The 57,671-nt window shown below is 59.1% G+C and carries 49 protein-coding genes and 3 pseudogenes (1 of these 52 running past the window's edge); 21 read left to right on the forward strand and 31 right to left on the reverse strand.

Going from position 1 to position 57,671, the window contains the following annotated elements:
* Window positions 1-80 precede the first annotated feature (80 nt).
* Window positions 81-310 (forward strand): annotated as a pseudogene (locus Q3C01_RS32445) (UGSC family (seleno)protein).
* A 1,145-nt stretch (window positions 311-1,455) separates the two neighbouring features.
* On the opposite strand, the gene Q3C01_RS32450 reads toward Q3C01_RS32445, so the two are convergent.
* From Q3C01_RS32450 to Q3C01_RS32490, 9 genes are read right to left on the reverse strand one after another with little or no spacing between them, the layout of a single operon-like run.
* The gene (locus tag Q3C01_RS32450) at window positions 1,456-2,211 is read right to left on the reverse strand and encodes an SDR family NAD(P)-dependent oxidoreductase (RefSeq protein WP_458149344.1); all 756 of its coding nucleotides are present in this window, start codon (window positions 2,209-2,211) and stop codon (window positions 1,456-1,458) included.
* 60 nt (window positions 2,212-2,271) lie between these two features.
* Window positions 2,272-3,786 (reverse strand): amidase, encoded by a 1,515-nt coding sequence (locus tag Q3C01_RS32455; RefSeq protein WP_458149345.1) that lies wholly within the window; start codon window positions 3,784-3,786, stop codon window positions 2,272-2,274.
* Window positions 3,787-3,826: 40 nt separating this feature from the next.
* Complete coding sequence (locus Q3C01_RS32460) at window positions 3,827-4,534, reverse strand: ABC transporter ATP-binding protein (protein WP_458149346.1); 708 nt, start codon at window positions 4,532-4,534, stop codon at window positions 3,827-3,829.
* A complete protein-coding gene (locus Q3C01_RS32465; RefSeq protein ID WP_458149347.1) occupies window positions 4,531-5,253 on the reverse strand; it encodes an ATP-binding cassette domain-containing protein in 723 nt (240 codons plus the stop codon). Before Q3C01_RS32465 ends, Q3C01_RS32460 begins: the two co-directional genes overlap by 4 nt.
* Entirely contained in the window at window positions 5,253-6,326 is a 1,074-nt protein-coding gene (locus Q3C01_RS32470) for an ABC transporter permease subunit (protein ID WP_458149348.1), read from the reverse strand. Before Q3C01_RS32470 ends, Q3C01_RS32465 begins: the two co-directional genes overlap by 1 nt.
* A complete protein-coding gene (locus Q3C01_RS32475) occupies window positions 6,323-7,189 on the reverse strand; it encodes a branched-chain amino acid ABC transporter permease (RefSeq protein WP_458149349.1) in 867 nt (288 codons plus the stop codon). Before Q3C01_RS32475 ends, Q3C01_RS32470 begins: the two co-directional genes overlap by 4 nt.
* Before the next feature lie 40 nt (window positions 7,190-7,229).
* Complete coding sequence (locus Q3C01_RS32480) at window positions 7,230-8,453, reverse strand: transporter substrate-binding protein (RefSeq protein WP_458149350.1); 1,224 nt, start codon at window positions 8,451-8,453, stop codon at window positions 7,230-7,232.
* 31 nt (window positions 8,454-8,484) lie between these two features.
* Window positions 8,485-9,483 carry an acetamidase/formamidase family protein gene (locus Q3C01_RS32485; RefSeq protein WP_458149351.1) on the reverse strand — a complete coding sequence of 333 codons (999 nt, stop codon included), beginning with the start codon at window positions 9,481-9,483 and terminating at the stop codon, window positions 8,485-8,487.
* Between the two features lie 57 nt (window positions 9,484-9,540).
* Window positions 9,541-11,058, reverse strand: a complete 1,518-nt coding sequence (locus Q3C01_RS32490) for an amidase (protein ID WP_458149352.1) — start codon at window positions 11,056-11,058, stop codon at window positions 9,541-9,543.
* 346 nt (window positions 11,059-11,404) lie between these two features.
* On the opposite strand from Q3C01_RS32490, the gene Q3C01_RS32495 reads away from it, so the two are divergent.
* The 7 genes from Q3C01_RS32495 to Q3C01_RS32525 all read left to right on the forward strand — a co-directional run bounded on the left by Q3C01_RS32495 (window position 11,405) and on the right by Q3C01_RS32525 (window position 17,452).
* Window positions 11,405-12,586: a transporter substrate-binding domain-containing protein gene (locus Q3C01_RS32495; protein ID WP_458149353.1), complete on the forward strand. Its 1,182-nt coding sequence runs from the start codon at window positions 11,405-11,407 to the stop codon at window positions 12,584-12,586.
* A gap of 47 nt (window positions 12,587-12,633) precedes the next feature.
* Window positions 12,634-13,182, forward strand: a complete 549-nt coding sequence (locus tag Q3C01_RS32500) for an ANTAR domain-containing response regulator (protein WP_458149392.1) — start codon at window positions 12,634-12,636, stop codon at window positions 13,180-13,182.
* Window positions 13,183-14,502: 1,320 nt separating this feature from the next.
* Window positions 14,503-14,736 carry a hypothetical protein gene (locus Q3C01_RS32505; protein ID WP_458149354.1) on the forward strand — a complete coding sequence of 78 codons (234 nt, stop codon included), beginning with the start codon at window positions 14,503-14,505 and terminating at the stop codon, window positions 14,734-14,736.
* Between the two features lie 418 nt (window positions 14,737-15,154).
* Entirely contained in the window at window positions 15,155-15,637 is a 483-nt protein-coding gene (locus Q3C01_RS32510; protein ID WP_458149355.1) for a hypothetical protein, read from the forward strand.
* Between the two features lie 66 nt (window positions 15,638-15,703).
* Window positions 15,704-16,018 (forward strand): tyrosine-type recombinase/integrase, encoded by a 315-nt coding sequence (locus Q3C01_RS32515; protein WP_458149393.1) that lies wholly within the window; start codon window positions 15,704-15,706, stop codon window positions 16,016-16,018.
* A gap of 157 nt (window positions 16,019-16,175) precedes the next feature.
* Window positions 16,176-16,373, forward strand: coding sequence for a hypothetical protein (locus Q3C01_RS32520; protein WP_458149356.1), 198 nt, complete (start codon window positions 16,176-16,178; stop codon window positions 16,371-16,373).
* Window positions 16,374-16,378: 5 nt separating this feature from the next.
* Window positions 16,379-17,452, forward strand: a complete 1,074-nt coding sequence (locus Q3C01_RS32525) for a tyrosine-type recombinase/integrase (RefSeq protein WP_458149357.1) — start codon at window positions 16,379-16,381, stop codon at window positions 17,450-17,452.
* A gap of 652 nt (window positions 17,453-18,104) precedes the next feature.
* Here Q3C01_RS32525 and Q3C01_RS32530 read toward each other — a convergent pair.
* The 3 genes from Q3C01_RS32530 to Q3C01_RS32540 form a co-directional block, all read right to left on the reverse strand.
* On the reverse strand, window positions 18,105-18,527 hold the full coding sequence (locus tag Q3C01_RS32530; RefSeq protein ID WP_458149358.1) for an OsmC family protein: 423 nt from the start codon (window positions 18,525-18,527) through the stop codon (window positions 18,105-18,107).
* 83 nt (window positions 18,528-18,610) lie between these two features.
* Window positions 18,611-19,396: an ATP-binding cassette domain-containing protein gene (locus tag Q3C01_RS32535; RefSeq protein ID WP_458149359.1), complete on the reverse strand. Its 786-nt coding sequence runs from the start codon at window positions 19,394-19,396 to the stop codon at window positions 18,611-18,613.
* Window positions 19,397-21,223: 1,827 nt separating this feature from the next.
* Entirely contained in the window at window positions 21,224-22,204 is a 981-nt protein-coding gene (locus Q3C01_RS32540; RefSeq protein ID WP_458149360.1) for a site-specific integrase, read from the reverse strand.
* Window positions 22,205-22,796: 592 nt separating this feature from the next.
* Between Q3C01_RS32540 and Q3C01_RS32545 the strand changes: the two genes are divergently transcribed.
* Window positions 22,797-23,345 (forward strand): helix-turn-helix transcriptional regulator, encoded by a 549-nt coding sequence (locus Q3C01_RS32545; RefSeq protein WP_458149361.1) that lies wholly within the window; start codon window positions 22,797-22,799, stop codon window positions 23,343-23,345.
* Window positions 23,346-24,158: 813 nt separating this feature from the next.
* Here Q3C01_RS32545 and Q3C01_RS32550 read toward each other — a convergent pair.
* Entirely contained in the window at window positions 24,159-24,932 is a 774-nt protein-coding gene (locus Q3C01_RS32550; RefSeq protein WP_458149362.1) for an SDR family NAD(P)-dependent oxidoreductase, read from the reverse strand.
* Between the two features lie 260 nt (window positions 24,933-25,192).
* Between Q3C01_RS32550 and Q3C01_RS32555 the strand changes: the two genes are divergently transcribed.
* The 5 genes and pseudogenes from Q3C01_RS32555 to Q3C01_RS32575 all read left to right on the forward strand — a co-directional run bounded on the left by Q3C01_RS32555 (window position 25,193) and on the right by Q3C01_RS32575 (window position 29,718).
* Complete coding sequence (locus tag Q3C01_RS32555; RefSeq protein ID WP_458149363.1) at window positions 25,193-25,696, forward strand: hypothetical protein; 504 nt, start codon at window positions 25,193-25,195, stop codon at window positions 25,694-25,696.
* On the forward strand, window positions 25,693-26,952 hold the full coding sequence (locus tag Q3C01_RS32560) for an adenylate/guanylate cyclase domain-containing protein (RefSeq protein WP_458149364.1): 1,260 nt from the start codon (window positions 25,693-25,695) through the stop codon (window positions 26,950-26,952). The genes Q3C01_RS32555 and Q3C01_RS32560 overlap by 4 nt, the downstream gene beginning before the upstream one ends.
* A 26-nt stretch (window positions 26,953-26,978) precedes the next feature.
* Window positions 26,979-27,551, forward strand: coding sequence for a hypothetical protein (locus tag Q3C01_RS32565; protein WP_458149365.1), 573 nt, complete (start codon window positions 26,979-26,981; stop codon window positions 27,549-27,551).
* Window positions 27,551-27,760: pseudogene (locus Q3C01_RS32570) on the forward strand (hypothetical protein); the annotation flags it as partial. The gene Q3C01_RS32565 and the pseudogene Q3C01_RS32570, both read left to right, overlap by 1 nt.
* 227 nt (window positions 27,761-27,987) lie before the next feature.
* Window positions 27,988-29,718: an NF038122 family metalloprotease gene (locus Q3C01_RS32575; RefSeq protein WP_458149366.1), complete on the forward strand. Its 1,731-nt coding sequence runs from the start codon at window positions 27,988-27,990 to the stop codon at window positions 29,716-29,718.
* A 65-nt stretch (window positions 29,719-29,783) separates the two neighbouring features.
* Here Q3C01_RS32575 and Q3C01_RS32580 read toward each other — a convergent pair.
* From Q3C01_RS32580 to Q3C01_RS32595, 4 genes and pseudogenes are all read right to left on the reverse strand, one after another.
* Window positions 29,784-30,038 (reverse strand): annotated as a pseudogene (locus Q3C01_RS32580) (dihydrodipicolinate synthase family protein); the annotation flags it as partial.
* Window positions 30,039-30,130: 92 nt separating this feature from the next.
* Window positions 30,131-30,661, reverse strand: a complete 531-nt coding sequence (locus Q3C01_RS32585) for a hypothetical protein (RefSeq protein WP_458149367.1) — start codon at window positions 30,659-30,661, stop codon at window positions 30,131-30,133.
* 59 nt (window positions 30,662-30,720) lie between these two features.
* Window positions 30,721-30,969: a hypothetical protein gene (locus Q3C01_RS32590; protein ID WP_458149368.1), complete on the reverse strand. Its 249-nt coding sequence runs from the start codon at window positions 30,967-30,969 to the stop codon at window positions 30,721-30,723.
* A gap of 914 nt (window positions 30,970-31,883) precedes the next feature.
* A complete protein-coding gene (locus Q3C01_RS32595; RefSeq protein ID WP_458149369.1) occupies window positions 31,884-32,312 on the reverse strand; it encodes a hypothetical protein in 429 nt (142 codons plus the stop codon).
* Between the two features lie 936 nt (window positions 32,313-33,248).
* Between Q3C01_RS32595 and Q3C01_RS32600 the strand changes: the two genes are divergently transcribed.
* The gene (locus Q3C01_RS32600) at window positions 33,249-33,434 is read left to right on the forward strand and encodes a hypothetical protein (protein ID WP_458149370.1); all 186 of its coding nucleotides are present in this window, start codon (window positions 33,249-33,251) and stop codon (window positions 33,432-33,434) included.
* Between the two features lie 550 nt (window positions 33,435-33,984).
* Here the strand turns inward: Q3C01_RS32600 and Q3C01_RS32605 are convergent.
* Window positions 33,985-35,718, reverse strand: a complete 1,734-nt coding sequence (locus Q3C01_RS32605; protein ID WP_458149371.1) for a PHA/PHB synthase family protein — start codon at window positions 35,716-35,718, stop codon at window positions 33,985-33,987.
* 283 nt (window positions 35,719-36,001) lie between these two features.
* Here Q3C01_RS32605 and Q3C01_RS32610 point away from each other — a divergent pair, with 283 nt between their 5' ends.
* The 3 genes from Q3C01_RS32610 (at window position 36,002) to Q3C01_RS32620 (ending at window position 40,019) form a co-directional block, all read left to right on the forward strand.
* Complete coding sequence (locus Q3C01_RS32610; RefSeq protein WP_458149372.1) at window positions 36,002-36,481, forward strand: CBS domain-containing protein; 480 nt, start codon at window positions 36,002-36,004, stop codon at window positions 36,479-36,481.
* Between the two features lie 45 nt (window positions 36,482-36,526).
* A complete protein-coding gene (locus Q3C01_RS32615; protein WP_458149373.1) occupies window positions 36,527-37,912 on the forward strand; it encodes a GntP family permease in 1,386 nt (461 codons plus the stop codon).
* A 94-nt stretch (window positions 37,913-38,006) separates the two neighbouring features.
* Window positions 38,007-40,019, forward strand: a complete 2,013-nt coding sequence (locus Q3C01_RS32620; RefSeq protein ID WP_458149374.1) for an acyl CoA:acetate/3-ketoacid CoA transferase — start codon at window positions 38,007-38,009, stop codon at window positions 40,017-40,019.
* Window positions 40,020-40,033: 14 nt separating this feature from the next.
* On the opposite strand, the gene fabI is transcribed toward Q3C01_RS32620, so the two are convergent.
* A complete protein-coding gene (gene fabI / locus Q3C01_RS32625; RefSeq protein ID WP_458149375.1) occupies window positions 40,034-40,816 on the reverse strand; it encodes an enoyl-ACP reductase FabI in 783 nt (260 codons plus the stop codon).
* Between the two features lie 52 nt (window positions 40,817-40,868).
* A complete protein-coding gene (locus Q3C01_RS32630; RefSeq protein ID WP_458149376.1) occupies window positions 40,869-41,117 on the reverse strand; it encodes a hypothetical protein in 249 nt (82 codons plus the stop codon).
* Between the two features lie 990 nt (window positions 41,118-42,107).
* Here Q3C01_RS32630 and Q3C01_RS32635 point away from each other — a divergent pair.
* On the forward strand, window positions 42,108-43,133 hold the full coding sequence (locus Q3C01_RS32635) for an ABC transporter substrate-binding protein (RefSeq protein ID WP_458149377.1): 1,026 nt from the start codon (window positions 42,108-42,110) through the stop codon (window positions 43,131-43,133).
* 241 nt (window positions 43,134-43,374) lie between these two features.
* Here Q3C01_RS32635 and Q3C01_RS32640 read toward each other — a convergent pair whose 3' ends face one another.
* The 4 genes from Q3C01_RS32640 to Q3C01_RS32655 form a co-directional block, all read right to left on the reverse strand.
* Entirely contained in the window at window positions 43,375-44,355 is a 981-nt protein-coding gene (locus tag Q3C01_RS32640; RefSeq protein WP_458149378.1) for a reverse transcriptase domain-containing protein, read from the reverse strand.
* Window positions 44,355-44,705: a hypothetical protein gene (locus tag Q3C01_RS32645; RefSeq protein WP_458149379.1), complete on the reverse strand. Its 351-nt coding sequence runs from the start codon at window positions 44,703-44,705 to the stop codon at window positions 44,355-44,357. The genes Q3C01_RS32640 and Q3C01_RS32645 overlap by 1 nt, the downstream gene beginning before the upstream one ends.
* A 723-nt stretch (window positions 44,706-45,428) precedes the next feature.
* Window positions 45,429-45,659, reverse strand: a complete 231-nt coding sequence (locus Q3C01_RS32650; protein ID WP_458149380.1) for a hypothetical protein — start codon at window positions 45,657-45,659, stop codon at window positions 45,429-45,431.
* Window positions 45,660-45,995: 336 nt separating this feature from the next.
* Complete coding sequence (locus Q3C01_RS32655; protein WP_458149381.1) at window positions 45,996-47,549, reverse strand: S8 family serine peptidase; 1,554 nt, start codon at window positions 47,547-47,549, stop codon at window positions 45,996-45,998.
* 877 nt (window positions 47,550-48,426) lie between these two features.
* Here Q3C01_RS32655 and Q3C01_RS32660 point away from each other — a divergent pair.
* On the forward strand, window positions 48,427-48,642 hold the full coding sequence (locus Q3C01_RS32660) for a hypothetical protein (protein ID WP_458149382.1): 216 nt from the start codon (window positions 48,427-48,429) through the stop codon (window positions 48,640-48,642).
* A gap of 294 nt (window positions 48,643-48,936) precedes the next feature.
* On the opposite strand, the gene Q3C01_RS32665 is transcribed toward Q3C01_RS32660, so the two are convergent.
* Complete coding sequence (locus Q3C01_RS32665) at window positions 48,937-49,149, reverse strand: hypothetical protein (RefSeq protein WP_458149383.1); 213 nt, start codon at window positions 49,147-49,149, stop codon at window positions 48,937-48,939.
* Between the two features lie 78 nt (window positions 49,150-49,227).
* A complete protein-coding gene (locus Q3C01_RS32670; RefSeq protein WP_458149384.1) occupies window positions 49,228-49,818 on the reverse strand; it encodes an ATP-dependent DNA ligase in 591 nt (196 codons plus the stop codon).
* 973 nt (window positions 49,819-50,791) lie between these two features.
* On the opposite strand from Q3C01_RS32670, the gene Q3C01_RS32675 reads away from it, so the two are divergent.
* Window positions 50,792-51,283, forward strand: a complete 492-nt coding sequence (locus tag Q3C01_RS32675; RefSeq protein WP_458149385.1) for a hypothetical protein — start codon at window positions 50,792-50,794, stop codon at window positions 51,281-51,283.
* 164 nt (window positions 51,284-51,447) lie between these two features.
* On the opposite strand, the gene Q3C01_RS32680 is transcribed toward Q3C01_RS32675, so the two are convergent.
* From Q3C01_RS32680 to Q3C01_RS32700, 5 genes are all read right to left on the reverse strand, one after another.
* Complete coding sequence (locus Q3C01_RS32680) at window positions 51,448-52,260, reverse strand: molybdate ABC transporter substrate-binding protein (RefSeq protein WP_458149386.1); 813 nt, start codon at window positions 52,258-52,260, stop codon at window positions 51,448-51,450.
* Window positions 52,261-52,351: 91 nt separating this feature from the next.
* Window positions 52,352-52,801, reverse strand: coding sequence for a hypothetical protein (locus Q3C01_RS32685; RefSeq protein WP_458149387.1), 450 nt, complete (start codon window positions 52,799-52,801; stop codon window positions 52,352-52,354).
* Window positions 52,802-53,629: 828 nt separating this feature from the next.
* Window positions 53,630-53,962, reverse strand: coding sequence for a hypothetical protein (locus Q3C01_RS32690; protein ID WP_458149388.1), 333 nt, complete (start codon window positions 53,960-53,962; stop codon window positions 53,630-53,632).
* Between the two features lie 237 nt (window positions 53,963-54,199).
* Complete coding sequence (locus Q3C01_RS32695; RefSeq protein WP_458149389.1) at window positions 54,200-54,892, reverse strand: hypothetical protein; 693 nt, start codon at window positions 54,890-54,892, stop codon at window positions 54,200-54,202.
* A gap of 1,269 nt (window positions 54,893-56,161) precedes the next feature.
* On the reverse strand, window positions 56,162-57,671 hold the end of the coding sequence (locus Q3C01_RS32700) for an adenylate/guanylate cyclase domain-containing protein (RefSeq protein WP_458149390.1). The gene runs 1,760 nt beyond the window's last position; only the last 1,510 of its 3,270 coding nucleotides appear in the window; its start codon lies beyond the right edge, outside the window — the gene reads right to left on this strand; it ends in the stop codon at window positions 56,162-56,164.

Raw genomic sequence — 57,671 nt, forward strand, 5'->3', positions numbered from 1 at the left:
CTTTCCTGCAAAATCGAATACTAATCAGGACCAATTCTGCTTATTTCTCAGACCGATCCGTATTCTTCACGGATGACTACGTGAACGGATCCTTCTCGAAAGACGCCGAGCCGGAACTGATCGCCGAGATCGCAGCGAACAACGACCTCGTTCTGACTGCCATCGGCGATTGCGGATCCTGCTGTTCCTGCTGCATCGGTAACGCTTCGAGAAGCTCGGCCTGCCATCGGCCGCCATCATCACCACGGAGTTCGAGAAAGAGACCGTGCTGATCCGGACCGCGATCGGCATGGAAGGCTTGATCCCGTAGTCATCGATCACCCAGGCCGAGATCGAAGCTGGCGCGGCTACGGTCGCCGAGAAGGCACCAAAGGTCTGGCTCGGCAAATAGTCGCCCCCTTCCTCCCGGACTTGGGCCCGGACCTCGAAAGAGCCGGGGCCCTTTTTGCCCTCACTTCAACGACGGTCACCCGCACCGCTGGCCGAGCCCGCCGCCCCGGTAGCGCAACCCCAACTGAGACCGACCTCAAACAGAGTGCTCGGACGGCTCCAACGCTTCTACACGATGTGGTTCGATGGTGTACTCCGTCGGCCAAAACGCGATGGATTGACAAGCTCGTTCGAGCTAAGTCGAGACCACATCTCTCTTCGCCACTGAGCGACGCGCGCAAAGCTCAGACCTACGCTAAACTTCGCTATAGCACCCGGCAGCACTACCCACTCAATCATTTCGGACGACGTTTCATCGTTGATTTGCAAGCACAAATCTTCATGCCTGACGGACAAATCCCGACGGTATACCCGCCCCAATTTTTTGGTCTTGAATTCACAGAAAAATTCGTGCCCCTTGAAATATTGGCAATTCCGCTACCTATCGGAGTCAATCGACTGAATAGCGCTGCGTGCGTAGCCGGGATGGCTACTCCTCGCACTGGCACAGCGTGGCTTGAAATACCGTCAAAGATCAGGAAAGCGCTAGTTCGGTCGTTCAGTGGTCCCTCGCAGGCTCATCGCTCCGCTGCGCGCCAGCAAGGCCGCTGCGCTTGTGGGTGAGGCGAGCGACGGCGGCTCCGAGGGGATGGCTCAACCACATCCATGATCATTTTGCTGAACTTGACGCACAGAACTTTTTATCTGTTTTCGCGATCGGCCGGGACTTCAGGTGCCCCAGCCAGACTCGGCAAACCAATCAACCGCTGGATCCCGAACGGGCATTTCGCCGTGGAAACTGAACGGGGATTGTGCGGCGCCAGAGGTTGCCAAAAATTGCAGCTGCTAAAATAAGAACAGGATTGAGCGAAGCCTCAAAATTTCAACTGAGGCACGGGCCGCGAGTAGGAGCAAGGGGTCCAGCTCTGCGCCTTCAAAGTCCTCGCCATCGAAGGTCCGACCCGCCGCCGCATCTGCGCATGGCGGAACCTTCCCTAACTGCAACGGGAGCCGGTCGGCAGCTCGCTAGACAGCCTTTGTGAGTGCACCATCGATGATGAGGTTGGTGCCGGAGATGCGAGATGCTACCGTGCTCGCAAGAAACACCACGCCGGAAGCGACTTCTTGCGGCGTGCCCATACGCCCGGTTGGATTGAGCGACATTGCAGTCTTGTAGAGATCAGGCATGCCGCGCTCGATATTCTGCCAAATGCCCCCTTCGAAGTAGGTGTTGCCTGGCGACACTGCGTTAACGCGGATTCCCTTGGCGATCAGCTGATTGCTGAGGCCCTTGGCATAGTGGATCAGGGCCGCCTTGAAGGCGCCGTACGACCCGGCGGCGAAATCGACCTCGAAGCCCGACACGCTCGAGACGATGATGATCGACGCGGATTTCGACTTTTCCAGATAGGACAGCGCGGCCGCGACCGAATTGACGGTGTGCATCATGTCGGTGCGGAACGATTTCTCCCAGGTCTCCGGCGTGTCGCCGACCGCCAGCGCGCTCACATTGCAGACGATAGTATCGATGCCGCCGAGTTCGGCGGCGGCCCCATCGATCCAGCCCTTCAACGCGACCGGATCGGCGACATCGACCGCCGTGCCCCACGATTTGACGCCCTTCGCCGAGAGGCTCTTCACGACGTTGCCAACCTCGTCGGCATTGCGGGCGCAGATCGCGACGTTGGCGCCCTCGGCCGCAAATAGCTCGGCGATCGCAAGCCCAATGCCCTTGCTGCCGCCGGTTACGAGTGCGCTCTTTCCCTTCAATCCGAGATCCATGGTCGCCTCCGTTGCTGGTGCGGCGGCCTGCTCGCATGCCGGCAGGCCGCCCCGGTGCGGTTACATCTTCTTCCAGTCTCCGGCGCTTTCGAACGCGGCGGCGGCGCGATAGATCGTCGGCTCGTCAAAATATTTGCCGATCAACATCAGACCGATCGGCAGACCGTTGCTCATGCCGCAGGGAATGCTCATCGCCGGATGTCCGCTGGCGTTGAACGGCGCAGTATTGGGAACCATTTCGAACGCGCGCTGGATGTAGAGCTCGCGGGGCGCGTCTGCGGGCGGTAGCGGCGTCGCCTTCATCGGCAGGGTCGGCATCAGCAGCAGATCGTATTTGGCCAGCGCCTCGTCATAGGCTGCGCGCAGCTTGCGGTTCAAATTCTGCGCCTTAGCGTAGAAATGGCCGCGATAGTGCTTGGTGAAATATTGCCCGAGCAGCATCGTGATCTTGAGGCTGTCGGACAATTCGTCGGCGCGATGCTTCCAGGCGGAGTGGGCGTCCAGCAACGTAGTGTTGTAGAGACCACGCCAGTTCGTCCCCATGCCGTTGCCCTTCATCATGAACTCGGTGGCGCCTTCGGCGGCGATCGGCAGCCAGATCGCCGGCGCAGCGAGGTGCATCGGGATCGAGATTTCCTCGACGGTGGCGCCGAGCTTTCGGAACAAGTCGGCGCCCGCCTTGACCTTGGCGTCGACGTCTGGCTCCGAACTTGGATGCCCAAATCCTTCCCTCACGATGCCGATACGCAGTCCCCTGACGCCGCCTTCAATCTCGTCGTTGTACTTTCCGACCTTGAGAGCGCCCTGCCTCGGATCAAGTCCATCGGGCCCTGCCAGCACCTCCAGCAGCACCGCGTTGTCGCGTACGTTGGCCGTCATCGGGCCGGTGTGGTCGATCGTGAGCTCGATCGGCATCACGCCCGTATAGGGCACGAGGCCATAGGTCGCCTTCATGCCGTAAATGCCGCTGAAGGCGGCCGGAATGCGGATCGAGCCGCCCTGATCGCCGCCGATCGCCATATCGGCCTCACCGGTCGCCACCACCACCGCGCTGCCTGAGGACGAACCGCCGGCGGAGTATCCCATCTTGTGCGGATTGTGCACAGGACCAGCTGCACAGGTGTGGCTGCCGCCGGAGAAGCAGAAATATTCGCAGTGCACCTTGCCAACGATGGTGCCGCCGGCGTCGAGCATGCGGGTGACGATGGTGGCATCCGTATCGGGGATATAGCCCTCCAGCGTCGATGCGCCGTTCATCATCGGGACGCCGGCGAGCGAGATGTTGTCCTTGAGCGCGATCTTCTTGCCGGCGAGCTTACCATTCGGGGCGCCTTTGATTTCGGTCTTGACGTACCAGGCGTTGAACTTGTTCTCCTCGCCCTCGGGGCGATAGCCGGGCGTGCGCGGATATTTCACCGCCGGAACATAGTCCGGCATGGCATCGACCGCATCGTAGGCGGCGTAGTTCGCCTGCATCAGCGCGTCGTAGGATTTGAGCTCTGCATCACCCATGTGCATGCCGAGGTCCTCGGCGACGCTGCGCAGCTGATCGAGTGTGGGTCTCCTGACTACCATGGCTTGGGTCTCCCTCTGGTCATGCCCGCGTGCGGCGGGCCTACGTTGCGATACCGACAAATTCTCCGACGAGGCTTGCGTCGCCGAGCTCGCCTGGTGACACTTCCCGGGTAATCGCGCCTTTCTGGATAATCAGGATGCGCTGCGACAGCGAAGCAATGAAGTCCAGATTCTGCTCGACCAGGATCATGGTGAGCCCGCTCCTGGCTCGCAGCCGTTGCAGGGTATGGACGATCTCGTCGATGATCGAGGGCTGAATGCCTTCCGTAGGCTCGTCGAGCAGGATCAGCCGCGGGTCGCCGCAAAGGCAGCGCGCGATCGTCAGCAATTGCTGCTCGCCGCCCGACAGCGCTCCGCCGGGGCGATCGAGCAACGCCTTCAGGCGGGGAAACTCCTCCAGCACGGTCGCGATGATGTCTTCTTCCACGCCGTCCTGCGTGCTGCAGCCCATGCGCAGATTCTCGTAGACTGTAAGCCCGGGGAAGATCTCGCGGCCCTGCGGCACGTAGCCGAGGCCGAGCCGCGCACGCCGGTAGGGTTCGATCGACGTGACGTCGTCACGGCCGAACATCACACGACCGCTGGTCGCCGGCAAAAATCCCATCAGCGCCTTCAAGAGCGTGGTCTTGCCCATGCCATTGTGGCCCAGAATGCCGATGAATTCGCCCTCATTGACGGAGAAGCTCACCCCGTTGAGGATCGGAATCCGGCCGTACCCCGTTCGCAGTCCCTGTACATCGAGCATCATGCGGCTGCCTGTTTGCCTAGATAGATGTCGCGCACCTGCGGATTGCGCATGATGTTTTCAACGGTGTCCTCGACCAAGACGCTGCCCTGGTTAAAGACCGTGACCTGCTTGGCGATCATGCGGATGAACTGCATGTCGTGCTCGACGACGATCAACGCCTTGGTACGGTTGATCTCGCGCACCAATTCGGCCGTCTTGTTGACCTCCTCGTGGGTCATTCCGGCGGCGGGCTCGTCGAGCAGGATCAAATCGGGATCGGTTGCCAGCACGAGCCCGAGTTCGACCCATTGCCGCTGTCCATGGGCCAGCTGCCCCACCAGACGTTCGGCGGCTTCCGTCAAGCCGACCCGCGCCAGCATCTCGTCGACGACGCGCCTCGCCTTATCGCCGGAATGAAGGCGGTTTGTCGCCAGCCAGATATTTTCCCGTACTGAAAGGCCGTCGAAGACACTCGGCACCTGGGTCTTGATGCCGATGCCGAGCCGGGCGATGTCGTGGGCGTGCGCGTGCGAAATATCCTTGCCGCGGAACAACACCTGGCCATGGGTCGGCTCCAGTTGTCCGGTCAGCATCTTGAAAAACGTGCTCTTGCCTGCGCCGTTGGGACCGATCAGGCAGCGCAGCTCGCCTTCGGCCAACGAGAAATTGACCTGGCGCACGGCGCGAACGCCGCCGAAATGCATGCTGAGATCCTGGGTCTGAAGCAGAGGTGCGGCCATCAGCCCTCCTCCGCCCGCTTAGGCTGTAGCCGCTTCGCCTCTTTGCCACGCGAAGCGAGTAGCGATTGGCCGATATCGCCGAGCGTCGGCACCAGTCCTTTGGGCACCAGCAGCACGAACGCAATCAGGATAATGCCGAAGATCAAAGGCGCGTTGGCAAAGATCTTGGCCCACCAGTCCGAACCGCCGCTGGGCTGGTTGGAGCCGAGCGCGGTCGTGAGCCATTGAATGCCGATGCACCCGACGATCGGCCCGATCAGCGTGCCGCGCCCGCCGACGATAACCCAGATGATGATCTGCGCTGATTGGGCGAGACCGAAGATAGTGGGACTGACGAAGTTGCCCCAATTGGCGAACAGACACCCGGCAAATCCGGCCAGCGCACCACCAACGGTGAATGTCGCCAGCTTGTAGGCGCGCGGATCATAGCCAAGCAGTTCAGCACGCCGTTCGTTTTCCCGGATGCCGACGATGATGCGGCCGAACCGGCTCGCCAACAGCAGGCGCAATCCGAAATAGGTCGCGAGCAATGCGGCGGTCGCCAGATAGAACATGCCTTCGAGATCGATCGGCGCACGCTTGTTGCCGGGCATGTTCAACGGCGGAATGCCGGGAATGCCGTTGAAGCCGCCGAGTCGTGCCGAGCCGATATGGAATTCCGGTCCCGCCGTCGAGTTGATGGAATTGAACAGGATCAGCGTCACGGTCAGCGTGATGACGCCGAGATAGACGTCGCTGATGCGGCCGTAAAACATGAAATAGCCTAGCAGCGCCGCAAACGCCGCCGGCACGATGACGGCAAGCAGCAGCGGGACCGTGCTCTCGCCAATGTTGAACATCGCGATCGCGTAGGTATACGCGCCGAGCCCGAAGAACGCGGATTGGCCGAAACAAAGTATGCCGCCATAACCCCAGATCAGAGCGAGGCTCAGCGCCAGAATCGCCATAATCATGTAGACCGTGAACTCGAGCACGACGTCGAGTTCGAAGAAACGCGGTACCAGCACCAGGAACCCAACGCCAATCACGCCGACGAGGCCAAGGCCGATCAGATTGAGCGCGCGGGCGTTCACAGGCCTCTCCGGAAGAAGCGGCCGGTGATGCCTTGCGGCAGCAGGCGGATCAGGATGATGGCGGCCGCGAGCAACGCGACCTCACCGAACACCGGCGTTGTGACGAAGGTCGCGATCTGGTTGATGCTGCCGAACAGCGCCGACGCCGACACCGTGCCGCTGAGGATCGCGGCGCCGCCGCCGATCACCGTGATGAAGGATTTGGCGACATAGGCAACGCCGATGGTCGGGAACACACCGGAGACCGGCGCCAGCACGGCGCCGGCAAGTCCCGACAGCGCCGCGCCGAGACCGAAGGTGATGGCGTAAACGCGGGGCGGATTGACACCAAGCGCTGACGCCATGTTGGCGTTCTGCATCGTGCCGCGGGCGATCAGGCCAAGCCGCGTCCAGCGCATCACGACGAAGATCACAGCCAGCACCACGGCCGCGACGGCGATCACGAACAGCGTATAGGCGCTCGTGCGGTAGGCGCCGATCTGGAAGCTGCCGAGCGGCGCTGAGATGCCGACAGTGGTATTGCCGAAGATCGCCGTGGTCAGCCCGACCAGGAACAGGCTGAGGCCCCAGGTTGCCAGCATCGTGTCGATCATGCGACCATAGAGAAAACGGATAATGGTCCGCTCGACGACGAGGCCGATGAGGCCGACCACGATCGGTGCCACCACCAGCATCGCGATCCAAATGCTGATGCCGTGGCTGGTGGCGACGATTGCCGCATACCCGCCGAGCATCAGGAATTCGCCATGCGCGAGATTGATGACGCGCATCATGCCGAAGATGATCGCCAGCCCGACGCTAATCAACGCCAGGCTGGCTATCGCATACAGGACCTGGATTGCCAGAAGAACAGCGAGATCCACGTTCACTTTTCCGAAACACGAATTGAGGGCCGGTCCGGTCTCAAATCTTTATCACGTATTGCTGGTTGTCGGTCGGGTTCTTGATGAGGTCGCAGACAGCTGCGGTATCGGCGGGCTTCTGCTGGGCAAAATCTTCCAGCACCTTGAGCTTCTTGTCGGCGACTTCGGCGATGTGCACATCGAGCACGCAATGGTGCGTCGGCGGATCGATCGTGACCTTGCCGGAAGGCGCATCGATGCTGATCCCGGTCTCCAGGGTTTCGATGACCTTCATCCGATCGACGCTGCCGGCCTTCTTGACCGCTTCCGCCCACAGCCGGAACCCCTGGTAGGTACCCATCGCGAGTTCGGTGATGTTCGGATAGTCGGCGCCGAAGCGCTTGTGGAAGCTCGCCACGAACTTCTCGTTGACGGGGTTCTTCAGGTCCTGGAAATAGTTGTAGCAGATCAGCATGCCGTTGCATTCATCGGGCGACAGCACGATGTGCTCGTTGCCGACCGCGAACGTAGTCGATGCCATCGGAATGCTCTTGCGCATGCCCGCGGCCGCCCATTGGCGGTAGAACGAGATGTGCGCGCCGCCGACCAGTGCCGACCAGACGAAATCCGGCTTGGCCGCCTGGATTTTGGAGATGGTCGGACCAAAATTGGTGACGTCGAGCGGGAAAAAGTCGATCGAGGACACCTCGCCGCCATTTTCGGTGACGTATTTTTTCACCCATTGCGAGGTGATCTGCCCGTAATTGTAGTCGGCCGCGACGACGTAGACCTTCTTGCCCCATTTCTTCATGGCATGAGGTACCAGCTTTTCCACCGTCTGCGCCGGGGTCACGCCGGTGTCGAACTGGTTGCGGTCGCAGACACCGCCTTCATACTGCGTATTGTAGAAATACAGCGTCTTGAACTTGTCGAGCACCGGCCGGATCACTTCGCGCGACGCCGAGGTGATGCCGCCATGGACGACCGCGACCTTGTCCTTCAGGGCCGCCTGCTGCGCGAACTGGGTGTAGAGCTGCATGTTCGACTGGGTGTCATAGTTGATCAGCTTGACCTGCCGGCCCAACAGGCCGCCGGCAGCGTTGGCTTCCTCGATCGCAAGCGTCAACGCGTCGACCATCGGCTTGCCGTAGATGTCGAGGCCGCCGGAGAGATCGTGGATGCTGGCGACGTTGATCGGATCTTCCGCCCATGCGCTGGAGGAAAACATCCCGGCGGCAGCGGTCGCAGCGGTACTCTGCAAGAACGTTCTGCGATTGAGCCTCATAGCCCTAGTCCTCCTCGCGGTTGCCGATGATTCATGAAGTCAGATATTTCTTCAGAATTGACGCGCCCATCGTGTATTTCGGGTCGACCATGTTTCCGAGCCGGATCCGTCCGGCCTGGCTGAGCAGCATGTAGGCGTCGATCTCGTCGAAGCCGTAATCGGCGCTCATCCAGCGAACCAGCTCGCGATAGGCGATGCGCGCCGCATCCTCGAGTGGTCGGGCGCTGCCGATGGTCATGAGGGACTCCCGGGTCTCGAGCCGCGGCCACGCAAAGCTCCAGTCCTTGATGACGTCGATCTGCATCGTGACGGTGGCGCGCTGCTCGATCGCGACGCCCGACAATTCGCCGTCCCCCTGGGCGGCGTGGCAATCGCCGACATAGAGAAGACCGCCTTTGACATGCACCGGGAAGTACAGGATAGCGCCCGGCGCGACATCGGGCAGGTCCATATTGCCGCCGTGATAGTCCGGCTGCAGCGACGAGATTGCCTCGATCTCGGGCGATATCCCGATGGTGCCGATGAACGGTTGGTACGGCAGCGTGATCTTGTCGCTCCAGCGCACGCCGTCCTTGTCGACGTGCATGACCCTCACCCGCTCCGGCAATGGCGGATTGAGCATTGCGGTTGAGGCAGTTCCGACAAGGCCGCCAAATTCCGGAATAATGCAGGTCTTGCCCGCCGGCTGCGCGCCGCGGGTCTCCACCGCATGAATATGCACGGCCAGGCAATCGCCCTTCCCGATGCCGTTGACGGCAATCGGGCCGCATTGAGGATTGAGGAAAGGAAACTGCAGCTTTGCGGTCGGACTGTCCTTTTCGCTGGTGATGACGCCGCCAAAGGCATCTTCGGTCTCGACGGCGACGACATCGCCGGGATCGATCGTCAGAGACGGCGTTGCGTAAGGACCGTAGACGTAATGGAAAGGCCCCTGCTTTTCGATCGTAAGCTCGTGGCGTCGTCCCGCCCGGCCCTTGGCGAGGCCGCGCTTTGCCATGATGGAGGTCTTCAGCCAGGTGTCGTCGGTCATTGCGAAATCCTCGGAGGCAATCGGCATGCAAGCAAGCCAACGCCGGATTTGCCCGGTTCAGTTTGATTTCCAGTCTCCGGCGGCTTCGATCGCCCGCGCCAGGCGTATCAGCGTCGCTTCCTCGAAGTGACGCCCGACCAGCATCAGGCCGACCGGCAAACCATTGACGCGGCCGCATGGCACGGTGAAGGCAGGATGTCCGGAAACGTCGAACGAGCAGGTGTTGGCCTGCATGTTGAGGGCGACGTCGATCACGGTGTTGAGGGGCGCATCGGGCGGCGGGATCGGCGTCGCAGTAAATGGAATTGTCGGCATCGCCAGCGCGTCGAATTTTTGCAGCGCGTCATCGTAGGCCCGATGCAGCAAAGGCCGGAGGTTTTGCGCCTTGGAATGATAGCGCCCGTGATAGTGGCGGTGCATATATTCGCCGAGCATCAGCACCAGCTTCACCGTCGGCGACACGTCATTGATCCGTGTTCCCATGCCGCGCGCAAGCGCCTCCTGCATCGAGACCGGATAATAGCCCTGGACGTTGTTGCCGACGCCGTAACCCTTCAGCATCATCTCGGCGGCGCCTTCCAGAATGACGCCGCTCCAGACATGCGGTCCATCGAGATGCCAGGGCACGGAGACTTCTTCGCTTGCGATGCCGGCTTTGCCCAGCGCCGCAATGGTTTGTCGCACCTTCTCGTTGACCTCCGGATCGCTCTCGGAATGGCCAAACCCCTCGCGCAGGACGCCGATGCGCAGCCCCCTCGCGGGATTGCCGAGCGCCGCCATATAGTCGCCGGTGCGCGCGGCAATGGTCCGTGTGTCCCAGCCGTCATGACCGGCGATGACCGTCAGCAGGCGGGCGACGTCTTCGACCGAAGCGCACATCGGGCCGCAATGATCCACCGAGTAGCTGATCGGCATCGAGCCGGTGGTCGGCACCAGGCCCCAGGTCGGCTTCAGACCGTAAACGCCGCACCAGCTTGACGGCGTCCTGATCGAGCCGCCCTGGTCGCCGCCGAGCGCCATCGGCACCTCACCCGATGCCACCAGCGCGGCACTGCCGCCGGAGGAGCCGCCGGCGCTGTGCGCCGGATTGTGCGGGTTACGGATCACGCCGCCGGCGCAGGTATGGCTCGCGCCTGAAAAGCAGAGATCCTCGCACGCAGCCTTGCCAGCGATCGTGCCACCGGCGTCGAGAATCCGCGTCACGACCGTGGCGTCGAGTTCGGGAACATAGCCTTCGAGCAGCGCCGAGCCGTTCATCATCGGCACGCCAGCGACGCAGATATTGTCCTTGATCGCGATGTTCTTGCCGCTCAACAACCCCTCTGCGCCGGTACGGATGTTCGTCTTCCAATACCAGGCGCCGTAAGGATTTTCAGACGCCGCAGGCCGATAGCCCGGCGAGCGCGGGGCAATCGGCGCCAGCGCCGGAGGCACCAGCTCGTCCAGCCGGCCATAGGAAGCCAACGGTCCCTTGAAAGCCTGCTGAAATGCAGCGATCTCGTCAGTGGTGAGGACGAGGCCAAAGTCGGCGCCGAGATCCTCGATCTGCTCCAGCGTCGGAAGGCGAACTGCCATGCTCCACCCATCATGTCAGGGAGACAAAATGAAAAAAGCCACCCGCGGCCCGAGAAGGGCCCCGAATGGCAACAATGCCGATGCTATCAATGGTCGCGTAGGTTACGGTGCAGATCGAAACTTGGAGCCGTCACTCAGACGTCATCGGCTGCGCGAGAACTCTTTCGCCATGCACGCGTTCACGTAGCCGTCATTGTGTCTTAGCGCCGCTGGCCTTGTCAATGCGAGGTCAGCACCTTTTTTTTGGTGGTCGCATCAATGGCGTGCAGTGCTGATTGACGATGCAAGGAAGCAAGGCCTAGTTTCTTGCGACGAGACTGTTGCCGAACAGCGCCCGGGTTTCTCCATGAGCAAGCCGTCCATCCCTCTCGGCCTCGTATTCTCCCAGTCGGGACCCTATACCATGATGGCGGGCGAAATGCGCAAGAGCGCATTGATGGCGGTCGACGAGATCAACCAGAGCGCCGCCTTCGATTTCACGTTCACGCCACACCTCCGCGATCCCGGCGGAGTCGTCGCCGAGTATCACACCGCGTGCGCCGATCTCATTCATGAGGAGCATGTCGGGCATATCGTCGGCTGTTACACGTCTGCCTCACGCAAGCAGGTAATTCCGATCGTCGAACGGACCGAGCGGCTGCTCTGGCATCCGGCGCGCTACGAAGGGTTCGAAAGCAGCGACAACGTCATCTATGTCGGCGCCGCGCCCAACCAGCATGTCGTGCCGCTGGTGCGCCACATGCTCGACCACATCTCCGCCGACGTATTCTGCATCGGGTCGAACTATATCTGGACCTGGGAAATGAACCGCGTCATCCGCGAAATCGTGACCAGCGCCGGCGGCCGCATCCTTGCCGAACGCCTGCTCGAACTCGGCGAGATCGCAGTGGACCACATCGTCACGGAGATCATCGACCGAAGACCGCCGGTCGTGTTCAATACGCTGGTCGGTGAATCCAGCTACGCGTTCATGCGCACCCTCCATGCGGCGGCGACGTGTGCCGGCCTTTCGATCCCGATGCTGAGCTGCAGCCTGTGCGAGCCCGAACTCAAGCTGATCGGATCAGCAGCCTCGGTCGGGTGCATTACCTCATCCGCATATTTCGAGAGCATCGAGGGCGCCGAAAATCGCAGCTTTGTAGCGCGATGGAAGGCTCGTCATGGCGAAAACAGCAGCCTCTCGGTCGATGGACAGTCCACTTATGTCTGCGTCATGCTGCTTGCCCGCGCCATCCGCCGCGCGGGTTCGGCGGAGGTCGGCGCCGTGCGGCGCGCCGCGGCAAATCATCGCTACGATTCCCCGCAAGGTCCGGTTTGGGTGGATCCCGACAACAATCACTGTTTCCTCACGCCAAGGCTGGCACGCTCCATGCCTGGATGTCAGTTCAGTATCTTCTGGGAAGCCGATGCCCCTGAACGTCCGGATCCGTATCTTTCGAACCTGGACCTGAGCGCGTTCGGCAGGAGGTCGGGAAAGAGCAATGATGCGGTAGCGAAGTGTTCGAACCATTTGCGTATCGTGAAATGACTAGACCATCCCCCTTTTCCGTCCGCGGCCGTCGCGCTCTCATGGTCATGAGAGATGAGCGCGAAATCCCGATCGTGCGTCGCCAGCTCAGCCGCCTCGGCATGACTATTTCCGAGCATGATCCGGCCGAGCCGCCGCCGATCCAGCCTTCCGACGTCATCCTGTTGGATGCAGACAGCATTCCCATCAAGTCTGACCACGCCACCATGTGGAAGGGTAGCGTCCCGATCATAGCGCTGATCGGAACGGAAACGCCCAGTCGATTGAAGTGGCTGCTCGATCTGCGACCAGCGTCTTTTCTCGTCAAGCCGCTCCGCTCTGCCGGGCTTTACACCGCCCTGGTGATCGCGTTCGATTCAGGGCAGCGAAGAGTGGAGCAAGCCGCGCACATCGAAAAGCTGGAGGATCGCATCAGGTCCCGGCGGGTTGTGTTCGCCGCCGTCCTGCAGGTCATGCGCGGTCACGATATGTCCGAGACCGAGGCGTTCGCGCTCATTCGGCAGACGGCAATGCGACATCGCACGACGATCGAGGTCTTGAGCGCGGAGATCCTCGCTGCTGGAGGAATGCCGAACCGGACTACGCGAACGGCATAGCAATTGCCGGCTTGAGATCGCTGCTGCTGATGCCGCAACTCTGCATAGGATCTTCGTAGGCGGCACGGATCGTAAGTACGTCATTGCAGAGAGCGCACTGAAACCTGTGCAAGTCCACGCCTGGGCGCTCCTGTCTCCGGGTCAAGCACGTGAAGATTTGCTCAGAAGGCTACCGCGAGTTTGCGCGGCACCGCGATGTGAATAGCGTCTTTGTGTTTTTCGTCACTCTGCCGATGTTCGTGATTTTCTGGGCGATCTGCGTGAAGATGGGGGCTCGATTTAGGGCAGCCACCCGCCGGATGGTCGGATGGTCGGAGACGGGGTTGAAAGGCGAAACGCGAATTCAGTGCCATTGCGGTCGAGTTAGGCCGATTGGCCAATCGCATGCAGGGCACCCCTAAGGCATGTTGTCTGCTTGGGCTCACGTCACGGTCGGTCCGGAAAATTGGCCTCAGCTCTGAGTCGCCTCGAGCTGGGGCCAAAATTTAAGATCTCCCCTAAGCCTTGTTAACTTGCATTCGTTACCCTGCCTTACCCGCAATTGTCTTTTTTTCGGGGAAGCAATGACTGACGCAATTGCGATCTTTTCACCTCGCGCGAGATGCAGCGTTGTTTTCATAGGCAGCGAGTTATTTCTCGCCGTCTTGAGGCAAGCAAGCACTCTTAAAAGCAGCGAGCGAGTTTCGCGTGCTTGCTGAATTAGGACAATTGATGGTGCGCGGTGCGGTAAGCCTTTCCGTCTGCGCTGTCGTCGCCCTTTGTGTTTTCGGATTCCTATCGATGATGGGTGATGATCCGGCCGCGAAAGTGCGACCTGCCGATCATCCCTGCAAAGCGAGCCACTGCCCGGCAGGAAGAGCGAAGAGCGGCGCGCTGCATTAGCGTCATGAGCCAAGGCCGTGCGGGATCTATGCCGCACGGCCTTGGTTGCGACTGTCCAGCCCTCTCGGATTCCGTCGCCGTCGATACGTCAGCCGATTCATGTCAGCTGCCGTCACCAAAGGGTGTCCACTTCTCCACAGCCAGGAGGACGTGGTTAGTGCGTTTAGGAACGAAGGCTTCGGAAGCAGATTGCCGGTTCGGGGCCTGATCCTGACAGTCAGGCATTATTCTCTGCGTTGACGATGGCCCCGGCATTCCCCCTAATCTGGGGCCTCTTCATTGGGCGCGAGGACCGCCCTGTCACAAACCTGTGGCATGACCATTGCACAGTCAAAATCAACTGGGATTTCAGTGCCCAGTTAGAAGATACCGCGATGCCGGGATCAGTATTTCGAGCCCGACAGCACCTTTTTCAGGAAGCGTATTTCCGGAGCACCCATGCCATCGAACACGATTGAATTGATTGTTTCCGCTTATGTACGTTTGAAGAACCGCCGAGCATTGGAGGACATGCGTGAACTTCGGCACAAGCTGCTCGGAGGCCGACAAGCCGCGTCCGGCATGGATCCGGGTCTGGCTCTGAACCAGGTTCAGGAGGACCTGCGAGTAATCGAACAAGGGCTAGAGCAGCTGCGAATGAATGACGCTGCCCCAGAACCAGAGGCGCGCTGAATGGTTGTGGCAAATCCGAGTTAGGCCGATTGCGAGGCGACCGTCAGGCATGCTGTCTACCTGAGCCGCCGCACCGGCCGGCTCGGCCACTCGGCCTCAGCTCGCCTGAGCCTCCTCGAGCCAGGGCCAAATTTTTGAAGTGCGCGCACTGCGGCGGCGGCGACGCGGAAGGCTCCGGCCTTTCGCTAGCCCGAGCGCCGAGCCGCTCCTTGGCGTCCGGCCGCAGGCTTGCGCGTCCAAAAAAAGGAGGAGCCTCATTGTGCTAAGTCGCATTCGAAACACGGTCTTCAAGATTCAGAAGCAAGCCTCCTCGCGGCGCTTCTTTCCCGCCCCATTTCTTGCGAGATGCTTCAGAGGTTCGCAGCGGTGACTTGTTGGTGTCCAGCCGCGGCGGCAGTTGCCCTTGTCGTGGGGAACTATGATCCTCTCAACACACGCCATCGTCGGTGCCGCATTGGCGAGCTTGATACCGGATCATCCGGTAGCTGCCTTCGTGATCGGTGTGGCCAGCCATTTTGCGATCGACGCGATCCCGCATGTCGACTATCCGCTTCACTCGATTAGGGGGCGACGAAGCACCAAGTCGGCGCTGACCCTCATCTGGCTGTTAGTCAAAGATCTCGGGTTGATTACGGTAGATGCTGGCATCGGCCTGGGCGTCGTGCTCTGGCTTTACGGTGCCGGGCCGGCTGTGCTCGCTGGCGCATTGGGGGCAATGTTGCCGGACCCCATGCGACTGGTGAGCAAGCTATATCCGAAGGAACCGCTTCGATCACTGCAGCGGTTTCACGCTTGGATTCACTCGAAGCGAAAGCTGAGCTGGCCACTTGGCGTCGTTTCTCAGCTCTGTGTTGTCCTGCTTTTTGTCGGACTGGCATCAGCCCTCGGCGGCGCGAACTAAGTTACCCACTGTTTATCCACAGCTGTGAAAAGGGCTGGCGGCCCGGCACACGCCCCCGCCGAAGATGTGCCGAGCCTAAGGCGGCTCCAACGCGAGCAAGAGCCGAAGTCGCCATTCGTATTTACCTCGGAGCGCGGGGCACCGTTCAGCACCGCAGGGTTTGCGCGCATGGTCGAGCGTGCCGGAGCGGAGGCAAACCTCGGCTTCAAGGCCCACCCCCACATGCTGCGGCATGCTTGTGGGTTCGCGCTCGCATCGAAGGGGCACGACACCCGGGCGCTTCAGGCGTATCTCGGGCACAAGAACATCCAGCACACGGTGCGATATACGGAGCTGTCCCCCACGCGCTTTAAGGATTTCTGGCGGAGTGATGGCCTTTAGGGTGGAGATCGTGGCAAGTACTGCTCCGCGGGGCGTACCGGTTCGTCCGCCACACACGACGAGTTGGTGTTCATCGTAACCCGATGACGGGCTTAACGAAGCCATAAGGGTTATCCACGCGGTATCGCGTACACCTACAACGTGACGCACAACCCCGATGACCAAATCGCTGCGATTCACTGAAGCGTCCCTCGCGCGCGCCATTCGTGGCGTCGAGCGCGCGGGGCGTCATGTCGTCGGGGTCCGCCGCGACGGCACGTTGATTGTCAGCGCGACGCCGGTCGATCCCTCTTACCTGGTCCCCGAAATCAAGCAGAATACCCATGCCTCCAAATGGGAGGACCAGCAGGTGTGACCGCGATGAAAACCGACCTGCCCTATCTGAGCCGGGAAGAGGACCGCCACGGCAATCCGCGCATCTACGTGCGCCGCGGCGGCAAGCGCATCCGGATACGCGAGCAGGAAGGGACGCCCGCGTTCGCGGAAGCCTATGCTGCCGCGGTGAAACAGTTGCCAGGCCGGCGCTCTGTTACCGTGACGGTAACACCGCATCCGCGCGGTTCGCTTGGCTGGCTTGCCGCGGAGCACTTCAAGTCGAAAGGCGAAGGGGAGTTCTTGCGGTTGATGCCCGACAGTCAGACGCGACGGCGCAACATCCTTGAAGAATGCTTGCGGGTCTCGCTCTCCGATGACGATCCCGAGCCCATGGGGAATTGCCCGCTTAGATATCTCACTGCACAAAAGATCAAACGCATGATCGAAGCCGCCGACGGTCCGGGGGCGCGCGCCAACCGCCGCAAGCATCTCTCTGTACTGTGCGCGTGGGGTGTGGAGTACAACCATCTCTCCAGTAACCCGGTGCGCGACGTAAAAGCGGGGCGGCGTGTTAAGGGCGCTGGCTTCTACACATGGACCATCCCCGACGTTCAGCAGTTCCTCGGCCACCACAGCGGATCGGAGAAGAAAGCGCGCAAGGCGCGTCTTGCGCTCTCACTCCTGCTATTTTCCGGCGCGCGGCGCCAGGACATGGTCACGCTCGGCAAGCAGCACACGCGTACCGGTGACTGGATCACCTACGTGCCGAAGAAAACGCTCTACCGGCGGCGCACCGTGGTGCAAAAACCCCTGCTCCCGGTCTTGAAGCAGATCATCGAGGACAGCCCCTGCGGCTCTTTCACGTTCTTGGAATCCGAGTATGGCAAGCCCTTTACGCCCGCGGGTTTTGGCAACTGGTTCCGCGACCGATGCGATGAAGCTGGCTTGCCTCAATGCACGGCTCACGGCTTGAAGAAGTGCGGTGCGACGCTTGCCGCAGAGAACGGCGCCACGACGCGGCAGTTGATGGCCATGTTCGACTGGGACACCCCCCAATGGCCGAGGTCTATACCCGGGCCGCCGAACAGAAGCGCCTTGCCGGCGAGGCCATGCTTCTGATCACGCTCGAACGAAAAGAATACGAAAATTGTCGCACCACACCCGAGGGTGTTGTCGCACCCGAGAAAATTGCCAAGTAAAATAGACGCTTGGGCAAGAGGTGGTGGGCGCACCAGGGCTCGAACCTGGGACCCGCTGATTAAGAGACACGCTGTCAGCGTTGATTTTTCAAGAGAATTTTTCCAACCGAACCAAAATCCGATCATTATTGATCAATGGCTTACAGTGAAACATCCAACCGTCTGCAGACTCTGGTCCACGAGCAAACGATCAGTGAAGTTCACGGGCAGGTTCAAATCGCAGAGGCGCAACCACCGATACCGGCATTCGGTTCAAGCTGCGATCTGACCGAGGACGACATCTGTGTCCCGAACGTGAATAGCAAACGAAAAGATCAATAAAAACAATCAAGTTTGCTCGCGATTGACCACCTTTATCGCCGTTTGTTCACGGGGTTTCGGTGGTCAACCGGTGGTCAGCTTGCCCGAGGGATGACACGCCTTCGAAATGCATCGAAAGGCGCCGTGCATCGCGCAATGGCGCGAGCAGGCGGCCGGAATGGTCGTCAAGGTGATCGCCACGAGGTGCACGCCTGTCGAACAGCCGCCAAATCAGCGCGCCTTTCCTGGTGATCCCAAGGTCTTTGGTCAGACTAGACCAACTTCGCGTCCAGCGTGATTGTGGCGTTGAGCACCTTGGACACCGGACAATTCTTCTCGGCCTCGTCAGCGAAGCGAGCGAAGCCCGCATCGTCGAGATTCGGCACCTTGGCGCGCAAGGTGAGTGCCGACGTGCTGATCTTGAATCCCTTGCCTTCGGGCTCCAGCGTGACCGCGGCCTCCGTCGAGAGCTCGGTAGGCGTAAAGCCCGCGCCTTGGAGACCGAAGGCCAGCGCCATCGTGAAGCAGCCTGCATGGGCAGCCGCGATCAACTCCTCCGGATTGGTCCCCTTCTCATTCTCGAAACGGGTCTTAAAGGAATAGGGAGTCTCGGCCAGCACGCCGGAATCGCTGGAGAGATAGCCGTTCCCGTCGCGGCCGGTACCGTGCCAGACTGCTTTTGCCTTACGGATCATGTGACGCTCCTTTCCTATTGCTGTTCACGGAGAGATTTGATGTAGGTCTTTCCTTAAGGATAAGACTGCTCCTTGCGTCCTTGCTACCATGCCGTCCGCAGTTCGGGTGTGGTGATGTCCCAGTCGGGCCGGCATTTCCTCGTGACGGCATCCGAATTTGCGTCCTCGGGGCGAGTAAGCGTTGTGTAGATAAAATCCGTCGCTGAGAAAAACAATCTCGATCGGACATTTGGCAAGACGAGAATATGATTGTCTAACGACCGGAGTGCCCCGCCAGCCACAGGCGTGCTCCCAATGTAGACGATGCAGACGCCGTGGTCCCTTAGCCGTCTCACGGTGTCGAAGAGAAGCTCGGCCTCGCTGCCCGAGATGACGGCGGTCGGTTCGTCGAGCACTAGAAGCTTTGCTTCGCCCACCAATGCCTTGGCGATCTCCACCATCTGCTGATCGGCGACCGTCAGGGATTTTACCTTGGCGCGCGGATCGAGCGAATGTCCGAGTCGCGTCAGGATCGCGCGCGCACCTTCCTCCAGAGCTCGTCTGTCGACGAAACCGAATCGGTCCAGAGGCTCCATCGAGGCCAATAGCGATCTCGGCGAATTTGAGACCTTTGACGTTTGCCTTGGCACTGTACTTGTGTGTGCAAGCCTGAGCCCTGAAATTCGATCTCTCTCAGGCTTCCAGAGTGCCCGAAGCTCGTGGTTGACACCGCGTTCTCTGGCAGTAATACAGCGGAAATGGAAGCTCTCAATCAGCTCACCTCGCCAAACACCTTGAGTTGAACCCTGCAGAACCGCATAAAGGCCCTGGTTGTCCGGGGCCCTTTTCTTTTCAGCGCTGATAAGTGTGATGGGCGGCACAGTCAACACGGCCTGGTGTTCTTAGAACTTCATGATCCAAGACACACTTTGCTGAGCCCGATGGGGACGCCGATGACCATCATCTTCCTGACAATCGCGTGTGCCGCCGTACTCAGCCCGCTGCTCTATTGGGAAGCGCACCACGCCAAGGTTCAGCCAACCGCCTTTCCCAACCTGTAAAGGAGAGCAGACCATGAACGACCGCGAGATGGCGAGGGATTGACCCATGATCCCGAGAGATTGCATTCCGATCGGCCACGTCCCGCCATTGCCGCGCATCGATCTGTACGGCCCGCGCAAGGGTCCTGCGGACGCCGCTGGTGAGCGTTTCTCGTACAGCCCCACCTATTGCGACCATGTTTGGAAACAGGTCAGGCGGACGGCCGAGGGCACATGCGCGCCGTTCGGAGATGCCGCATGAACGACCGCGACCATCGCGACCAGCTACCGTAGAAAAATTTTGCTGGCAAAAGCCCGCTAACGTCGCAGCGCCGCCGCGCTCGGAAATTCGGGAAATGCTTATTTTTTGACCCTCCCCCGTCGAAGTCCCGCGGCCCGCTCCGGCGCTTCGCACCGCGGAGTAGGTAAGGACAGGGTCCGCAATACAAGCGAAACCAAATAGACGATACTCAACATTCCTCCGAAACCAAATCGACGATACTCGACGTTCCTACGAAATCGAGCGGAGTCATGATCGGTACTGCCACCACAGAGGCGGTGAGCTTGCTCAGTATCAACGACAACGGGAGAATTCAGATGCCGACTAATTGTCTCGCCCAGTTGCTGGTAACGACGCGACGAGTTACCCCAGACGATACCCAGCGGCATCAAGAGCAAACGGCCATAGCGCCACGCAAGTCTAATATTCTCGCCCGGTTGCTGGTAACAACGCGAGACGTTACCCTTGAGGATACCCCCCGCGTCCTCCGTCACTGCGACTTCCCCGACAGCAGCGCCAAGCACGAGTTGCAAATGGCCGCTTGATATTGGGCTCGGGGTCGGTTGGCACCATCATCACGGTGGTGTCGACCTGACCACGGCCAGACGGCCTGCGCTGGGACGGCGCTGATGCGTCGGCGGCCTACTTGCTTTGGCGTGTATAACAAGCAATTGGCTTCAAATCACAAGAATTGATTGCCAAGTCTGTCGTAGTGGGTTGCGGAGTTATCCCTCGCGGCAGGCATTTTTCCAGATGTATCGCTACCTATGGCTTGGTCTTGCGGCTGTCAGCCTATCGGGTTGCGCTGGTAGCCTAGCCGGAACTGCTTTTGCCTTACGGATCATGTGACGCTCCTTTCCTATTGCTGTTCACGGAGAGATTTGATGTAGGTCTTTCCTAAGGATAAGACTGCTCCTTGCGTCCTTGCTACCATGCCGTCCGCAGTTCGGGTGCGATGATGTCCCAGTCGGGCCGGCATTTCCTCGTGACGGCATGCGAAGTTGCGTCCTCGGGGCGAGTAAGCGTTGTGTAGATAAAATCCGTCGCTGAGAAAAACAATCTCGATCGGACATTTGGCAAGACGAGAATATGATTGTCTAACGATCGGAGTGACCCGCCAGCCACAGGCGCGCTCCCGAAGACCCGAGATCCACCCAGCAGTGGAAAGATGTCCCTCGCGGGACGATGGATGAGGTGAGTTCGCATGTCCGCTTGAACCTGCCGTTCATACTGACGACAAGGCCGCGCGAAAGATTGTACTACCTCGTCCTCGAATCCCATGATGGAAGGGCCCTGGTACCGATTCCGAAGAGAAGCGCGAGCCCGTGAGCGAGATCGACACTGCAGTGGCGGACAGTCTGAAAGTGCTTGACCGACGCTCTGGGCCAAGAAGAGACTCAGAGCGTGCGGTAGGGTTTCAGTCGACCAGCAGGCGTCGGCAGAACCGCCCGGCACCGAATGCCTGCTCGACCCACCGTCGCGGTCATCTCCTTGGCACCATAGGTCCGGCCAACAGATTTGCCGCTGCTTCGTCCTGTCAGGGCGTCCCGCAATTCTTCATCAGGCGTGGTGCGCCGGAGTGCGTCCTGAAAGCCATAGCGGAAGCTGTGGTACACCTTGTTACGGTCGTTGATGCCCACGTGATTGCGCAGATAGCGGCCCCACCACTTAGACCAAGCGCTCAGGGCGCCCTTCTGATCAGGAGCAACGGTGGGAAACAGCCACGCCTTGTCGCCTACCTTGCGCCGGCACGCCACGTACTTCAGGAACCCAAGGGCGACGAGCTGAGGGTGGACAGGCACGACACGCTCGGACGTCTTGGTCTTGAGGCGCCGTCCCGCCTTGATGTCCCGAGAGAACCACATGAGCGGAATGCCCGTTTCCTCATCCTCGCGCACGTCAGACACACGAAGGCCGGCGTACTCTGCTTGGCGGGCCCCCGCGAACAACGCGAGGAGCGGCAACCACACCCCCGCATCGCCCTTGGCTCCCGTAGGCAGCTTATGCTCGGTGAAGAGCGGTGCGTCGAAGATAGTCTGGAGGTCGCGAGCGTCGAACGGCTCTCGCTCCGACTGCTCCTCCTCAAGGCGCATCTCCGCGAACGGATCCGCCCATGGTACATCGTCGGGGACAAGCCCGTGGTGGTGGCCCCAACCGGCTATCGCTTGCACGACCCCCAGCTGCTTATTGACGGTGCCTGCGGACACCTTTGGGGCGGTTGGGTGCGCGCGGCCGTAATCACTCAGCTCTGGCAGCGACGCCTTCAGGAGCGGGCCTTTGCGCACCTTAGGCACCAACTGCAACGCTTCGCGATATGTGCGAGCGTGGGACCGCCTCATCTGCAAGAGGGAAAGGTTGCCGTGCAGCTGGATGAACATCTCCACAGCCCGGCTGTACTCGTGCAGAGTACCCTCGGGGCGCTCGCGCTCTTTCTTCCAGCCTTCGAAGGCTTCGCGTAACGTGCCCCCCTGTTCTCCTATAGGAGCCTCAGGGAGCGTATAGGCGGATGTGTCCGCCGTTGTGTCCCGATCCGCCGAGCCGTTGGGAGGTCCGCTGATGCGCGCGAAGTCCGGTCACAGGGACCGGAAAAACGCTTGGGCGGGGCGCGCTGGGAGCCTAACGGGATCGGCATTGAGCCGGATCAACTGCTCTAAGATCAGTCTTTGCTACAAATACCTGCTGGGGCATTTCAGGCCAGCCAAGGCCGACGCCGCCCGACCAAGATACTCGGTTGGAGCGGCGTTGTGCATTTGCGGCGAACCTGTGCGCGCTGGCGCGGCCTGCGCCGCGCTGTACGGCCTTCCTATCGCCTTGCCCCGGACGCCTGTCCCCCTGGCAATAGCGCCGCGCTCGATGCAGGCGTGTCGGGCACACTTGACGCAGCGCAATTGGCTCACGCGGAAACTGTAATAATCGGTCCTCACAAATTGGCGTATGATCCTCACTGCTCGCCTGCAAGCGGGTGTGCCTATGAACAGACCGATCCTCGAAACGCACGCCGAACGTGAATTTCTGCTCGGACAGCTTTCGCTCGAAGATGGCCGCCGTGTTCGGGAGACCATGCAAGAGCAAGCCGTAACGGCAGAGCAGGCCATTCGGATGCTGGGCATCGGGCAGCCTGTTTTAGGCTTCGTCTTCTCGACCGCCGAAGCCCCCGAAGAGCGCGAGTTCTTGCTTAGCCAGCTATCTGCGCACGAGCGCACGTTGGCCGAGCGAGCCCTTGCTCGCAACCGTGAATTGACACACGGCCAGTGCATGGCACAAATCCGCAGGGCTGCCGAACCCAGACAGACGGCCATGACCAACCTACCGCTCAGTCCACGCGAGAAGCAACTCCTGAGGCGCTTTGCCGCCGGGAAAACGGATGCTCAGATCGCCGAGCGGCTCGGTGGCACCGCAACGCAGGTCGCAGAACAGCGTGTCCGCCTACTTCAAAGGCTGAAGATCAGCGCGCCGGACGAGATCGTCGACGCAGCCGAGCGACTGGCTAGCTGGAGAACCTACAGAGGCGTGACGTAGGTCCCCGGGTGGACGCGCTCCGGGTAGGAAGTGCGGGGTACACGGGACCTTAGCCCAGACAACCATCGCCGCTAGTGCCTCGGTCAAGGAGATGAGCGCGATTGTTATCGCGCGACACGGCGCGTTCATCAAATGGGAGGCGACGACCTCTCAGCTAACTTTCTCACTGGCTTCGAACGCGGCATCAGGACATCGAGCTGATGGGGAGTAATGGGCATGCCACCGAACGTCAGTATGGGCGGAGCTGCGCGCTCCTCAACGTGAGCCGCTCCCAACACTGCGACTTGGTGGGACGTGATCGGAAAGCCCGTTACTTCAAAAGTAGGACCGTATGTGTACTGGAATTCAAAAGTAGGACGGTATGTGTACTCGGTGGCTGTAATGCTCGTTCCGCCGCCGATGGCGGCAATGGCAGTTGCGATCAAGAACAGATTTTTCATAGCGGTAATGATCCCTTTCTTTGATCAGAGACACTCTCACTATGAATTTCGTTTTCATTGCTTTGGGACAAATTCATTTCCGAATTATCTGCTAGCGCGAGTGACTATCAACTGCATTGCCAAAAGGGAAGCGTCCGTCGCCGACGGCTTTCCAGTATCGCCTAAGAGACGCCGGGAGTGGACGCCACCGGTCCCCACTCGGTCGTCCGGGTCCTCTGGGGCGCGTGGAAAATGCGGGGTACGCGAGACCGCCCCTATCGAGAATATCTGCCGCGAGAAGATCCGTGGTTGCAGTTACAAGAACGCGGTGCGCTTCATCGCCGCGAAATGACGCGATTGGCCGATTGCCGACCATTTGAACTTCGAATGGCCTCTAGAGCGTGATGGTGTACCCACCGTCAACGACGATTTGCTGGCCCGTAACGTACGATGCTGCATTCGATGCAAGAAAGACAGCCGCACCGACGAGGTCGCGCGGTTGTCCCCAACGTCGTAAAGGCACTCTGATATTGAGCCGCGTCACGAACTCCTCACTCTTCAAGATGGTAGCGGTAAGCTCCGTTTCAAAATAGCCGGGGCAAATGCCATTGCACGTAATGCCGTGATGGCCGAGTTCGATTGCGAGAGAACGAGTAAGGCCAATAAGTCCACTCTTTGAAGCGGCATAGCCGTGAATTCCAGCTCTGGCGATTATGCCTGCTATCGACGTTGTAAAGATAATTCGCCCACGTCCTTGCTGGCGCATCGGTTTAGCGGCTTGCTGGGCAAGACTAAAGCAGGACCTGAGGTTGATAGCCAGTATCCGATCCCAGTCCGAAAGTGTCCAATCATCCAACGGCATGCGATGGACGATGCCGGCATTGGCGACCAAAATGTCGAGCCGGCCATATCGAGCAATGACGGTCTCGATGGCACCACATGCTGCCTGATGGTCGGTCACGTCGAAAGCCGACTTATCTGCTTTCAGCCCACGCTCTCGTAAGGAATTCACGACCGCGTCGAGCGTGACCGCGTCCCGGCCATTGAGCAAAACTGTGGCACCTGCTTCGGCGAGGCCGTCGGCCATAGCGAGGCCAAGTCCACGCGATGCGCCGGTCACGAGCGCGATCTGACCATCAAGCGAGAACAACGGACTTTCGTTGGCCATTTTGCATACCCCAGCCTGAGGTGATCTTCGCCCGCGCCCAAATTTCGCGCAAGAGGTCCGCTGTGGGTCTTGGCTGTGTGAAAAGGCCAAGACGCTTGTGAGCGAAGTTGTTCGTTCAGGGCGGTTTTAGCACTCAGGTCCACAAGCGGCTTCAACTTTGACGACAGACTGTCGAGCCAGCGGCAGGTCCGGGCATGGTCCGCTATGCCGCCGGAAGCGAAAGTGAGCTATCCTGCGGCAATGCAGTAGGACCGATACAAATGCCTGAGACCATTACAGTTGATGGCCCACCCGCCGCCGAGGGAGCTGCGACCGTCAGCGCGTCAGCACTGGCGCTGCACCTGGATTGCAACCGAACGTACATCGACAAGCTCGAAGCGGAAGGTGTGATCGAACGCCATGGGCACGGCTTCCCGCTCGACGAATGCCGCGTCGCCTACCTGCGATACTTGCGGCGCGAGAAGCGGCAATCGCCGCGCAGCGAAGCAGACGCCGATCACGTCAAGGCAAAGACCGAGATGCTGCAACTGAGGCTGATGGAAAAGCGGCGCGAACTGGTGCGCCGGGAGGATGTCGATGCGCTGATCGATCAACTCGCTGGTGTCACGCTGACCGCCCTGTCGAGCATGCCTGCGCGGTGCGCGCCGGGTGGCGATCTGGCGACCCGGCGCAGCATCGAGCGGGTTGTGTTTGAGGTGCGCACGGAAATCGCAAACCTCTGCCTCCAGAAGGCCGACGAGAGCGGCGAGCCGCTCGACCCGTGACCATCGACCGCGCCTTCGGGCGTTTTCTCGCTCTGGAAGTGCCCAAACCCCTGTGGTTTGATGCCCAAAGTGCATCAGCGAGGGCCTCCGTGGCGGGCGGGCGCGTCGAGCGGCGATTGGCGGCGGTGCTGGCGGCGGATGTCGCCGGTTATTCCCGGCTCATGGGGGCCGACGAAGTCGGCACGGCCCGAGCAGTCCGCGAGCACCGCGTCGTCATCGATGCGCTGGTAGCAAGGCACGGCGGTCGTCTCGTGAAGTCCACGGGGGACGGTGTGCTGCTTGAGTTTCCCTCGGTGGTCGATGCAGTCGAGTGCGCAGTTGCTGTTCAGGCAGTGATGGCCGAACGGAACGAAGTGGTGCCGGTTGATCGCCGGATGCTTTTCAGGATCGGGATCAACCTCGGGGACATCCTGATCGAGGGTGACGACATCCTCGGGGACGGTGTCAACGTCGCGGCAAGATTAGAGGGCATCGCGGAGCCCGGTGGTATCTGCATCTCGTCATCCGCCTACGAACAGGTTCGCGAGAAGGTCGCGGTCGAGTTCACTGATCTTGGCGAACAGACGCTCAAGAACATCGCGCGGCCAGTCCATGCTTATGCGGTTGGTGTTCGTGCGAACGGCGCTCAGCAAACCAGCCCCCTGACAGCTTCTGCTCCGCACCTGTCCATCGTGGTGCTACCGTTCGCGAACATCGGCGGCGATCCCGAGCAAGAATACTTCGTGGACGGGGTGACCGAGAGCCTGACCACGGATCTGTCCCGCATCTCGGGTGCGTTCGTGATCGCGCGCAACACGGCGTTTACGTTCAAGGGCAAGGCCATCGACGCAAAAAAGCTGGGGCGCGAACTGAATGTCCGCTATGTGCTTGAAGGCTCGGTGCAACGTGGCGGCGATCGCCTCCGGGTGAATGTGCAGTTGATCGATGCCGAAACGGGTAACCACCTGTGGGCCGAGCGTTTTGACAAGCCTGTTGCCGACGTTTTTGACATGCAGGATGAAATCGTATCGCGGCTCGCCAACGCTCTAAATGCCGAACTCATAACAGCTGAGGCCCGACGCTCGGAACGTTCATCAAATCCCAACTCGATGGACTTGTACTTTCAGGGCAAGGCTTGGTGGAACAAAGGGCTTACTCCAGAACATATGGCAAAGGCGCGGAGCCTTTTTGAGCGTGCGTTATCGCTCGACCCTCTAAATATCGAAGCAATGGTGGTGTGGCGAGTGTTGATTTGGCGGTTCCGGGGGCCTTCATAGCCGGTGATCGCGCTGCAAGACTTGCTATGGCAGAAACAACTTTAATGAAGGCATTGTCCCGCGTGCCGAACCATGCGTTTGCCCATATGCTCTTGGGCGCCGTTCAAATGTATACGAACCGCGCGGCTCAAGGCTTAGCGGAATGCGAACATGCGTTGGCACTGGACCGTAATTTGGCCGACGGACACAGCTTCATTGGTCTCGGTAAGTACTTCGTGGGGCGTGGTGAGGAAACCGAAGCCCACATCCGTGAAGCGATCCGCCTCTCTCCTCGCGATGTCGTCGCTTTCCGCTGGTTTCTGGTGGCCGGGTTCGCGAAACTTCAGCTATGTCACGATGCTGAGGCCGCAAGCGCGCTACTCCGGAGTATCGAGGTCAATCGAAATTATCCCATCAGTCATATTTCTCTCGCTGCCGCCTTAGCGCTGCTGGGCTCGCTGGACCAAGCGAAGGCCGCAGCAAAGGCAGGGCTTGCACTCGATCCAACCTTCACCATTCGTCGGTTTCACGATGGCGCATCGACCGACAATCCCGCTTATCTCGCTGGGCGTGAGCGCATCTGCGAGGGAATGCGGTTGGCCGGGGTGCCTGAGCGATGAGGTCGAAGCCGGTGCCGGGTCCGCATCAGGTCTACGGCTTCCTGACGACCGCGCCGAATGCGGTCGTTGCGCCGATCCACCCCAAAGCGATGCCGGTGATCCTGACGACCGATGAGGAGCGCGATGTCTGGATGCGCGTGCCCTGGCCTGCGGTCCCCGTGGCGCCGATGTCAGGCCGCTGTTTGAGCCGGCGCGCAGCACATGCCTAACAAAGGCTCAGAGCAGAGACCCGCCGGGATCGACCCGGCGGGTTTCCGGTTTTCTCGCGGTCGCGCGATGTCATTTTAGGCATGGTGTTGTGAATTGGATACAACCTTTGCGACGAACTGCGCCTAAGCTGTCTAGCCCGACTCTGGGGTTGGCGGTGTCCGTCGTGTGAGCTTGCAGGCTTTTTAGAATTTAGTTTTTCAGGTCGTCCAGGATCAGGAAACAAGACATGCGTTCCAAGTTCGCTTTCTCTCCGTCCGACGACGATACTTTCGATGTTGTCGGGCAGGCGATCCATGCAAGCTTCCTTCCCGCAGATGCGGGCTTCGGTGGAAGCCACTCTTCCGTGAACCACGGGACTGGATCTGGCAGCGGAGCGACCGGCTCCTCCTCCACGGTCGTGGTAAACTCCGGCGGCATCACCTTTGATCTGATTTTCGACGCGGCGGCGATGGCCGCGCCCCAAAGTTTCCAGACCGGAATCGAGCAGGCCGCCTCCATTTTGAGCGCGTCGATCTCCGATCAGATCACTGTCAATATCAAAATCGACTACAGCGGCACAGGTGGCGGCGCCGCCGCGGGCCCTGACACTGGCTACTATGAGAGCTATTCGTCGATCACGTCCGATCTGTTGGCCGATGCGACGCCGGGAGATACTACCTTCAACGCGCTGCCCAGTGGAACGAGCATCCAGGGACAGTCGAATATCGCGGTCTGGAACGCCCAGATGAAGGTTCTGGGCCTAATGAATCCCAACGACACCACCACCGACGACGGCAGCGCGACTTTCGCAACCGACATCAATCCGAACCTGTTGGTCGGCGTCGCGCTTCATGAATTGACCCACGCGCTGGGCCGCATCCCATACGGCACGGCGCCGGATATTTTCGACCTCTTCCGCTATACGAGTCCCGATACGCGGCTGTTCTCGGGCGGCGCTACCGCTCCTGCAGCTTATTTCTCGCTGGACGGCGGCGTGACGAAGATAGCCGATTACGGACAGACGTCGGACCCCAGCGATTTTCTCAACGGCGGCGTCCAGGGTCCCAACGACCCCTTCAACGAATATTATACTAACGGCACGTTACAGACCCTCACCTCGGTGGACCTCAAGCAGCTTGACGCCCTAGGGTTCCATGTTGGGTTGGGTACGGCGCCCAATCCGCCCCCGGTTCTCCCCGATCTTTCCATTAGCGCAGTGAGCCTGACGGGTACCACCGTCCATTTCACGCTGCAGAACAGCGGGCAAGCTTCGGCGGCGTCTTCCACCACCGGTCTCTATCTATCAACCGACAGCGCAATCACCACTTCGGATACGCTGCTTGGCACGTATTCGTCGCCGTCGCTACCAGCCGGCGGTAGCGAGTCGATGGCATGGTCTTTGCCGACGAATCTTTCAGCCGGCACCCATTACCTCGGCGCGATTGCCGACAGCACTTCCACGGTTGCCGAGAGCAACGAGAATAACAACGCCTCGGTCCCGATTCACGTCATCGTCGGCAACGCCGGCGCGAATTCGATTTCGGGTTCTAACGCCATCATGTTTGGTCTGGCCGGCAACGATACGGTCACCAGTAACGGAGGAAACAACGTGATGGTCGGCGGTACCGGCAATGACAAACTTTTTGGCGGGTCCGGTATTGACCAATTTGTGTTCAACGCTACTAACGAAGGTATCGACCAGATTTACAATTTCCACGCAGGGGACTTGGTCGACTTTGCTGCAGCGGGTTTCGGCAACCACCTGGCGGTCGCTGGCGCTAATACCGGAGTGCTCGATCCATCGCATTTTGTTGCGAATGCGACCGGCCCGACCAACACGGCGCAGGAATTCTGGTTCAACACTTCAACCCATACACTCTATTTCGATTCCAACGGCTCCGCGCCCGGCGGACAAGTCGTTATGGCGCATCTGCAGAATAGCTACGTGTTGCACAGCGCCGACATTCTGATCGTTTGATGCAGACTGTCGGGGATGGCGGTGGCGGTAGTGGTCAGCAACTAGCTCTAGTGAGCGACAGTGCGGCCGGCCTCTTGAGCCTGACGGCTGCGCGCGGCGCAGACCCGCGAGCTGAAATGCGTCGTCGTCACGATCACCGGCACCCGGCCGGCGACGTGCTTGAGCGCCGCATCCATCTCCTCTTCGCGCTCGGCATCCGTCAGCACGAACTGTTCGGAAAAATTGGCGAGAATGCAGATGCCATGCGAGCCGGCGTCGATCATAAAGTCGATGCAGCGCCGCTGGCCCTCGAGATCGAGTTCGCCGCGATCGTCGAAGATGGTCGGCGCAACCGGCGGTTCGTCGTGGCCTTCAAGAGAAACCGGCTACAGCGCTAAAGCGTGATGGCATTAGGTCCGATAGCCTGAGTTTTTTAGGTAGTTGGCGCCCTCCTTGGGCGTGAAGAGTGTGTGGCCGATTGCGGCGCAGACCGCGTCGACGGTTCGCGCGGCAGCTTTGCGGAGCAGGTGCTTGAGCTGTGATGTAGCAACCGCGCAGCATCGAGCTGATCACATTCCGCACGAAAGCGGCTCGCGGCCAGCTCGGCTTTGCGCCACTCTTGCCGCTGCCGGCGCTCAATCGCCAACACCTTGCGCGACTCGAATTCCCAGATGATCTTGTCGATCTCGGCGCCGTCCAGGGTGCGCTTGATGCGCAAGATGGTGGACAGCACCATCAGGAGATCGCCATACGGCATCAGCCGATCGCGCGCGGCGACATCGCAGTGCTTCAAGAAGCTCTCAATGGCTTCCTCGCTCTTGCAGATCAGCATCGCCAATTCGCGCGCCTGCCGCAGATCATCGGCCGGCACAGCAGGCTCACCGTCGAGCAGCATGCGTTCCGCCGCCCGGCCGGCGAGGAATTCGACACACTTGGCGTAGACGTTGGCGAAAATATCCGCCATGGGACAGCGATCTTCGCCCGCTTGGGGCATCTCCGAAGCAAGCGCCTCGCGCACGTGCCTCAGTTTTTACCCGTCAGATTCTTCAGCATGGCGTTGGAGGCTTCCTCGGCCTCGGCGAACGTTTTGAAGGGCGAACCGCCGATCTTAATCGCGCCTCTGCTCAGATGGCGCCATGACGCGACATAGCCGAGGCTTCCGTGAAAGCCGGGGCCAGTGGGGCTCTCATGGGCGATCACGAACGAAAAGCCCTCGCTGCGTGCGCTCCATATTTCTATGTGATCGACGGCACGATGGAATTGCAGGGCCATCCTCACCTGTAGCGGATCGCAAATATCAATCGGTTGAAACGCCCCAAGTTTGGACGGATGGCCTCGGCCAGTCCGTCTGAAATCCGACAGACAGACGTTTTTTCAATCGCAGTGTGTGAATTGGGACACTGGCGTCATGGACCGGTGGTGGCAGTTCGGTTGCCGCCCAGCAGCGTCGCCAAGTCCCGCGACTGGCTTTAAGGGACTTCGGACCGCATCGCGGCCGAACGTGCGGCTGAGGCGTTAGCTCTACTCCCTTCTTCGGAAAAATAATTCAGCTATGCGACTGCACCCGCAAACCTAGCCTTAGTGGCTACCGGGGCTGAAGACGTTTGAATTCGTAGCAATCTTGAGCCCCGGGTGCGGGCGGCTATCCCGCCGAAGGTTCTTTGACCTACTTTATTAGATCAGCGCTTTAGACTTTCAGAGGCCGCTTTCGGGCGGCCTTTCTGCTCTGGCATTGGACAGTGGATTGGCATTTCTGTCGGTGACGGGCCGTCGCTCTCGCCGTGCCAACTGCATCGATTTCCGGGAATTCCCCATCGCCGCCAACGACGCGCAGCGATAAATTCACCGGAACGAATACGGGCAACCACAGTTTATAGGTGTTATGGTCAAGCCCTCGCCCGGAATGCGCAGAGTGTTGAGGCAGGCGCACCTCTATGGCCGCCTAATCGCACACAATGGGAAACTGTATTCTCCTGGCGACAACCACCGTTTATGCAGCGAGGAGACCGCAATCGCGATGGTCAAGGCAGGCTGGCTCAGACATCGGGGCGAGGACTATGAGGTTACGCCTGACGGCCTAAGGGCCGATGCGCGCCGCGAATAGCTTGGTCTGACCAGCGCGTCCACCTCACGCAAGGGCCCAATTAAACCTAGGCGATGCCACCCCTTACTCAGCGACGCTGCCTTCAATTTTTCCAGATCACATAGCCCCGACGTGAGCAACAGTTGAAAGAAGGCCCGCGCGCCTTTGTAACTTGCTGCGGAACGCGAAATCTCGCGTCCGAACATAATAGTCTTCCCGGAATGGCATCGCCTTCGGATGGATCGGTTTCCCAATGCGTTGGCCCCGGTGATCCTAACGACCCGATGAACAGCGCGGTGTCTGGATGCGCCGCCAGTTTTCCGTGTGCGAAACGTAGGTCGATCTGGATATTGACCCCTTCGATGTATCCAAGTTCTCGCAGGGAGAGGAAGAAGGATTCCGAATATTCGTTCGGGAGGACGCCGGGTGCCAGATAGCCAAGGCGCGGAATCTTCTTCGGCTGTTGCGCTCTGGCGGCGAGCGGCCATGCAGCCGTACTACCGATCAGACCGATGAACTCGCGGCGCCTCATGGCCGCTCCCAGTCTCAGACACTGCAACTTAGGCTAAGCGAAGATCGCGCCAAGGGGAAACTAGCATCGGGAGCGGTGTCCACGAGGGCAGCCAATGTCTCAGTAGGGTCAAAAGCAGCGGTGCATACGACTATGGATCGGCGTCCGGTATGACGGTAACAGCAGACCTATCCACAACCACGACGCCCAATAGCCCGGCGGCGATCCAATCCCCAATCCATTTGACCACTGGCCGCGACCGGCACTTGATCAGGGCCATGCGCACGCGCCGCCTTCGCGCACACACTATCGCCGCGCGCCAAAAACCCGATGATATGCAATGATCCCCGAATACTTGATCAAGTTTAATGAGGTAATTGCGTCATGGGTGTTGAAGGGCTGAGCGACGAAAGCGTTTTGCGTCTGTACGAAAACATTAAGCAACAGGCTGACAATCTCCATGGAGGCCGTCATCGCCTGATAGGTGAAGCCGCCAAGCAGCAGGCCGAGCGGCTGCGAGAAGAGATCGACCGCCGACGTTTACGGTACAGTCCCATTGATAGGTGAGGCTGGTGCCCTCCATTCGCCCGTAAATTTCTCAAGTGGTCCGGCCGTCGTCGGTCGGGTAGCGGTCCCTTGCCATGCGAGCCCATGAGGCTATCAAGCCAGCTCCAGCGTGCGAGAAGTGCACGCGCGAAATGATGCTCCTCGGACAGTTGCCTTCGATTGGAGAGCGCAGAGCCGTGCGGGTCTACAGGTGCCTTCCCTGCCAGCGGATAACCTCCACGCCTGCTCAGGAATAGTGGGCGTCGCACTCACGTCTCATTGCGCGCCGCGAAGACCTTCGCTGTTCTCGTGCCTTGTCCGTAGTTTAACGGGCGTTGCGCATCGGCATTGTTTGGCATCTACTTCAAATTGAATTTTATGACGACCTAATTTTCAGACAAGAGCGATTCATTGAGCGTCAAAGCCCTGATGGTGACGATCCTCCAGAACCAAATGTCGTTGCGCGGCGTACATTCACTGAACACTTCTGACTACGAAGAAATCGTGGACTTGCTGATTGAGCAGCTCAGAGAGCTTGAACTTCGCTTGGCCGCGCGCGACGCAGCTGACAAGCAAGAGCCGCCGGAGCCTCGTTAGCCGTCTATAACCTCAACACAAACCGCGCCCGCTAGCGGGCGCAAGCGCTTGCGCCGCGTGGGGCGCGGAGGTTGATGCTCGCTTTCTCTGGCCGCGAGGACCCAGGCACTGTCGGCGCTGGCCCCGTCGGGCACTGGCACTATCGGCTCTGCTCCCGTGGCGCTCGTGGTGCGAGAGACCGTCTCGATCAACCCATTCTTGATGTAGACCGGCGCGGGCAGCAAACCCAATTCACGACTGGGTGACACTAACGCAATGGATATCTCGGCGATGCTGTCCAAGTTGAGCTCCGTGCCCGGCCTGAGCCAAACGACTGGTTGGCCTTCCGCAGAGGTATTCCAACGGGGGCCCCTACAACTCTGGATGCGGCTAGCCGAACACTTGCAGAGGAGGTGAGAAATGATCTTGCTCTTGAGCAAGGCTGTCAGGTTGCATTAGCACGTATAGGTAGCTGCGCACGGCGATTGGTAGAGTGACACCGGACCACCCCTAGCCGCAAATTCGCCACCAGCGCTCCCGCTGCTGTTGGGCTTCGCTGACAGGCCAATGCCTAGTTTGATTTTTGCTTCACATATCGGCCGGGCGCCGTTTCGATAACGGGATATCGAGCGTTCCCCGGCTGTGTTGAGGCGGCAACCGTACCGCTGGAGCGGCGCTTCAGCCAGCCGTCCCAGTCGGGCCACCAGCTTCCCGGCGTCTCCTCCGCCCCCTCCAGCCAATCCGTCGCATCGCCCGCAAGTTTGTCACAAGTCCAATAGCTGCGCTTCTTGCGCGCCGGCGGATTGATCACGCCGGCAACGTGACCACTTGCAGCAAGCACGAAGCGCGGCTCCTTTCCAATGAGGTCCTTCGAGCGGTATGCACTCTGCCATGGCACGATATGGTCCTCGCGCGAGGCCAACAGGTAAAGCGGTATCTTGGCTTTGGATAGGTCGACCCGCACTCCGCATTGAGTGGTGGCATTGGGTTCCTTGATCTTGTTATCGAGATAGGTGTTGCGGGTATACCAACAATACATCGGGCCCGGCAGGCTGACGCTGTCGGAATCCCAGTAGAGAAGATCGAACGCTTCGGGCGGAGCGCCCTTCATGTAGCTCTCGACGACGTAGCGCCAAATCAGGTCGTTGGCCCGCAGGGTGCCGAACGTGAAAGCCAGTTCCTTGCCTGGTAAAATCCCGCCGTTCCCGATCGTCGCCTCACGCAGTGCCACCGAAGCTTGGTCGATGAGCAGACCAATCTCGCCCGTATCGGCGAAATCGATCATCGTGGTCAGCAGCGTCATGGTCATAAGCTTTTCTTCTCCGCGTGCCGCCAGCACGCCTGCGGCACAGCTCAGAATGGTGCCGCCGACGCAGAATCCAAGCGCATGAACCTTGTCGACATCAGCAATGTCGCGCACGACATCGATCGCTTTCAAAGGCCCCAACATCAAGTAATCATCCCACGTCAGATATTGCGTCTCAGCGACTGCGCTGCGCCACGAGATGAGGAAGACTTGTTGGCCCTGAGCAACGGCATATTCAACGAACGAGTTTCCTGCACCGAGGTCGAGCAGATAGTATTTGTTAATGCAGGGCGGAACGATCAGTAGCGGCGTTTTTTCGACCTCGGCCGTCTGCGGGGTATATTGAATGAGCTGGATCAGCTCATTCTCGAAAACCACCGCTCCCGGGGTACTTGCAAGATTGCGACCGACCTCAAAAGCGCTTTCGTCAACCCTCGTGATACGCCCCTTCTGGAGATCCTCGATCAGGTTTTGCATCCCGTCTGTCAGACTCTTAGAACGCGTTTTGATAGCAGTACGAATCACCTCCGGATTGGTCGCGGGGAAGTTCGCAGGGCTCATTGCATCGATGAATTGTCGAGCGTAGAAGCGAAGTTGAAGTCGTGATTTTTCGTCGATTTGTGCCTGATCGACAAAGTCGGATAGTTGCTTCGAGCTCAGTAAATATGTCTGTTTGAGAAGATCGTAATATGGCGAGTGGCTCCAGGCCTCGTCCTTGAAGCGCCGATCGCCGCGCTGGGATCGTCCGGATGCGTCATCGTTCCGCACGGATCCGCCGTTCAAAAAGCCACGCCAAAAATCCAGCACAGGCAGCCAGTACTGTTGCTGCAGGCCCACTGCCACGGCGAAAGTGGACCTCTTCTCATCTTGCTCCGGTTTGCCATCAACACCCATGGTCGCAGCAAGCGCTTCGTCAAACTGTTTGGCAGTCTGCTGGCCGACTTTCATCAGGCTTTCGAGATAGGCGGACGGACTGCCTTGCAAGGACGGGCTGTTCATTTGCACCTCCTACGAATGGCATCGCTGGCGGCCGATCATAATTCTCGTCGTGAATATTAGCAGTGTGTTTTTCCCGCGCGGATCTCCTTGGCTTTGTTGCAGCGCAGGACAACTAAGCAGCCTCGGGTTGACATAGATCAACTGTCTCGGTTGCCGGTCGCACAACCTCGAAAGAGGAAACGCATTTTAGGGGAACGCTGGCGCGCAGGCCAGATACCGGCGGTGCAGTGCTGGAGCATCTTGCCGCACCAGGCCAACTCCTGACACCGTCAGGTGACGCATCATGGATCATCCGCTCAGACGCCCGGAAGAAATTCTCGCCTATCGGCCGCTGAAACAGATTCTCAAGGTGGGAACTGTGTTTACCGTTGGTCCGAAAGATAACGTGCTGACGGCGGTGCGGCTCATGGAAGAAAAGAACATCGGCTTTCTCGTGGTTCTGGAGAAGGACGCAATCACCGGCGTTCTCTCAGAACGCGACTGCGTTCGGCGCGTTTTGCTTGCCGGAAAGTCTCCAGAAGGCACTTTGGTAGCGGACATCATGATCCGGGATGTTGTCAAAGCCAATCTTGAGACTACGTTCGCTGATTGCCTGAGGCTTATGCACACGCATAGCATTCGTCACCTGCCGGTTCTCTATCAGGGCAAGACGATGGGCGTGATCTCGATTCGTGACCTGTTGCGCGAGGCGGTAGAACATCACGCCAAGGTCATCAGCGAGCTTGAGCGTGAACGAATGCAGATGCTCACGTCAACAGCTTGAGCAAGCCTGGATCCGCCGGCTTGAGGTTAGAAAAGGAGGGTCGCCATGAATCTCCTGATCGTGCTGGGCGCTCTTGTCTTTCTCATGTTTGTTGCCTACCGCGGCTACAGTGTGATCCTGTTTGCCCCGATCGCCGCGATGGGCGCTGTGTTGCTGACCGATCCCTCGCTGGTCCCCCCGCTCTTTTCCAGCGTCTTCATGGAGAAGATGGTCGGCTTCGTCAAAAATTACTTCCCGGTCTTCATGTTGGGCGCCGTCTTCGGCAAGGTTATCGAGCTGTCGGGTTTTTCCAAGTCGATCGTATCCGCGGTGATCGGAGTCCTTGGTCGGGAGCGGGCAATGCTATCCATTGTCGTCGTCTGCGCGATCTTGACTTACGGCGGCGTGTCGCTGTTCGTCGTGGTGTTCGCAGTGTACCCGTTCGCGGCCGAGATGTTCCGCCAGGGCGGCATTCCAAAACGGCTTATCCCCTGCACAATCGCTCTCGGGGCATTCAGCTTCACCATGGATGCATTGCCGGGAACGCCGCAAATTCAAAACATTATCCCGTCGACGTTCTTCAACACGACAACGTGGGCGGCGCCGGTTCTGGGGCTCATTGGTAGCGTTTTCGTTTTTGTCGTCGGTCTCGGCTATATCGAAAACCGCCGCCGTGCCGCGCAAAAGCAGGGGGAAGGCTACGGAACGGAGCTTGTGAACGAACCAGAGCTCTTCGAAGAAAAGGAATTGCCGAACCCGTGGATCGCGCTTTCGCCACTGGTCGTGGTGGGCGTCATGAACTTCGTTTTGACGCAGCTGGTGCCCCGCGCCTATGGCGCAAATCATGAGGTAACGCTCGGCGGGCACGCGATCGTGACGAAGGTTGGTCCGCTGGCGGCCATCTGGGCCGTCGAGGGCGCGTTGCTTCTTGGCATTTTGACCGTATTCGCCTTTGCCTGGCGCCCCGTGCTTGCAAAGTTTGCGGACGGCAGCAAGGCCGCAGTTTCTGGGGCTCTACTTGCCGCGCTCAATACCGCATCAGAGTATGGGTTCGGCGGAGTGATTGCTCTGCTTCCGGGCTTTGAGACGGTTGCCGCCGCACTCAGGGCAATCCCCAATCCGCTTGTCAATGAGGCCGTCACCGTGACGGTGCTTGCCGGTATTACCGGCTCGGCTTCCGGCGGCATGAGCATTGCCCTTGCTGCCATGTCCGATGAGTTCATTGCCGCGGCTAAGGCGGCAAATATCCCGCTGGAGGTGTTTCATCGCGTCGCGGCCATGGCAAGCGGTGGCATGGACACCCTGCCCCACAACGGTGCGGTCATCACGCTACTTGCCGTTACGGGCCTCACCCACAGGCAGGCCTACAAGGACGTGTTCGTGATCACGATGATAAAAACTGCGGCGGTGTTTGTTGTGATCGCGTTTTTCTATTTGACTGGAATCTACTGAGGACGCTGCCTAGGGATCGAAAGCCAAAAATAGCCGTGAAGACCAGTCTGCGGCAAGTGCGCGCCGAGAGACTTGAAAGCCTGAGGAGCGACCTATGTCGGTTCAGCCCAATCGAATAACGCTTGCGCCGGTGAAGGCGCTCGACAGCGGAAAAATCGTCAGCGCACAGGAAGCAGCAAGCCTCATCCGAGACGGTGACACGGTTGCCACAGGCGGCTTTGTCGGCATTGGCTTCCCTGAGGAAATCGCCGTGGAGATCGAGACCCTCTATCTTGCAAAGGGTGAGCACCCGGCTCCAACCGGCAGCAAACCTGGCAATCTAACACTGATCTACGCCGGCGGTCAGGGTGACGGTAATCAACGCGGGCTCAACCATTTCGGCCATGAGGGCCTCGTGCGGCGGGTGATTGGCGGGCATTGGGGGCTGGTGCCAAAGCTTCAGAAGCTCGCAATCGCCAACAAGATCGAGGCGTACAATCTACCGCAGGGCGTGATCTCGCACCTGTTTCGCGACATTGCAGCGAAGCGCCCAGGGCATCTCACCCGGGTGGGGCTTGGAACGTTTGTCGATCCTCGCAACGGGGGCGGCAAGATCAATGAACGAACCAAGGAAGATCTTGTCCGTCTTATCAGTATCGATGGTGAGGATTTCCTGTTTTACCGCGCGTTCCCGATCGATGTTGGGATTATCCGCGGCACCACCGCCGATCCTGACGGTAACATCACGATGGAAAAGGAGGCGTTGACACTGGAGGCGCTCGCCATCGCCATGGCTGCACGCAATTCAGACGGCCTGGTCATTGCCCAGGTGGAGCGGATAGGCGAGCGCGGCTCGCTCAACCCGCGACAAGTCAAGATTCCCGGAATTATGGTCGACTGTGTGGTCGTCGCCAAGCCGGAGCATCACTGGCAGACATTTTCCGTTCAGTACGACCCGGCGTTCAGCAGCGAAATCCGAGCCCGAGTCGATTCGATCGCGCCCATGGAGATGAGCGAACGAAAGATCATCGCGCGGCGCGCCGCGCTTGAACTCAGCGTCAACAGTGTCGTCAATCTCGGCATTGGCATGCCCGAGGGCATCGCGAACGTCACCAACGAAGAGAAAATTGCGGACCTCATGACGTTGACGGCCGAACCCGGCGTCATCGGAGGCGTCCCCGCCGGCGGTCTCAATTTCGGAGCGGCGGTCAACGCCCAGACGGTGATCGATCAGCCCTATCAATTCGATTTCTACGACGGGGGTGGCCTCGATGCAGCCTTCCTTGGGCTCGCACAGGCCGATTCCCAGGGCAACCTGAACGTCAGCAAATTTGGACCGCGGCTGGCTGGCGCGGGCGGGTTCATCAATATCAGCCAGAACGCCAAGAAGCTCGTGTTCGTCGGCACATTCACGGCAGGCAAGCTCGCAGTGGCTATCGACAACGGAGGCTTGCGAATCCTCAACGAAGGCGCCTCGGCGAAGTTCGTCAGCGAGGTCGAGCACCGGACATTCTCGGGCCCATACGCAGTCCAGCGTGGGCAGCCCGTCCTCTACGTGACCGAGCGATGCGTTTTCAAATTAACACCGGACGGCCTCGAACTCATCGAAATTGCTCCAGGAATCGACGTCGAGCGAGACATCCTGGCCCGGATGAAATTCCGGCCGATCGTGCGCAATCCGTCCACCATGGATAAGCGCATCTTCGCGCCCGGCCCCATGGGACTGCGCGATCAATTGCTCCGCATGCCAATCGCGCAGCGGTTCTCCTACCACCCCAATGACACTCTGTTCTTCGTCAACCTCGAAGGGCACAGCATCCGCAAGCACGAAGATGTCGAGCAGGTTCGCCTCGCCGTGGAAAGCAAACTGGCGCCAATTCCCCACAAGGTCTACGCGATCGTCAACTACGACAACTTCGAGATTTATCCGGACATCATCGACGAATACACCGCCATGGTCCGGGGGCTCGTCGACCGCTTCTATTCGGGCGTCACGCGCTACACGACCAGCAGTTTTCTGCGTGCCAAGCTGGGTGACGCGCTCAAACAGCGCGCCTTGTCGCCACATATATTCGAAACCGCGGCGGAGGCCTCCGCGCATCTCGCATCTGAACGGAAGTCGGCCTGACGTTCCTGGATAGTCTAGTCGACGACGTGATATCCGCCGTCGATATAGATCGTATCGCCAGTGATGAGCCGCGCCACGTCATGTGCGAGAAAGGCTGTCGCCGCGCCGACGTCCTCGATGCTCACCAGACTTCTCGCCGGAGCCTTGGCTTTGGCCTTTTCGAGCAGCTTGTCGAATTCGGGGATCCCTGATGCGGCTCGGGTCGCAAGGGGACCTGGGGAGATCGCGTGCACGCGAATACCTTTCGGTCCCAGCTCCGCGGACAGGTATCTGACCGCGCTTTCAAGGGCCGCCTTGGCAACGCCCATGATGTTGTAGTTTTTCACGACGGTCTGGCTGCCGTAATACGTCATTGTAAAGAGCGTTCCGCCCTTTTTCATGAGCGGTTCGGCCAGATGGGCCATCCGAAGAAACGTCCAGCATGACACCTGCATCGTCGTCAGGAATCCATCTAGAGATACATCGGCAACACGTCCCTGGAGTGCCTGTTGAGGCGAGAATGCGATGGAGTGCACGACGAAATCCAGCTTGCCCCATTCCTTGGCGATGCGCTCGAACACCGCCTCCATCTGCCCATCCACGCGGACGTCGAGCGGCATCACGATGGAAGATTCGAGCGCACGCGCCAACGGATCGACGTGTTTCTTGGCCTTGTCGTTCAGATAGGTGACAGCGAGCTCGGCGCCGAAGGCGCGGAATGCGGCGGCGCAGCCCCAAGCTATCGATTGCTGGTTGGCAATGCCAACGACGAGCCCCTTTTTGCCCTCCAGCAGCTTGGCCTTGACGGTAGGAATCAACCGCGCCTTGCCATTCCTCGGTATCTCGAGGGGCTCGCCACGGGCGTACCTTTCAGCAGCCTGCTTCAGTGTGGTGAAACAAGTCCGAACTGCGAACAGGTTGGCGAGTCTGCTTCAGCACGCGGGACATGCTGCCATCACCGCACGCGCACTCCCAAATTTCCCCGTCAAACTGTTCATTATCGATCAGTGCGAACGTTGCCCAAGCCGGCGTCTGGAAAAAGTCCGGTCCGTTGAGGTCAGCGAACCTCTTCGTTGTCGGCTTGAAGCCGCCGTTCAGATTGTAAGTGAGATCGGTCACGCGGGATCTCCTTGCTGGAATAGGCAGAGTATCAGACTCGTTGATCTCGCAATTCCGCAAGGAGCTTTGGTGAGTCAAATTGACTCACCCCTTCCCCCATCAAGCATTACGAGCTTCCGATGGCGACCTGCTGGGCTCTTGGTCGCAATATCCAAATGCTCATCGAAATGGGAAATTTTGCTGGGGCGTGTACTAATTAACTCGCGGATGTCCGAGGGCTAAGCGGAAATATTCCGCTCGGTCAGAGTATTACCGGTTTTGACCCCAACCCCGACATTGCATTGCACACACAGAGGCCACACCATGTGCTAAGCTAGGTGGAGCGATTGGAGGCCGGAGATGAGGTGCCTGCGCATATACGCAACGCCTGACGGGGAGTCCCATTTTGGAGAAGTCGATATCGCAATGACGACGACGCCGGCGTTTCCCAACGAAGCGCCGTTTGAACTTTCGGCTTACTACCCAGCGTCACGCATCCGTTTTGCTCACATCCCCGCCGGGGTGCGCGAAGCGGGCTTTCACACGCCCCCGGATCGACTCCTCGCAATATGGCTGGATGGCCACGTGGAATTTGAAACGAGCGATGGAGAGGTGAGACGCCTTCCGGCGGGAAAAGCTGTTCTCGTCGAGGATACGCACGGGAAAGACACATCTCGCGCCACCCCGAGGAAGGACAGAACGTTATCACAGTCATACTGCCGAACGGCCTTGATTAGTCGGCTTCTGGCCCGTCGCATAGAGTGCGGGTGGCCTGATTACGTCAGAATGTGGGGACAGAGCAGACCGGCGGAGAACAGGCCCGATCGACGCGATTGACCACTTCAGACATCGGCAACCCAGCAATATTCACTGCGGCGGCACCCGCACGTCTTTCAAGTTCGAGTTTCGACAGTTTAACTGTCGCGCTGCAATCCTTGGAGGCCCGCATGCACCGGCGTGATTTCATCGGGCTGATCGGCGCGACCGCCTTGAGTATTCCTCGACCGGGCTATGCCCAGAAGAAAACGGACATGCCGTTGGTCGGTTTTTTGCTGGTGCAAAAGCTGGAGACCTCAAACTCTAAAGATAGAATTACCATGCTCCGGAAAGGCACTTCAGGAGGAGGGTTTCATCGAAGGGACGAACTATTCCCTTGCCGTGCGGTCCGCCGAAGGAGACCCAGATCGTTTTCCTCAGCTTGCTAGGGAATTGGGCGCGCTCAATGCACGCGTCATCGTCGTGAATGGCTCTCTCTATGGCTTGGTAGACTCAGTGTTGTGCACGGAAGGGTCATACCGCGGACAAAAGACACCGTCGAATATTGTGCGTCAGTGCGAAGTATTTCACGAGTTTCGTCGATCTTTTCCAGCGCTGCCGCTTGTTTTCTGCAACGTTGCTGCCGACCTCGTCGCGCTAGGCATAGTCCCAAGCTATACGCACCCGGGCGGGTTGCTCACCGGAAACGTGATGAACGCAGCCGGTGGCGAAGAAACGGTGACCCAAAAGCGGATCGGGTTCTTCAAGGAGCTTGTCCCAAATCTGGTGCGCCTCGGCATGATAGCGCCCGCCAACGGGGTGTTGGCGATGCAGGAGAAAGATGCGCTGCAAAAAGTGTCCGCCCAGTTGGGCTTTGAGGTCGTTCACTACGATCTCAGCACCTTTGACGATCTGGACAGCGCCGTTGCAGCGGGTCTTCGGGATGACGTGAGCGCGTTCTACATCTCGGGCGAGCCTCTGATGAGCGTTGATGTTTCACGCGTTATAAATTCCGTCACAGCCTCCGGAAAGCCGAGTGTCGCTCCCTATCCGTTCTGGGGACAAGCCGGACTTCTGATGAGCTATGCGCCCGACCCGCTCGATGGTGTGCATCATGCGGGCACCTATGCCGGGAAAATATTGCATGGCGCGAAGCCCGGCGATCTCCCGATCGAGCAGGCGAGCAAGTTTACCCTCGTTATCAACCTTAAGACCGCTAAAGCGCTCGGCATTAGCGTGCCTCCCACGTTGCTGGCAGTCGCCGACGAGGTGATCGAATAGCACCCGTTGTACCGCGATGCGTGCGTCCGGAAGTGGCCCTTCTGCGACCTCGGGCGATGTCCGCTTTTCCGCCGCTATCAGGGTAGAGTCGAGATGTGGCGCGGTGGCTTTAGGCTGAGCATATCTGTTGCCGCCTCTTTCGTCTGGCGGTGCCTTAGTAGTTCGACCATGACTCCGTTTCCACATCCCGCTCATCGAACCGGACGTGCGGAGCTACCGCATCCGGCTCTCGGACAAGACTTCACGCCTTCACCCACGGCACGTCACGTCCAAGCGCAGTTAGGCGTACGAGACCGAAGTACCCGTAGAGGTGCGAGAGTGGATAAGTCCCGCCCTTGCGTCGCCTGACCTTGTGCTTGATGCGCAACCACCGGCGCAACCGCACAGCGGTGTAGTTGTCGATCGCGCGGTACGCCTTGTTGACGGTGCCTACACTGAAGTAGTTCGCCCATCCGCGCACCGTGCGGTTCAACTTGCCCACCAGCTCTGTGGTTTGTTGCCATGTCCCCATTCGGTCCGTCAGCGCATGGATTTTCTCGACCATACGCTTGATGCTCTTCTTCGATGGCCGGTATCCCAGGCGCGCCTGGCCGGTTCTCGCTGAGTACATCCACCCGAACGAGTAGCCCAAGAAGTCGAACTCCTCTTCCGGGACCTTGCAGATTCGTGTCTTCTCCTCGTTGACCGTCAGCTTCAGCTTTCCCATGATCTCGCGCAGTCGCGACAAGGCCTCTTCGGCTTTGCCCCGCCTGCATAGGATCACGAGATCGTCGGCATAGGTCACGATGCGAGTGCCGAGGCTTCGCTCGAGACCGAGCATCTTCCATCCCAACACAAACCGGCGCATGTAAAGATTCGCCAGCAGCGGTGAGAGGGGTGAGCCTTGCGGGATGCCGCGCCGGTTGTCCCGGGCTTCGGTCGTCCGTTTCTTCCTTCCTCGATCATCGGTTTCTTCCACGGGACATTCCAGCCACATCTTGATCAGATGCAGCACGCGCCGATCAACAATCCGGCGCGCTACCGACTTGAGAAGTTCGGCATGCGGAATGCTTCCGAAGTAGTCCGCGAGGTCGGCGTCAACGACTTCCGAGTGACCACGGAACAGTTGCGCTTCCACCTCGACCACCGCCTGTTGGGCATTTCGCCCGGGACGGTACGCGTACTGTTCGGGTGGAAGATCGGCTTCGAAGATCGGTTCTAGCACCAGCATCGTTGCCGTCATCAGACTCGATCACGCAAGGTCGAGATGCCTAATGGCCTGAGTTTGCCATTGGCCTTCGGTATGTACACTCTTCTGATAGGGTCCGGTCGATACGTCTCCTGCCTGAGCGCAAGCGCCAGTTCGCCAAGCCACCGCTGCGTCCCGTACGCCTCGATGTCCGCGAAGTCCTGACCATCTACACCCGGTGCGCCCTTGTTGGAGCGGCACTGGGCGTAGGCATGCGCCAGGATGTCTTCACGGCTGATCTTGTCGTACAGGGCATAGAAGCGATAACCGGCTTCTGCCTTCGCTTTCGCATGCAACGCCGTCTGCAGTTTCTGAACACTCTTCGGAGTTGATAGGTTGCCCAATCTCCCGGTCCCTCACTACGTCTTTGCGTTCGTCTTGAACTGAGGCCCCTTCCCTCCACCGGCGTTACTCGGCTTCACCGGTACTACGAACCTCTCCGCATCCCCACGGCGCCCGGCCTGTCCCTCGCGGGCGTCCGGTTGATCATCCCTGACCACGTCGTGGGGCCTCCCGTGTTGCGTACGCTTTCCTTGTGTACATGCTGTCGCCACTACCCCGGCACAGCCCCCAGTCGTGTCAGCCTTCCCTGATAACCCTGTCAGGTCGGCCCATGCATCGTCCTTTTCGAGGCTTGCTCGGCGTTCACTCGCGTTACGGCCTGCACACTCGCGCGGTCACCGTATATCGTGACACGCTATCCGAAGGCTTCAGCCACTTCGTCACCTCCATAGCTGCTCCGGTTGCTTCCGGCTGGAGCGGTTGCCGGGTGGGGACTTACACCCCACTGGAAAAGCGCCGCCTTGTCACGGCGCACGGGTTGAGCGGACATCAGTCCGGCCAAGCCGCTTACTGAGTACACGCCCTCGTACTCAAGTGCCTCGCGGAAAACGATGTAGAAGACGTGCCAGGTAACCACTACCGGTACCTTGGTCGTTTCAATCCCGGCTAACGCCCCCAGGGGTCTCCCACCCCTTCAGCGATAGCTGGCCGCCAGAGCCGTTAGGCGGAGCGTGTGCTCTATGAGATCCACCCGGCGTAATAGGCGCGCTGTCCGACCAGTCCGGTTACGACCAGTGACGCACGGCCATGAGGCCGCCGATGTCGTATTCCTCCATCAGCAGGCCGCCCAGCTCGCTGCCGTGCCGGATGCCTTCCATCTGGCGCAGGATCATCGTGTATTCGGCGCTGCCCTCGCGGGCATCCTCAAGCCGATAAGCCAGCTCGCGGATGATGTCTTCCAGCTCGACTTCTTCGGCGGTCTTCGGAATGTCAGGCGAGTAAACGGTGCTAGTCATCGGCCCCTCGCAAGAGTGCGCGGCAGACGACCGTCCCTCCATAGCAACCCATTTTCGTCGCAGGCATAGGGATCGCTGCCGCACCGAAATATTCTACCCTGGCTGAGAGGAAACAACCACGGCGCAAAGTGCGACCACCCGGTACCGGTACCTTGTCGGCTTCAATCCCGGCTAGCGCCCCCCTGGGATCACCCACCCGCTTTCAGCGTTAGCTGTCCACTGCGAGGGCCGCCAGAGGCCGTTGGGCGGAGCGTGTAGCGGTCTGGCCCTGGTGCGGCGTGATCGCATGCTGACGGAGCAGTTCATGTATATTTTGCGGGCTTCCACCCAATGGCATTAAGGGCGGACCGGGGGACGAACTTGGAGGCCAACGCGAGCACGAGCTTGCTCGTAAACCTGAACTGCGCCCGGCATCGCGATCGACACCGCCAAGCCGAATGGGACCGTTTCATCGGCTTTCGCTCCTCGATCCGGTTCTCGTTGAATGGAGATTTCTAGGGTATCATTGGGTCCGATAACTGGAGCGCGTTGCCCTTCCCAATGCCTGGAAAAAACGGTCCCGCGGCTGCTCTGATTTATATCCGGTTGAGTTTTTGATGCATCAGCCCGGAAGCCGCCCAGATCATCTGGGACCGTCAAGGTGAGCTTAACGGACCGGTACGACTGCCTCCCCGGCAATACCGGCGTAAACCACGCAAGTGTTGCGTGCAAAGAGTGCAATCGGGCTTGTCCGCCTAGGCACGCCGGAAGGGGGACTGCTACGGTGCACTTTTTCTCTTGGGCGAGCGTGCCAACAGCCCAAAACGTTGCTCGATCCTCGGCACAGTAAACCGCTGCATCCGCATCTACCAAGCCGTAACCAAGGAACCGTCGAATATTGTCCTTCTGTCTGACGCTTTGTCGATTATCGGGCGGCCCAAGAATTTGCTTTATCAAGTTTGCGCTATCGTCAGGCCAGACGGCGGTGTGAACGATGAGCGCCTTGATGAGCACCGCGCGCTCTTGATGAGGCAGATTTAAGAACGTTTGCCCGTAAACATCCTCTAGCGCATCATGAATGCGGTGAGCCAACCGAGAGGTCAATGCTGCCGCCGCGCTTGTGCCTCCCGTATAGTGCTCCCAATTCGTCCCGCCTGCACGTGGGGGCGCAGCCACTCGAAGCCCATGGGGCCTGCCGGCCCCGCTAGGCTTTACGGCCAGTACCGTTCCACTGCTGACCATCGACAAATGCTCGCGCGATCCAGGCATCAAGATGTCGGGCTTAACGCTGTTCGCAAATCCGGGACCTAGCGCGCTGGAGGGGTTTGCCATTCGAAACGGAAAAAAAGGATCAACCCTACCTCTAGCGCCGCGTCGATCAGCATCTTGAACTGCGTCTATGTTTGCTGCGCCGACTGTTACGCCGTTCACCGTCTCAGAGGGAGAAAGCAGTCGGCGTGAAGCTATTAATTGCGATAGTGCGCGAAGGGTATTTTCAGCTCGATCCGCTGGCAACGCAGTCTCAAAATCTTGCATTGAGGTGATCGACGCGATTTCGAACGGCGAAAGGTAGTTCCCGGCACTCACTAAGAATAAGATGCCGTAGCGATGCGACAATCGATCGAGGATCCAAGCCCATGGCGATAGCTTTCCGTGAAAGGGCTTTCTCGTGTTTCCCAAGGACAAGTTGACTATTATGACGTTCGGCGCAGTCGCGTCTGCTCCCTCTCGCATCGCAAGAATGGCTTGATAGATCAAATCAACGATAAGCCTGTCTTCGGGAAATTGGTCGCGCGAACCCAACACCGGGACACAGTGTATGCGTCGCCCAATCAACGGCTCCGTCAAATTGCGGTCGCCATGCATTATCAGGGAAGCCATGGCCGTACCGTGTGTTCGTTCCGCTACCAAGGCGTTGGGCTCAAGGCCAAACAGATCGTTTACGTCTAACCGCCATAAACCGTAGCAACTTGAGACAGCGTTGATCTTGGTTAACCAGCGATTTTAACGGACGATACATTTCGTTTGAAATCGTGAGTTTAGTCTAAGCCACGTTCTGTTAGATTCTCCAACAGCGGCTGAGGAGATTGATGGGGCCTTCCTAGTTCGGGGGGCAAGATGATCGCCGAGATAGTATATTTGTCTGCCTTGGCTCTAGCCGAGGCCGCTTGGCTCTATGCCCTTGCAAAAACAACAATGGCCGTTGGCAATTGGATGATGTCCTAAAACCGCTCGCGCTAACGATTAACGAAGAGGCGATCGGTTCGATCCAGGTCCGCAGCTAGCGACCGCTGGACGCTCTCGGCTTGGTCTTTCGTCAGATTGACAGCCGCAACTTGATTAGTCCCGAACAATGCAGGGCCTTTACGTTGTCGATCGTAGACCATCCAACCCTGAGATGCCTGCCGCACCATAAATCTCGGTGGAGGCGCTAGCTTATCACTCATGTTTTGCCCTTTGTTCTTACCTTGCACACAGCGAAGTTTTGGCACATTGAGGCGAACGCTTTGGTTTCAGTACTCTCAAGCAAAACCGTGCCGCGCTCCGAGTGAAGCAACGGTGGACGCTACCCTCCGTTCCCAGCGGTTGGATTCGAAGAGAGGGCAACTTGTACCGCTGGGCGCTTTCAATAACTGGCAAAGGAACGACTCTCGACACAGCTAGTCATCTCTATGCTCTCGGGAAAAGCTCCCAATGAAACCACCCCGAGAGAAAACCTTCCTACAAAGTTGGCGGCCTCGGCATCCCTCTCGCTGGGGTCGCTTGTCGGAGAGGCGGCGCGATTGGGATGTTAAACGATGCACTTCTGGATGAGCTGAGGCAGCTGGAGCGCGAGGTGGTTGATGGCGAACGGCGCCTGGCGGAACAGGAGGCGTTGGTCATTAGTTTGAAACGGCAGAATAAAGACACCAGCAACGCCCAAGCCGAACTGGAAGCATTGCGTGAGAACCAGCGCCGCCGCCAGCAAGATCGGCATCGCATCTTGTCGCTGCTGCAACCATAAGTCTCTGATCGTTGGGCCTTCCGTATGTCCAAAAGTGAACATAACTCATCCGCATTCCCGGGCATGCTTGGGGGCATGCTCACGCAAGCGCGCCCGAGCGAAGCAGTCAGACCGCGGCCTCCTTCCTGCGACGACTGCCGCATGCCAGCTGCGTTCAGGACCGAGATTTCTCAGGCGCGAGCCGGCCAGTCTGCACGCGTGTACCAGTGCGCAAACTGTGCGAAGGTTATTTGGGACGATTAGGGCCGCCCCTCACTGTCTTTAGCCGCCGTACATCTAATCGTTCGCCAGAGTTCAATCCGACGCTTCACGCCCCTTAGTAGTCAGCTCGTATCGATCGTCGTTCTTCGTCATCCAACCGCCCTCGACCAGACGCAGTGCAAACAATTTCTTGCAGACCGGATGAAAGGCGCCCGGGTGATAGACCTGATCGTTTCGCTCGATCAGGTAGCCGTAGAGCCGGGCCTGCCGCAAAGTCCTGTATACCGCTTCTGAAAGCACCATCATAACAGCGTTCAAGCATCGGCTTGACACAGCGTTCCTAAGGATGGCGAGGCACTGTGGGGATGCTATTGTCGCACGCGGTCACAGCTCCCGTTCCATAGCGGGGTGGCTGCGGTTCTTGACCTTGATCCAGAACTTTTGCCGGCCACCGCGATAGGGCCGATCGCGATGCTTCGAGACAAGAGCCTCAAGGCCCATGCGGCAGGCTGCCCGGAATAGGTCAGGTCCGATCTCGCCGCGCTCGAAGGGAGCAACTGTGATGCCGTCTGGCCGGCGCGCCAGTAACCGCTCTAGGTTGGTCTTGCGCAGGTGCAGCGGCAGGGACCTCAGGTCGTCGCCGTCCATGGCGAGGACATCGAACGCGTAAAGCTGCACTCCGTGGTCATGCTTGCGGGAGTGCAGCGCGTTGAAATCGGAAATGCCGTCAACGCCCAGGATCACGGCCTCGCCGTCGACGACGAAGTGCTTCTGCCGGTTCTTCAGCGCGGCCTCGGCGATCCACGGGTAGCGCTTGGTCCAGTCGCTGCCGTTCCGCGAGAGGAGCCGCACGCGCTTCTCCTCCCGGATGACGAGCATCCGGTAGCCATCGTGCTTCACCTCATGGAGCCATTCAGGCCCGGACGGGACCTGCTTGCCGGCGGTGGCCAGGCAGAGTTCGTAGGCCGTGCGCATGACCTCTAAAATAGGATTTCCGGAGCAACTTTGGAGTCGGGAACAAGTGGCAACTTGGTGAATTCTCAATCTGCTCCGGTCACGCCCCTGTACCGGAGTACGACTAAAAGGCCCCAGCTGGCGCCCAAACGGCTGGGGCCTATTACTGTTCAAAAGTGAACACGGCGAAGTCTATCCTAGGTAGTTGCCCCACATTTTTGAGCGATTTAGAATCGGTTCCAACCTAAGGAATGGGTGGTCCTTTGGAGCTACTCAGGCGCTCAATTGAACAGATCAGCCCTCCGATTTGCACTGAGTGCAAGGTCGAAATGGGTTGGACTCGATCCGCTCTTGTCAAAGAAGAGCGAGCCATCACACACCTGTTTGCATGTCCTCGTTGTGATCGGATTTGTCAAACGAAGACGCCCGTGAAGGCCTCCAAGGAGTAACCCGGTTGCGTCGGGTTGCTATTCGGGTTGCCGCGCGGAGGTTGGCTGACTGCGAGGCTGCTAGTCGGGTTGCCCGCTCTTCGCTATCTGCCATTGCTTCGTAAGCCTCCGCCATTCTCAGATACTGGTAGCGTGTTTCGCGCGGGAAGGCCATGTGCCCTTCTATCGAGCGCAGGCGCCTCCTAGAGCGTGATGGCCGCTGGGTGGGATGAAGCACGGAGCTTCCGGGGCGGCCCTTATCTCGTCACCAGGAGCGAAATCATTCAATTCGCTAAGCAATATGATCCGGTACCCCGCCACATCGATGAAGAGGCTGCGGCGCGCTCAATCTTGGGGGGGACTGACAGCATCCAGTGCCCATACGGTCTCCATTTTTATTTTGTCGACGACCCGGCTTCAGCCACGATTCCATGTCCTTGCGGGAATGGGCTGGGATGAGGTGAGGCTGCCGAACCCGGTACGTCCGGGCGATGAACTCGATCTCGAAACGACGGTTCTTGAGATGCGCGAGTCGAAATCCAATGCGATCTCGGGGCGGGGCGGACATGAAAGCTGTCGGACTAATTGCTGCAATAATCATATTGCTTCTGGTTGGGTTCATCCTGGGTCAAAGCTACCAGATTGGCGCATTGCAGAAAATCTTCGGAACCCCCGCCGCGGCCGCAGCCCTCATTGCTGCTGTATTTGCACTCGTTAGCGGAGTGGGAGGCCCGGTAGCGTCCTATTTGATCGGCTCAAGGCAAGCCGACATCGCGGCACGCCAAGCGAGTGCAGCAAAAGTTTCCGCTGATGCAGCGAGCGCTACCGCACTGAGCGCTGGCGATCGCGCACTTGCAAACGTAAGGCTGAGTTGGTTGCAGTCTCTTCGAGACAACCTTTCAGAGTACCACTCCATCCTGATGAGCGCGCAGGATCCTCACGATAAACTTGACAAAGGAACCCGGTTTTGCTTCGAGAATGCCGACTCAAAAAAAGCGTTCGCCCTGATCTGTGAAAACCTCGGCGTTCAATACACGGACGCCAAGGAGCCCGCCTGACTTAATCCCTGCTTTAACTGCGGTCATCTACCCTCATGGGGGACGTGACCGAACTCGCTGCTGGCTTGCCCCAGTCGCGAATGACCCTAACCGGACCTGCGTCAGTCGAGGTTGTCTCTGACCATCGGGGTTTGCCGTGAAGCGGTTCGTCGACCCAAATGGGCCTAGGCCGGATTCATGCCCTTGGACTTGAGCACGGCGGCGCCGGTCGGACCGGTCAGAAGCTCGATCAGCGATTTGGCAGCTGCCGGCTCGTTGCTCGTGGCTCCGATGCCGACCGCGAAGACTATCGCACTGTGCAAATCACCGGGCAGAGGGCCGACCACTTGAGCCCCCGGAACCGCGGCAATTTCCGAGGCCTGTGCGACGCCCATTTCGACTTCCCCCTTTGCGACGAGTTCGCCCGCTTCGGCACCCGGCACCAGGACGGTCTTGGATTTCATCTGATCGGCAATGCCGAGACGATCGATGACCTTGGCGAAATAGACGCCACTAGCACCGCCCCTCGCTGGATCGGCGTAGGAGATCGATTTCGCGGCGAGAAGCGCAGTCTTGAGCTTTTCCGCCGTGCTGATATCGGGCTTGGGCGCACCGGTGCGTACCCCGATGGCGACGTAAGAGCTCCCCACGTTGACGATAGTGCCTTGGGCAACCTTGCCTTGGCTCTGCAGACCGTCGAGCACAGGGCGCGACAGGATCATCACATCTGCCGTTTCGCCCGCGTCGATCCGCTTATTCAGATCCGCGATCGTGCTGTAGACGATCATCAGCTTGTTGCCGCTGCTACTTTCGTATTTCGCAGTGAGCTCGTCGAGCGTAGGGGTGAGCGCGACCGTACTCATGACCCTGACTTCGGCGGCATGGGCGGCGGGTGCTGCAGCTCCAAGAGCTAACAGAAACGAGTACTCGACTGCCGCCGCAAGGGTGACCCGTCGCGAGAAAAACCGTCCTATCATGGCTTTCTTGCCTCCCTCCAAGGTGTCCGGTTGATAATTTGCCAGCGAGGTCGTGCGCTTTCATCGCGGCATGGCTGCTCACCGCATTGCATATGTCAGTTCTTTTGCCGCGCTACTTCCGGTTAAATACTTCCGTACACCACGCCTGCTGATCTTCGGGTTTGCCCACAAAAGCGCACGAAAATGGACCGCCGGTTATTCCGGCAAGTTTTCCAGTTGCTTCGCGGATTATGTTCTCGCCGTTTGCTTTACCATCGGGGGTGGTCGTGATCGTATACGACCCTTTCATTTGATCATCACCACTGCCCCAAGTGAGTTCGCCCTCACCCTTGCCGGTTTCTTGTGTAAGCCGATAGGTCCCGGAAGCAGCCGCCATATGCAGGGGACCGCTTCCAGCATCGTTGAAGGTAACGCCCCATAGCGTTCCGTGGACAACGCCTTTGTCTGCGCCTTCTTGGATCAGCTTCCACCCGCCGTGGATTTTGATCGCGGCGGCGTCCTCTGCCGATGCGGGGAATACCAAACCGGAAGCCACTATCAGCGCGGAAACAGTTTTACGCATGTGGAGGTCTCCTCTTTGGTTGTGTGTCGCGACAAGAAAAAGAGGGTCACAGTCGCGTCTCTTGAAGTCGCCTCCAATTCTATCTGATTGCGGCGGGTGGCCGGGCCGACGATGAATTGCCAATGAAAGTTATTGCGTCAAAGCTTTCGACGAACTGGGTACCCGCACAATCGCAGCTATAGAAAACGGAGGCACGCTTCCTTTTTGCCAGCCGCCGATTGATGGTCGCTTTTGTTGCGACTGATGACATCGAAACTTTCGCTAGGGATGGGCACGAGCGCGCGAGACCGCTGCGAACTAGCAGCCCGCAAGTTCATAATTCTAGGCGATCAACCAAGGATCGGGTGGCAGCGTAACCTGTGTGCCATTAAGTAAGGTGATGTGGTTGTCGTGCGCGACCGTTATCCAAGTAGCGTCCATGGGCTGATCCGGCGCAAAGACAGTCCAATACCAATGTAGCTGTGTCGGAGTGCTGCCGAGAGCCGTAGCGAGCCCATCGGGGATCGACGGATCGCCTAAAGGGTTGCCCCAAAAGCCAGATGAGCCGGAGGTAGTAACATTGGGATCGGGGATTGTTGATAAACGCAATTTGGTCAACTCCCGGCTGGAAGTTGCACGTGCCGTGCAAATGAGCTCCATCGGGGGCGAGAGGATTGTCCCAAACAAAATTCACGGGCTGCTGAACATTGCTTGGCAAATGAGCTTTGGCTATATCGGACATGTGGTCCGAAGCGGCTTGCGGTAGGGTAACAGACCTCGTCGCCTGAAATGAAACCACCAGCACATCACTCGCGTCATCCCGCCGCATGGTGACAATTCGCCGCGCGCTTAGATGCCGCATTCGGTCCGGGTTACTTCGCCTTCGCCGATAATGGGCCCCACCTTTCTGACCGCGCCGAATTGTTGATCGTGGCTAGGAATTCGGTTGCTGGGTCCACTGCAAAAAGAACCCTCCTCTGCAAACAGCAATGCGTTGGTGAGGATCTTCCATCCCTTGCGCGACGATTGGTCTCCGAGAACGTCATAGAAATCGCCCTCGGGCATGTCGGCACGGGCACGCACATAAGCTAGGAAAGGATAAAGCTGCTCGTAGTCCACATCAGCTATTCGCTCCCCATTGATCCGTATCCGCCGAAATCGATCCTCCCGCTTCATGGACATCCAGAAGCCACCCGAGAGCCGCCCGCCGTGCCGCCATTTGCCGTTGTTGAACGTGCGATGTAGGGACCGACGATGTGAGGCGATAACTTGTCCGCCCTCATTGACTGCCGAACAGCAATCGTCCGCTAGGAGCTCGATATCAGCCGAGGCAAGCCAGTTGTTAGTTCGCTGAATCTCGCGTCGACGCCTTCATCCATCGCTGTCATCGCGGACACGGGCTAGCCAACGAGGCAGTTGCTAGATGATCCAGTCATGGATTTGGACGGTGTCGATCGCGAAGCCCGCATAGCCAGCGGTCGCGGTCGTATCGACCAGCGTCAGCGTATGAACGCCACCAGCAAAAAAGCTGTAATTCAAATTGATATCGAAGTGCTTGAATTCGTTGGCTGTGGCAAAGTCCGACGCATGGAAAGTCGCCACGGTAGTGTTGTCGATCCTGAACTCGAACGACGCATTCGGGTCGGTTTCGTAGTGCTGGCCGTTAAAATCCAGCGACTCCTTGCCGATGTCGAACGACAGCACCGAAGTGGTGACCGTACCGGCTGGCAGTGCCGGTGACGGCACGCCGGGAGGTCCGGTGTATCCACCGGGAGCCGCAGTGGTCGTGTCGGTGAACACATGCGAGATGTTGATTGGCCCAGCCGAGTTCTGTGTATCGAGCCAGTGGAAACCGGAGGTGGGTGTGATGCCACTACCACTGAATCCAAGCTCCATCTGAGAGCCACCGATCCAGCCACCAACCGCATCGAGGTTGATTACTTCGGCAACGGTGTGATCATTGCTTGGATCTTTGATGACGTTGCCGCCGAAATAGTCGAGGTTATCCATAAAGAGCGTGGGGCCAAGGTGTCCCGGCGAAGGGATGATACCTTTACTAATCAAAATCTGTCGTGCCGTGTCCGACATATGATCGGTGGCCGCTTTAGGCAAAGTCGTTCCCGAGTTTGGCGATTGACTTCTCCCATCAGTGCTGGATTGCACCTCGATGCCCTCTTTCAAAGGGCACTAGTTGCAATCAGTTGGTGGGGTTATTCGGTTTTGTCGCCGGTGCTGGTCTCCAGCGGCTTGCCCGATTGATGCGATCCTTCAGCCTTTCCAGCGTGCATGAAATTCTATATTGACCGTTGGCATATTAGCTCCTCAAGTCATGACCTCGAGACCAGCCCACAAACGAAAGCTGGAGTCACGTACCCCATGTCAAGTACGCAACGAGTACTCAGCTGATGAACTGGGCTGCTAACACCTTGCTACTGCAGACAACACAAGGCGCCCGTGGACTTCACCGACGGTTTCGTATGATTGTCGGCCCGCCCCGCATTGCCGGGATTCCATCTTTTTAAAAGGTCTTAGAGATGGGCAAAGTATGGAACTCGCCTAAGTTCAGAGTCAATGTTGTTTGTGCGTTAGATTGCCGCAGCCGGCGCAGCATATTCCTTGAGCCTCTGGTATCGCTTCGAGCTAGGCATTCGTCGCCGACTTAAAGCGGTCGAACAGGATACTGGCGATACCCGGAGAGCGGATGCAAACGCCGATTTCTTGGCGAGGATTATCGTCCGACGCGTCGGCCGACAGCCAGTTCTGGCTCGTAATGACGGCCGTTGGCGGACGTGATGTCAGACGAATTCTTATTAACGAGGGACAGGTGGGCGCATCCTCCGGTGGCCGAAATGGGATTACGCCTGAGCTGCAGACCGGAGCAGGCGCTGCCGCGTTCGCGTATCCAACGTTATGGAAGAACTCGGCCTTTGGATGAGCAGGCGTACTCCAAGCTCCGCCCACGCACGCAAGTAACGCGACGTCCGCGCTTACTTTTTCAGAGCCCGACATTGAAGCCGTAAGTCGGAGTACTGGCTTGCGGCCAGCATGGGGACGGACAATGCCCGCAGTCTTAGACCCCGGAAGAGATTGTTGTCTTGGCCAAAGTGATGAGACTGCACTCCGCGGTCGCGAGAGCGATGGCGTTGCTGCCCGAAGATCGCGATGTGGCGATAACAGTACGAAAAGGCCAACTGTCGCAGTTGATCCTCGATACAGGTACCCGTCAATTTCACTCCCGGCTGAGCGCTCCAGGTCCCCCTTCAGCGACAGCTGGCCACCGCCTTTGGCTGGAGGCACGAAGCATCGATTTCCCAAACTCAGCAATCTCTGACACGGCAAAAATGAATCGCTGCGATTCCGAAAGCGCGGATCGTACAGATTCTAGACGCTGGATAACGCCTGCTCAATCTTTATCGCGCTGAGCTTGAGGCCAGCTTGGCCCGCTTCGTCTTGTAGACGCCGCAGCTCGTACAACGTTCTGTCATTGCACCGCCCGCAACCGAAATCCGACAACGCTCGCCCCAGAGCGATGAAGAAAGTGCCCCAGGGAAGTGGCTCAGGTTCCGTAAAAACTGCGAGGCCAGCGACATATCGATCGACCGAGTGCCAGTCCCGGACGCTGAGCGCGGCCTCCATAGCATCTCGATAGAACCAAAGATGATTATGTCCAACACAACCGCCGGCCAGGATCTGCTCGCCTTCGCCTAATGCTTTCTGTTGCTGCGCGGTGTCTTCCGCAGAAAGGGCCAGCTCGGCCAGGACACGCGGCCCGAAAAACGTGATTCCAGTCTCCCGACTCACAGCGATGGCCTCATCCAGCAACCGTCGGGCTTCGGGCTGCCGGCCTTCCGCTCGACTGATTTTCGCGAGATATGTTAGGTTTTCCGGCACGAAACGGCGCGCGCCGATGCGCTCAATGAGCTCCCTCGCGTGTAGCAGTTGGTCTCGCGCTCGCTGCAACTCAGCCATATCATACAAGGCAAACGCGGCTATATTCCGAGCAAGCAATTCCGCGCGCTGGTGACCCACACGTACAGCCGCATCGGCGGCAGTTAGGGCGTCCTCCGCAGCCTTCGGCAACTCGTTCGCGTATTGGCGTGTTAGTGCAGCCATATTGAGATTGGCGACCTCGATGCGGCCAAAGCCATGCTGCCGGCTGACGGCAACGCATTGATCGAAGTACCGGCGCGCCGTTAGCATGCGCCCCCGCACATAGGCAGCGTCGCCCAAGCCACCCAGCGCCTGCGCTTCGCGCTCAGCCGAGCCGGCTTGCCGCGCGTACCGCAAGGCCAGATCGTGCTGCTTGACGCAGCTCTCGATCTTGCCGAGGGGAAAGTACAAATTGCCCTGGAGATGGTGTATTCGAGACAGTTCGACGATTAGGTTCTCGGCGGTCGCAAGCGCCTGGGCTTCTTCCAAGGCTTGAAATGCGTCTTGAATCTGATCGCTGATTCGCATCACGGCAGCCAAGCCGATCCACGCCCGGCAGCGCTCAACGTTATCTCCGCCGACTTCGAGAGCCCGTTGAAAGGCCTGACGCGCTTCGGCGATAGCACCGAGATCATGTAGAAGCTCGCCTCGAAATTGAGTCAGCGCGTAGAGGTCGGACCGCTCGATTGCCAGAGCGAGACCGCGTTCGACCAGGTGCAGCGCGCGCTCATTGTGATAAGCGGCCGCCTGTGATCGAGCCGCCGACAGATATGCACGAGGCGCAGCAGGATCGCCGGCGCGGTCGAGATGAGCCGAATGAAGCACAGGATCACTTTGCGCGAAGCATGCGGCAGCTCGACGATGCAGCTCCCGACGGGTTGCGGTCAGCAGCGAGGAATAGGTTCCCTCCTGTACAAGAGCATGGGCAAACTCAAAATCGCTGCCATCTGAACGGACGAGA

It is taken from the genome of Bradyrhizobium sp. UFLA05-109, assembly GCF_054185165.1.

Coding starts and splice junctions, on each gene's coding strand:
- Q3C01_RS32450 (WP_458149344.1), bottom strand. CDS start 2,211: ATGGATCTCGGATTGAAGGGAAAGAGCGCACTCGTAACCGGCGGCAGC.
- Q3C01_RS32455 (WP_458149345.1), bottom strand. CDS start 3,786: ATGGTAGTCAGGAGACCCACACTCGATCAGCTGCGCAGCGTCGCCGAG.
- Q3C01_RS32460 (WP_458149346.1), bottom strand. CDS start 4,534: ATGATGCTCGATGTACAGGGACTGCGAACGGGGTACGGCCGGATTCCG.
- Q3C01_RS32465 (WP_458149347.1), bottom strand. CDS start 5,253: ATGGCCGCACCTCTGCTTCAGACCCAGGATCTCAGCATGCATTTCGGC.
- Q3C01_RS32480 (WP_458149350.1), bottom strand. CDS start 8,453: ATGAGGCTCAATCGCAGAACGTTCTTGCAGAGTACCGCTGCGACCGCT.
- Q3C01_RS32485 (WP_458149351.1), bottom strand. CDS start 9,483: ATGACCGACGACACCTGGCTGAAGACCTCCATCATGGCAAAGCGCGGC.
- Q3C01_RS32490 (WP_458149352.1), bottom strand. CDS start 11,058: ATGGCAGTTCGCCTTCCGACGCTGGAGCAGATCGAGGATCTCGGCGCC.
- Q3C01_RS32495 (WP_458149353.1), top strand. CDS start 11,405: ATGAGCAAGCCGTCCATCCCTCTCGGCCTCGTATTCTCCCAGTCGGGA.
- Q3C01_RS32500 (WP_458149392.1), top strand. CDS start 12,634: ATGAGAGATGAGCGCGAAATCCCGATCGTGCGTCGCCAGCTCAGCCGC.
- Q3C01_RS32505 (WP_458149354.1), top strand. CDS start 14,503: ATGCCATCGAACACGATTGAATTGATTGTTTCCGCTTATGTACGTTTG.
- Q3C01_RS32510 (WP_458149355.1), top strand. CDS start 15,155: ATGATCCTCTCAACACACGCCATCGTCGGTGCCGCATTGGCGAGCTTG.
- Q3C01_RS32520 (WP_458149356.1), top strand. CDS start 16,176: ATGACCAAATCGCTGCGATTCACTGAAGCGTCCCTCGCGCGCGCCATT.
- Q3C01_RS32525 (WP_458149357.1), top strand. CDS start 16,379: ATGAAAACCGACCTGCCCTATCTGAGCCGGGAAGAGGACCGCCACGGC.
- Q3C01_RS32530 (WP_458149358.1), bottom strand. CDS start 18,527: ATGATCCGTAAGGCAAAAGCAGTCTGGCACGGTACCGGCCGCGACGGG.
- Q3C01_RS32540 (WP_458149360.1), bottom strand. CDS start 22,204: ATGTTCATCCAGCTGCACGGCAACCTTTCCCTCTTGCAGATGAGGCGG.
- Q3C01_RS32545 (WP_458149361.1), top strand. CDS start 22,797: ATGAACAGACCGATCCTCGAAACGCACGCCGAACGTGAATTTCTGCTC.
- Q3C01_RS32550 (WP_458149362.1), bottom strand. CDS start 24,932: ATGGCCAACGAAAGTCCGTTGTTCTCGCTTGATGGTCAGATCGCGCTC.
- Q3C01_RS32555 (WP_458149363.1), top strand. CDS start 25,193: ATGCCTGAGACCATTACAGTTGATGGCCCACCCGCCGCCGAGGGAGCT.
- Q3C01_RS32565 (WP_458149365.1), top strand. CDS start 26,979: ATGGCAGAAACAACTTTAATGAAGGCATTGTCCCGCGTGCCGAACCAT.
- Q3C01_RS32575 (WP_458149366.1), top strand. CDS start 27,988: ATGCGTTCCAAGTTCGCTTTCTCTCCGTCCGACGACGATACTTTCGAT.
- Q3C01_RS32585 (WP_458149367.1), bottom strand. CDS start 30,661: ATGGCGGATATTTTCGCCAACGTCTACGCCAAGTGTGTCGAATTCCTC.
- Q3C01_RS32590 (WP_458149368.1), bottom strand. CDS start 30,969: ATGGCCCTGCAATTCCATCGTGCCGTCGATCACATAGAAATATGGAGC.
- Q3C01_RS32595 (WP_458149369.1), bottom strand. CDS start 32,312: ATGAGGCGCCGCGAGTTCATCGGTCTGATCGGTAGTACGGCTGCATGG.
- Q3C01_RS32605 (WP_458149371.1), bottom strand. CDS start 35,718: ATGAACAGCCCGTCCTTGCAAGGCAGTCCGTCCGCCTATCTCGAAAGC.
- Q3C01_RS32610 (WP_458149372.1), top strand. CDS start 36,002: ATGGATCATCCGCTCAGACGCCCGGAAGAAATTCTCGCCTATCGGCCG.
- Q3C01_RS32615 (WP_458149373.1), top strand. CDS start 36,527: ATGAATCTCCTGATCGTGCTGGGCGCTCTTGTCTTTCTCATGTTTGTT.
- Q3C01_RS32620 (WP_458149374.1), top strand. CDS start 38,007: ATGTCGGTTCAGCCCAATCGAATAACGCTTGCGCCGGTGAAGGCGCTC.
- Q3C01_RS32635 (WP_458149377.1), top strand. CDS start 42,108: ATGCCCAGAAGAAAACGGACATGCCGTTGGTCGGTTTTTTGCTGGTGC.
- Q3C01_RS32640 (WP_458149378.1), bottom strand. CDS start 44,355: ATGACGGCAACGATGCTGGTGCTAGAACCGATCTTCGAAGCCGATCTT.
- Q3C01_RS32650 (WP_458149380.1), bottom strand. CDS start 45,659: ATGACTAGCACCGTTTACTCGCCTGACATTCCGAAGACCGCCGAAGAA.
- Q3C01_RS32660 (WP_458149382.1), top strand. CDS start 48,427: ATGTTAAACGATGCACTTCTGGATGAGCTGAGGCAGCTGGAGCGCGAG.
- Q3C01_RS32665 (WP_458149383.1), bottom strand. CDS start 49,149: ATGATGGTGCTTTCAGAAGCGGTATACAGGACTTTGCGGCAGGCCCGG.
- Q3C01_RS32670 (WP_458149384.1), bottom strand. CDS start 49,818: ATGCGCACGGCCTACGAACTCTGCCTGGCCACCGCCGGCAAGCAGGTC.
- Q3C01_RS32675 (WP_458149385.1), top strand. CDS start 50,792: ATGAAAGCTGTCGGACTAATTGCTGCAATAATCATATTGCTTCTGGTT.
- Q3C01_RS32685 (WP_458149387.1), bottom strand. CDS start 52,801: ATGCGTAAAACTGTTTCCGCGCTGATAGTGGCTTCCGGTTTGGTATTC.
- Q3C01_RS32690 (WP_458149388.1), bottom strand. CDS start 53,962: ATGTCCATGAAGCGGGAGGATCGATTTCGGCGGATACGGATCAATGGG.